The organism is Legionella qingyii (assembly GCF_003184185.1).
Genome location: NZ_QHJG01000023.1, coordinates 1 through 57,671, shown reverse-complemented (window position 1 = coordinate 57,671; position 57,671 = coordinate 1). Strand labels below are relative to the sequence as shown.

Genomic DNA, 57,671 nt, shown 5'->3' with positions numbered 1-57,671 from the left:
TGTTTTTATTACATTGGCTCCGGGTTGCTTAAATAAAACCAAAAGCACAGCTGGTTTCCCGTTTGCTAAGCCCGCAGTATGAACGTCGGCAACTGAATCGAATACATGAGCGACATCAGAAAGACGTACTGGCTGATTATTGAAATAGCTAATAATAAGTGGGGCATATTCACTTGCTTTATGCATCTGATCATTATTACTGATTTCTGAAACGCTATCATCATGAATCAACTGCCCCTTAGCCCCTTTCACATTGGCATTGTTAATAGTTGCAGCAAGCTGGTTTAATCCAATTCCATATTTATTTAAAGCTGTAGGATTAATTTCAACACGAACTGCGGGTAATGAGCCCCCACCAACACCCACCTGCCCTACACCTTCAATACGCAAAATCTTTTGTTGCAATATAGTTGAAGCGACATCATACATCTGTCCTGGAGTATATTTATCCGAAGTCAATGCAATAATCATAATCGGCGCGTCAGCAGGATTTACTTTGCGATAAGTAGGATTATTAGTTAAGTTAGTGGGCAATTGACTTAATGACGCATTAATTGCTGCCTGGATGTCTCGCGCAGCTCCATCAATATTACGCGATAAATCAAATTGTACGGTGATACTGGCTTGCCCTAAAGTACTTGTTGAAGTAAGTTGAGTGACACCCGCAATTCGCCCTATCTGTCGTTCCAAAGGCGCTGCAACTGAGGTTGCCATAACTTCTGGGCTACCTCCTGGTAACTGAGCTTGAACCATAATGGTTGGGAAATCAATCTGAGGCAACGGTGCTACAGGTAATAAATCAAATGCAAGAATTCCTGCACAACTTAATCCAAACGCTAACAGAATTGTGGCAATAGGTTTCTTAATAAATAAGGAGGATAAATTCACAATCCAGTCTCCACAGCACCTGAATTGCGCTTGCCATAATTCATTATCTTACGCGATATACGATCAAAGGTCAGATAAATAATAGGGGTCGTATATAAAGTCACCAACTGACTCACGATCAGTCCCCCAATAATCGCAATACCTAATGGACGTCGTAATTCACCACCGATACCATTACTGAATGCCAAAGGAATTGCACCAAGCATGGAGGCCATAGTAGTCATCAAAATCGGCCTAAAACGTAATAAAGCAGCTTCATAAATTGCATTTTGAGGCTTGAGTTTGTATTCACGCTCTTGTTCAAGAGCAAAATCGATCATCATAATGGCATTTTTTAATACAATGCCAATCAATAAAATAATCGCAATTAAAGCAATGATACTCAGTTCATTCTTTGTTATATACAATGCAAACAATGCCCCCATTGAGGCTGAGGGTAAGGTAGATAAAATAGTAAGCGGATGTATATAACTTTCATAAAGCACACCTAAGATGATGTAAACAACAACCACTGCAGCAACAACCAACCACCCTTCATTAGCGAGTGATTTTTGAAAATTTTCTGTTGTTCCTTGAAAACCAGCTTCTATATTGAAAGGCATATCGAGACTATTTTTCACGGCTTCAATCTGAGTCACTGCATCACCTAAGGATGCATTATTTGCAAGATTGAACGAAAGCGTAGCAGAGGGAAATTGATCCTTATGAGTGATAACCAAGGGGCCAACCGACTGCTTCAAACGAGAAAACGTTTTAATGGGTACAGAACCGCTTGAGATCATCCCGGATGAAGAATTAAGGGTTTGTGAATTGCCTGTCAATGAATTACTCGACAAGTAATTTATCCCATTATTATTTGTTCCCGAAGAATTCATTGAAGAATTTGTAGAAGAATTAATTACAGAGGAATTAATATAAATATTGTCAAAAGCAATCGATTCTCTTTGCAATGGAGGCAATACTTCCAATACAACTCGGTATTGGTTTCGTTGCGTAAACATAATGGATATTTGCCGCTGACCGAACGAATCATATAAAGTATCATCAATCATCTGCATGGTAATACCCAATCGGTATGCTGTATCGCGATCAATATCCACTGAGGTAACCAAACCCATATTTTGTTGATCAGTATTAACGTCTTTCAAAATGGATAATTGGCGCATTTTCTCTAACATGAGCTGCGACCATTTAGTAACCTCCTCCCGATCAGGAGCACTAATGCTGTATTGATATTGTGTGCGACTGGTTAATGTATCAATCGTTAAATCTTGTACAGGTTGCATGTATAAAGAAGCCCCAGCAACCTGATTGATTTTGGATTGCAAACGATTCATCACCTCGATAACACCAGAACGTTGTTCCAAAGGTTTTAAGTTGATCAAAATACGCCCGCTATTGAGTGTTATATTCGTACCATCAATACCGATAAATGACGATACATTGTCAACGGCGGGATCAGAAAGTACTGCACGTACTAAAGCTTGCTGTCGATTAGCCATTTCTTTAAACGAAACCGATTCAGAAGCTACTGATATTCCTTGAATAATTCCAGTATCCTGGATGGGGAAAAAACCTTTAGGAATGAGATATAATAAAAGGCCTGTGATTAATACGGTAATCAAGAAAATCAGTAATATAAAAGGTTGTCGGGAAAGAACCCAATGCAGGGAGTTCTTATATCGCTCAATAAGATAATCTAATTGACGCTCCAGAAAACGCTCTAAATCAGTCACTTCACGTTCACTTTGCGGCTTTAGAAGCCGAGAACAAAGCATGGGCGTTAGCGTTAACGAAACGAATGCAGAAATGGCTATGGTTATGGTTATGGTCAATGCAAATTCACGAAATAATCGACCGACTATATCCCCCATAAACAATAAAGGAATCAATACTGCAATAAGAGAAATAGACAAAGAAACAATAGTAAATCCAATTTGAGCGGCTCCTTTGTGAGCGGCTTCCAAAGGTTTTTCACCCATCTCGATATAGCGCATGATGTTTTCAATCATCACGATCGCATCATCAACCACAAAACCTGCAGCAATAGTTAATCCCATCAACGTAAGATTATTAAGGCTAAACCCGAGCAAATACATTAGGCCTAATGTGCCTACAAGTGCCAATGGTACTGAAATACTAGGAATTATTGTTGCGGATAATTTACGTAAAAATAGAAAAATCACCATTACGACTAATGCTACTGACAAAAGTAATTCAAATTGGACATTTTCTACAGAAGAACGAATACTAATCGTACGATCTGTAAGTACTTTGATATGCATTCCTGCAGGAATTGCCAATTCCATTTGCTTCAATAAGTTTTTAACTCGCTCTGCTACCTCAATAACATTCGCTCCAGGTTGACGTTGGATATTGAGAATAATCGCTGGCTCTGAATCCATCCACGCTGCTTGCATCGTATTTTCTGCTCCATCAATGACATGGGCCACATCAGATAAACGCACTGGAGCTCCATTCTGATATGAAACAATTAATGGACGATAATCTGCAGCAGACAAGAGCTGATCATTTGAATTAATCGTATAAGCCAGGCGTGGGCCATCAAAATTTCCTTTAGCAGCATTCACATTTGAAGCCATAACGATGGAACGTACGTCTTCCATAGTTAATCCATATGCAGATAATGCATTAGGATTAGCCTGAATACGTACTGCAGGTCGATGTCCACCGCCGATACTTACCAAGCCAACACCCGATAATTGAGAGATTTTCGGAACAAGACGTGTCTCTGCATAATCCTCTACTTGAGTTAAAGGCAATGTACTTGTAGTCAAAGCCAATGTTAGAATTGGTGTATCTGCTGGATTGACTTTACTGTAGACAGGAGGATTGGGAAGATTAATTGGCAAATAATTACTTGCAGCGTTAATTGCTTGTTGAACTTGTTGCTCTGCCACATCCAAACTCATATCCAAATTAAATTGCAAGGTAATAATGGATGAACCACTTGAGCTGTTTGAAGTCATTTGATCCAAACCCGGCATTTGTCCAAATTGACGTTCAAGTGGAGCCGTAACTGTAGTACTCATTACATCCGGACTTGCTCCAGGATAAAAAGTTGATACTTGAATTGTGGGATATTCCACATCTGGCAGCGCTGAAACAGGTAATAGCCTGTAGGAAAGGACCCCACTCAGAAAAATCGCAAACATCAATAACGAAGTAGCTATGGCTCTTGCGATAAATGGACCTGAAATACTCATGTGAAACTGTTCACCTTTAAGCCTTTTTGGCTTTTTTGGACTGGAACACTCGATGCGTGCTCATTTTGGACAAGTACTTTGGAACCATTCATTAATTTATCAGCACCGTTTACTACTACTTTTTGCCCGGGTAATAAACCTCTTTTGATTACGGTATCATCACCGCTGGCGGGTCCCATAACTACCGTTTGAATTTTTACTGTATTATCTTCATTAAGAACGTAAATAAAATCTTCTGTTGTTGTATGCTGTAGAGCAGCTGTTGGCACAACCGTTGCCTGGTGCAATGTTTCAACTAATATCTTCACATTCACAAATTGATTGGGAAATAATTTGTTCTTTTTATTATTAAAGATTGCTCTGAGTTTTACGGTTCCTGTAGAAGTACTAATTTGGTTATCTAAAGCGAGTAATGTTCCTTTTGCAAGTAAATGGTCTTGTTGTCGATCATAAACGTTCACTTCCATCTCTTTACCAGCATAAGCTTGCGGTGCAATAAGCGGCACATAATCCTCTGCTACAGGGAAAATTACAGTAATGGGATCATGGGTAGTAATCACTGCAATACCTTGGGTGTTTGAGGTTTGCACAAAATTGCCTGGATCAACCAAACGCAAACCAATTCGTCCATCAATAGGCGAAATAATATTACAATAAATAAGATTGACTTTGGTACTCTGAATGAGACCCAGATCAGCTTTAACATTACCTTCATATTGTTCTACAAGTGATTGCTGCGTTGCTAAGGTTTGTTGGGAAATAGAATCTTCTTTCCATAGCTTTTGATAACGGTTTAAATCAATCTTTGCATTCGCTAACAGAGCTGAATCCCGTTTTAGATCCCCTTCATATTGAGTAAGTAATGCTTCATAAGGACGCTTATCAATTTGTGCCAGTAACTGACCTTTTTTAACCAATTGCCCTTCCTTGAACAGAACATTCATTAACAAACCATTTATTTGAGTTTGCACTGTAACGGTATACACCGGAGTTACTGTGCCCAGTGCCGCAACATAAATAGGTACATCACGAGTTGTAGAAATACCCGCAACAACGGGGATAGGTTTAGGACTCACATTATGCGTTTTCTTATTGGAGATATAGAACCATAATACAGCGACTAGAGTAACTAAAATTATGATTACGCCTAACGAATTTTCTGCAGGGAAATGTTCTCGCCAACGATCAGAAATCACCATTTTTTTATTCTTGGCTGGTGATTTTTCTCCTTCCATAAAAACTAGGTCCCTTAAGAAAAATATTGAAATTTATCATAACGAATTTTCGTTTGGGTAGCAAAAAAATCTAGATTAAAAAGGATTAGCCTTGCTTTTGACCGCAAAATAAATTAATTGCCCAAGTAAATACCAAAAATTAACACTATACTAATAAAAAATCATTTTTTTCAGCATCAAACTTAAATGAGTTACACAGGAGAGATATATGGAAATAAAGACCTTTCAATTCCTTAAAAATAAAGGATGGAGTTTGAAAGAATTTCCTGATCTTGACTCAGAGAACACATTAGTTCTAATTTTTGCAGCACCAGAGTTCAAGGATTTTCAAGATCCAATAATACAATTGGCTAACTTTTATTCCAACTCAAACATCATCGGTTGCTCCACTGCTGGAGAAATTTTTGGCAATAATCTTTTTGACCGTAGTATTACAGTTGCTGTAATCAAATTTGCTAAAACATCATTAAAAATTGCAAAAGCTGAGGTAAATAACAGCAAAGACTCAGAAAATGCTGGCAAGGTAATTGCCGAACAATTAAAAGCAGACGATCTACACAGTATTTTTATTTTATCTGACGGACTTAATGTAAATGGTTCGGAACTCGTGCAAGGATTAAATACGGTCAAGGCCAACCAAAATATCATTATTACAGGTGGATTAGCAGGTGATGGCAGCCAATTCGGAAAAACTTGGGCTATTTTAAATAATAAAATTCTTGATCATTATGCCGTTGCGGTAGGTTTTTATGGTTCTGATATTCATATTGGCCATGCTTCTATGGGAGGATGGGATATTTTTGGTCCAGTTCGTCGAATTACCCGCTCGGAATCCAATATTTTATATGAGCTTGATTATCAACCGGCTTTACAACTTTATAAAGAATATTTAGGTGAAAAAGCCTCTGAATTACCTTCTTCAGGATTACTTTATCCATTGGCTATTAATAATCCTCAGATACATGATGAGACCCAATTGGTTCGTACTATTCTTGCTATTAATGAGAAAGAACAATCCCTGACATTTGCAGGAGATATTCCAATGGGATGGCATGCGCAATTAATGAGAGCAAATTTTGATCGATTAATTGATAGTGCTCATGAAGCAGGTCTGCTCGCAAATAAATTGATGCTCAATGATAACCTGGAAAAATTAGGACCTGTTTTGGCTATTGATATCAGTTGTGTAGGCAGGAGACTACTTTTGGGCGAACGAACAGAAGAAGAAATTGAATCTACTATGTCTGCTCTGCCAAAAGGCTCAACTCAAGTGGGTTTTTATTCATATGGAGAATTATCGCCTTTTTCAGTGGGGAATTGTGAATTACATAACCAAACCATGACAATTACAACGATTTATGAGACATGAAAACATAAGGTTAAACTAAGACAATATGGAAATTCATAAATTATTAAAACGACAACTCGAACACTCAAACATTGGTCTAAATAAAAAACCAGAAACTGATGAGCAATGGGAAATTTTTATCCAGCGCATCAATAATACGTATATCGAAGCAGATCAAGAGCGTTATTTACATGAACGTTCGATGAAAATTTCTTCTCGTGAAATGATGAGTTTGAATGAAAAGCTTGAGTTTGCCCAACACATTGCAGGATTAGGATATTGGTCTTTTGACGGCAACACAGGGCACACCATCTGGTCCAATGAGTTATTCAATCTCTTTCATTTAAATCCGATCAATAAACCTCCTTCGCCGCAAGAATTTCTAGAGTTAGTTCATGAGCAAGATCGGTTTGAGTTTGTCCAAAAAATAGAGAGTGCTTTAAACGATAAAATTGATTATGAGTGTGAAATACGTGTAAGAAATCCTAATGGAAATTACCACTGGTACAGAGCGATTGGCCAATGCCAAAAGGGAAATAAGCAGCTTGCTGGCATTGTTATTGATATTCATAAAAGCAAAATTGCCGAAGAAAAAATCAAAGAATTAAATCAAAAAATATCAACTACCGCTCGTCGTGCGGGAATGGCAGAGGTAGCAACGACTATTTTGCACAACATTGGAAATATTTTAAATAGCTCCAATGTTTCCATCACATTATTAAAAAATAGTTTCCAACAAGATTATGATAAAAAATTATTAAAAATTATGGAGATGATGGAGGAAAATCAACACGATTTATCTGATTATTTATCCCATGATCCCAAAGGTAAAATTATTCCCAAATATCTATTAACCCTTGCCAAAATTATTTTGGAAGAAAATAAAAAAAATAATATTGAAGTGAATAATCTTCAGAATGATTTACAGCATATTAATCAAATCGTAGATACGCAAAAATCGATTAGTGGTTTATCGAGTGTAAATGAAAAAGTCTATCTTCCAGAATTGATTGATACCGCCATAAACATCACTATGAGTACCTCAAAAAATAGTAATATTAAGATAATTAAAGAGTTTCAGTCAGCACCATTAGTCATCGCAGATAAATCCAAGTTACTGCAAATATTGATCAATTTAATTCAAAATGCCAAAGAATCTTTACTAGAAAACACTGCTATTCACATTAAAGAAATCAAACTAATAGTACAAAAATCAGAGAAAAATTCAGTACAAGTCATTGTCGAAGATACTGGAGTTGGAATAAATGCGGATAATTTGCAACGTATCTTTGCTTTTGGTTTTACTACAAAAAAAAATGGCCATGGCTTTGGTTTACACAGTTCTGCCCTATCAGCCCGTGAAATGGGTGGATCTCTTTTGGCTGATAGCAAGGGTGAAGGTTGTGGTGCTCAATTTACATTGACTTTACCGATTATCGACAGATTAGATAAATTAGGGGGAACCTGATGAGTGATATACCACTAAATATTATGATTATTGATGATAATCCCTCGATACATCAGGATTTTATCAAGGTTTTGACTGCTTCGAATACAAAGTCAGAACTGAATCATTTAGACAAACAATTATTTGATGATGATCCATTTTTAAATGACTCAGGCGATCCTGATATAGAGTGTTTTTTACCTAAATTTATTTTTACTACAGCAAGTCAAGGCCAAGAGGCAATTATAAAAATTAAGGAAAACTTGGAAAGAGGGATACATTATGCCCTTGCATTTGTAGATATAAGAATGCCTCCTGGTTGGGACGGAATTGAAACAATTAAGCACATGTGGGAGGTAGATCCTGATATTCAAGTAGTGATTTGTACTGCTTACTCTGATTACAGTTGGGAAGAAACAGTTAAAGAATTAGGCATTGGAGATAATTATCTCATCTTGAAAAAGCCTTTTGATGTAGTTGCAGTAAGGCAACTTGCCTGCGCGTTAACAAGAAAATGGATTTTGGCCAATGATGCCAAACATCATGAGAAAATATTGCAGCAGACAGTTAAGGAACGTACCGAATCCTTACAACAATCCTTGTCACTCTTAAGATCCACATTTGAATCATCCGCGGATGGAATTTTAGTTATCGATTTAAACAACAAGTTAATCGATTGTAATTCAAAATTTATCTCCATGTGGAAGATCCCTCAATCCATGTTGGAAACTGATGATGGAAACATCTTTTTGTATTATATGCTGAATCAGCTCATTACCCCCAGAGAGTATTTAACAGATGTCGTTCGTCTAAGAAAAAACACTGATGAGGCTGGTAGGAGTATTGTGACTTTTAAGAGCGGCAAAATACTTGAATGCTATACTCTTCCACATCGGCTGAATAAGAAAACCATTGGTCGTGTATGGAGTTTTCGCGATATAACGGAACAAGCAAATCTTGAGAAACAACTTAAATATCAAGCACTGCATGATCCATTGACCCAATTACCTAATCGAGCGCTATTAATCCAAAGGATACTAGGCAGTATTGAATACGCACAGAAACACGAGTGTAAATTTGCCATCCTGTATTTTGATTTAGATCGATTTAAATTAATCAATGACAGTTTATCGCATGAAGTTGGTGATCAATTATTGCGTATGGTTGGGCAACGATGGTCCTCTCTAATTCGTAAAGAAGATACTTTAGCTCGGCTTGGTGGTGATGAGTTTGTCATGATTTGTCATGTAGTTAAAAATGAGGATACTAGTACAATTGCCAACAAAATTTTAGATTCAATGAAAAAACCATTCAAAATTGCAAATCGGGATATAACAATTACTCCTGCAGTTGGAATATGTATCTACCCAAAAGATGGGGAAACACCTGGAGATTTGTTAAAAAATGCCGATTTAGCGATGTATCAGGCTAAAGAGCGAGGGGGAAATCAATACTATTTTTATGCTACCCAATTACATGAGTATTCTAACCAATGTTTTAAACTCGAATCTGATTTACGGAATGCCCTTAAAAATCAAGAGTTTTTTTTATTATATCAACCGCAGTTTAATCTTGATAAAGAAAATTTATTATCCGTAGAAGCCTTAATTCGGTGGAATCATCCCGAAAGAGGATTATTGCTACCGATGGATTTTATTCCTCTTGCAGAAGAAACAGGTTTAATTATACCTATGGGTGAGTGGATTATCAGCGAAGCGTGCCAACAAATAAAAACCTGGCACAAAAAAGGCTTACCTTATATGCGAGTCGCGATTAATATTACCACCCGTCAATTACAACAATCGAATTTTATTTATTTTGTAGAAAAAACACTTAAAGAGTATCTACTTGATCCTCAATATATAGAATTTGAAATTTCCGAAAACGTGATTATAACGCACAGAGATATTGTAAAAACGCTCAATCAACTCAAGCAACTCGGCATTCAAATTGCATTAGATGATTTTGGAACCGGAAACTCCAGTATCAATTATCTGAAACAACTTCATATTGACTGCCTAAAAATCGATCAGTCTTTTATACAAAATATATCTGCTTCACGTAGTGATGAAGTAATCATTGAAGCAATCATTTCTATGGCGCGTAGTTTTAACTTTAAAGTTATTGCTGAAGGAGTAGAAAGTCAAAACCAACTGGATTTTTTAAAACAACAAAATTGTGACGAAGTACAGGGATTTTTTTTCAGCAAACCCCTGACATCCAGTGAGCTTGAACAGTTTTTAAAGTATCGTGGCTAGGCTTTCCTAATCGCTTATTTGTAGCGTGAACTACTACGCATTCACTCAAGCTACAACGGATCAGCTATATAGGTTCAAAGAACTCAGCTCGGGCCTAATTTTCTGCCATTGATTTAAGGGAGAGCAATCTGGTGTTGTCATCTTATCAACCGGCAGATAAAACGTTTGCTCTAACAAATGCTGCCCGCTTAGCGCTGCATGCGACACATGATCAGTAAAAACTATCCAGGTACTTTTAGCAGGAAAATCAATTCGCACTTTTTCAACATTTGCCTGATAAGTATCATCCAATTTCATCGTATCATGTAGATGCAGCATGTAATGATCATAGGCAGGTCTTAAAGTTTTTGTTGCTTTGACCCATTTCAGCATTTTTGCTTTCATTTTACTGTAAGGAGCAATTTTAGGTGCAAATCGATTAAGAACATCCTCAAATGGCTCACCAAGATTCCAAACTCGTGGTTCAGTAGGATTGATATTACAAAAAACTCGTAAAATTCTTAAACCATGGACAGGGCTTGCTGAAAAGGAATCCACATGCAAACGCGTATCATCTTTACGTTTTGAAGAAACACGGCCATTAATTTGCGCGGGCCGGAAACTGGTTCTTCCCCATTGCAAATGAGGCGCGTAAGAAGGAAGAGCAGTTTGAATTAATTGATGTGCAAATTCTGCATAACCATGCATCATATTTCTAAGTTTAGCATCCAAATTATTTATATCTTTTTTATAAGCGCTTAACTTTTTATTACGAATATCGTAACTTACATTTTTACGGCTGCCATCCAGGACATTCTCAGATAATAAAATCGAGTCTACAGGAGCATAAAAATATTCTGGAAAAAACAAAACTTTGCCAGCTTCTAATAGATTAACACTTTTTTGGTGATCGATTTGTTCTATGTTTTGCGTAAATAAATAGGAATTCATTATTTTACCTTAAATAATGTGTAATTTAGTAAAAATTTAATGCTACATCGAATATAATTCAAAAATCCAATTTTGACTTTTAGCTGGATCATACCATGTCATTTTGCCCTTGTGGATCACAAAATAAATATGAACTGTGTTGTGGTTTATATCTTGAGAAAAAACAACAACCAGAAACTCCAGAGCAATTGATGCGTTCTCGATATACTGCTTACAGTATGGGTAAAATTGATTACATCAAAAATACAATGAAAGGCAAAGCCTTAATGGGTTTTAATGAATTGGAGGCAGAGCAGTGGGCTAAAAGTGTAACCTGGATTAGTTTAGACGTTTTGAATTCAAATACACCGGATCCTGATAAAGGTTTTGTGGAGTTTGCTGCACGTTATTTCGAGGATAACCGAGTAAAAATTATTCATGAGCTAAGTGAATTTCACAAAGAAAATGGTCGTTGGTTTTATGTCAGCGGAGTTCACAAACAAAGATTAGAAAAAACTAATAAACCCAAAGTTGCACGTAATGCGCCCTGCCCTTGTGGTAGTGGCAAAAAATTTAAAAATTGTCATGCAAAATAACAATCAGAGTTAAAATTATGAATGGTCACTTGATGCTTAATATTTTCATCTTTCTTGCCGCAGCCAGCATTATGGTTCCTATTGCCAGCCGATTCAAATTAGGCTCCGTTCTCGGCTATCTTACCGTTGGTATTCTTATTGGCCCTTTTGGATTAAAACTAATAGGAAACTCACAACAAATTATGAATTTTGGCGAATTTGGTGTGATTATGATGTTGTTTCTTATTGGTTTGGAGCTGGAACCAGCCATGTTATGGAAATTACGAAAACTCATTGTGGGTTTGGGTGGTTTACAAGTACTCTTAACTACAAGCATCTTAACAGCTGTTGGGCTCCTCATTGGTTTTGATTGGCGAGCAACTTTAGCCGTAAGTATGGCTTTATCCCTTTCATCAACCGCTCTTGTTTTGCAGATGCTTCAAGAAAAAAATTTGCTCAAAACAGCCGAAGGTGAAACCTCATTCGCTGTATTATTATTTCAAGATATTGCAGTAATCCCTATCTTAATCATTATTCCATTACTCGAACAACATGCAAATATAAAAATCAACATCCACGAAACAGCATTTATCATGAATCTTCCTCGATGGTTACATGCAGTTTTGGTAACTGGAGTGATCGGTGCAGTTATTTTAGTGGGCCATTACTTATCCAGGCACTTGTTTTCAATTATTGCCAGAACCAATTTACGCGAAGTATTTACCGCCTTTTCTCTTGCTTTAGTAGTTGGTGTTACTTTATTAATGGAATCTATAGGCGTCTCTCCTGCATTAGGTGCTTTTATTGCTGGTGTTGTATTAGCTAACTCTCAATACAAACATGCAGTAGATGCTGATATTCAACCTTTTAAAGGAATTTTGCTTGGATTGTTCTTTATCTCTGTCGGAATGGGGATGAATTTCTCTCTCTTTTCCAATAAAGCACTGCTGATTATTGTTGCTGTACTTTCCTTAATTACCTTCAAAGCCATTATTTTGTACCTGTTAGGACGTTTCTTTGATTTAACTAAATTGCAAAGTTTAGGTTTTGCATTTGCGCTAGCGCAAGGGAGTGAATTTGCCTTCGTACTCTTCGAATATGCGGGTGTTACCAAAGTAATCAATCAGGAAAGTGCAGCCTTTTTTACTCTTGTTGTTGCATTATCCATGCTTGCAACTCCCTTTTTAATGCTTTTCTATCATCGATTTGTCCTACCCAAATTTATGAGTTTTTTACCGGAACGAGAATACGATTCGTTTAATGAAAAAAATGGGATTATTCTGGCAGGTTATGGTCGTTTTGGCCAAATTATAGGGCGCTTACTTAACGGTGAACATATAAAAATTACAGTATTGGAAAAAAATCCAGAACAAATCGAGTTGCTCAGAAAATTCGGTTATATCGGATATTTCGGAGATGCAAGCCGATTGGATATGTTAAAAAGTGCTGGTGCCGAACACGCGAAATTGCTCATAGTCGCCGTGGGAAATGTAGAAGCTAATTTAAAGATTGTGAAGTTAGCCAAACAACATTTTCCCCATTTAAAAATTTATGCCAGAGCTCGTAATCGTCGGCATGCATATGAATTATATCGAGCAGGTGTGGATTATTTCATTAGAGAATTATTTGATTCCTCTTTGAGCATGACTAAAGAGGTTATGAGATTTCTAGGATACGCGCATGAGGACATTCAGAGAAAAGCAACAGCCTTCAAAAAACACGATGAGACAACATTAATTCAATCCTTTGATTTTTTTGAAAAAGAAAGTGATTTAATCAATTTCTCACGACAAGCAAAAGGTGAATTAGAACGCATTCTTCAATCAAATTAAAAATGCATCCTGGTTCAGTTGCACTGAGCCAGGCTAACAATAAATTACACGGCTACGAGGAGTTTTAACTAGGCATGATTAATCTTCAGCAAATTTCTTTAGAAACTTTTCTCAGTGAATATTGGCAAAAAAAGCCTCTAGTAATTCGCAATGCATTGCCAGACTTTATTAATCCATTATCTCCCGATGAGTTGGCTGGTCTTGCTCTTGAAGAGGATGTAGAAAGCCGGCTTGTCTTTGAAACACCCCATGAAAAACCCCATTGGCATTTAAAGCGCGGCCCATTTTCTGAGCATGACTTTAATACCCTGCCCTCAACACATTGGACCCTTCTTGTCCAAGGAGTGGATAGATTAATTCCTGAAGTTTATGCGTTGCTTGAACATTTTAATTTTATTCCCCAATGGCGAATCGACGATATCATGATTAGTTATGCAGCACTTCATGGTAGTGTTGGACCTCATTACGATAATTATGATGTTTTTTTATATCAGGGTTTGGGGCGACGGGAATGGTCTCTTACCACTAAGAGGTGCAATAATGAAAATTACATCAACTCTCTCGAACTTCGTATCATGGAACAATTTGAAGTTGAAGAACGCATAATTCTCGAAGAAGGAGATATGTTGTATCTTCCACCACATGTAGGACACCATGGCATTTCTCTTACACAGGACTGTATGACTTATTCTTTTGGTTACCGCAGTTATCAAGGGCAAGAATTATTGGATAGTCTTGGTGAGTATTTAGCTGAAAAAGATACATTCAAAACATTATATCAAGATCCAGACTGGTCCCATTTGCGTAATACCTCTGAAATCACTCAGCCAGCCTGGCAAAACGCGCAAAAACTGTTACAGCAATTAATCAGTGATGAAAAAATAATTAAATCCTGGTTTGGATGCTTTGCAACACAGCTCGATCAACAAGCAGAACATCAATTACCATTGCCATTAGAAGACGATGAGTTAATTGATTTATCAAGTTTTATTAAAGAAATAAAAACAGGATTAAATTTCACCAGAGATGCATCATGTCGTTTTGCTTATCAAAGTCAGGATGAACAATCCGAATACCAACTTTATATTAACGGCTGTGAATGGGACATAGCTGGTGTGTCTCATGATTTACTAAGCTATGTGGCCAATAATCGTTACATATCTCATCAATTTCTTGCTAGTTATTTAAATACTACACAAAATCAAATATTTATTTATAATTTATGGAAATTGCAATGGCTACAAATTGCAGAAAATTAAAGTTTATTCATTTACTATTTTCTCAATTTAGAGTAGATAGGAAGTCGGAAAACTTGGATATAAATTGGTTAAACTCAAAATCGTAGAGTATAGTTAATATACATACTATAACAAGGATAGGTAATGAAAAAAATAATACTGGCTGTAATCCTAGTGTGTTCAACTGCTTTCTTAGTCAACTGTTCTAACGGCAATCCATGTTGCGGGACTTGTGCGAGTGATTGTGGTGGCTGTGGCGGTTGCAATGGAAGTTGGTATTAAAAATATCCGATCACTGCTGTATATGCTGTAACTTGGGGATCCCCCGGGTTATGGCGTAAGCCTTCACCCAGCTACAACTCATATGTCCTTGATGAGAAGGAATAAAATACTCCTGCACCACCCTATTAGCCAACATCTTCACTGCGTCGCATAAACTGAAACTTCAATTGGCCAAGATTGATTTTATGACTGAATAAAGTGATCAGCGCACCAGCTAATACCAACACAATTCCCACAACGCCCCACAGACTCACTTCTTCACCCAAGAGGAATACTCCAAAAATGACCACAAATACTGGTTCTAAAACAGATAAAATAGAAGCTTTTTCTGAGCTGATGTATTTCAAGCTGTATAACAACAAAATAATTGGAATTACGGTTGCAATAATTGAAATTCCCAAAAGATGATACCAAACATCCACTGAAGAAGGGGTTGAAAACGAGTGATTAAAAAGAGAAACAAATAAACTGGTTACCATGCATCCCAAACAAACCATAAAAGTAGACATATTTGGAGAAAGCTCATTTCTTTTACTGCCAATCACGTAACATGCATAAAAAAATGCAGAAGCAATGCCTAACAAAATACCCCATAAGTCAAAAGACAATGCATCGAAGTCCACCATAAGCACCATACCAATTAAAATAACCAGAATAGCGAAATAATAAATATGCGGAATAGACTGCCCATAAAGGAAATAATTGATCAACATAATCAGTACTGGATACGTAAAAAAGATAACCATCGCCAATCCAGAACCTATATATAGAGATGCTAAAAAATATAGCCAGGTAGATATACCATAAAAAAAGACCCCTGTTAAAAAGGCAATAGCCATATTTTTATAAGAATCGTTCGTTTTTTTTATTTTTGGCAGCATAATAATTAAAATAATCATGCTGGAAATTAAAAAGCGCCAAAACAACATTGTGCTCGCGGATAGATTGCCATTAATCGCATTCAAACCAAAATAACCAATAAAACCGTAAAGGAATCCGGATAAAATGGCGTAAATAGAACCGCGATACTCTTGATTTATCATTATGATACTGCCTGAAAAACTGACTTAAATAAAAGCAGGTTAGATTTTTAATCCAACCAGAACACATGAAAGCACTCTAAACCTACATAAAAATATAAAAAAATAGTGTATCATTTTTTCCACATAATACCATATTGAAAATAAAAAATACATAATGTATCATTTGCCTACTTTTTTATTGAGATTTCAACTATGCTTCGTTTTTTGCTCTTTATCTCCTGCCTTTTTGTAATAGGTAATAATGTTTATGCTGATTCGGCCGCGTGTTCTGAGCATGAATGCATTGCCGTTGTTGATGCAGGGAGTACTGGCTCTAGGCTTCATATTTTTGCTTATGATCTTGATGAAACCAACACTCCATCTCATATTGCTGAAATATGGTCTAAAAAGATCAAACCTGGATTTGCAATGATTGAAGCAAATCAAAATACTATCGATGCATATCTGACTACCCTTTTCTCTGGAGCTCCTGCACAAAACATCCCTGTTTATTTTTATGCAACAGCAGGCATGCGTCTTGTACCACAAACCAAACAAAAAATTTATTATCAGGAAGTACAAAAATGGTTTAGTCAGCAATCTGCATGGCAACTTATGGAAGCCAAAACCATTACAGGACATGATGAAGCATTATACGACTGGCTTGCAGTAAATTATCATATAGACGCACTCAAATCATCTTCTAGTAACCCCGTAGGAGTCATGGATATTGGTGGAGCGTCAGTGCAAATTGTTTTCCCAATACAAAAAAATACTGAAGAGAAAGGTACGCAAGTTGCATTAGATCTTTATGGCCAACATATTAATTTATCGGTCCACAGTTTCTTGGGACTTGGACAAAACGAAATGGCGCATCAACTTCTAGATACCGCTTCCTGCTTTTCAGATGGATATCCACTTTCTGATGGACGTTCTGGACAAGGTGATGCCTTAATCTGTGAGCGAGAAGTATCGCCCTTAATTAAAATGCATAAGGTCAAAAAAGAAGTACAACCTATTCTTTCTGCGAGTCATATTAACTCATGGTATGCGATCGGCGGTTTCCCAAATCTTGCAGAAAGCAAACCATTCCAATTTCAAAACAATCAATTGACTATTCAAGATTTGTTGCAACAAGCAAATAATCTGATTTGCCATCAACAATGGGAAACACTTAGTAATCAATTCCCTAACAATGAATACATTGAGTCATATTGTCTCTTACCGGCTTTTTATTATGCATTGATGGTGGAAGGTTATGGTTTAACAGCAAATCAACAGATAAATTATGTTTCTTCAGCACAAAATCTGGATTGGACTTTGGGTGTAGTATTACATCATTGATGATGTGTAGCCTGGTTGCGCTGTAACCAGGCTACATGCGTTCTAAATGAGGCTCACAATTCTTCTAAAGAAAAATCTTCAGCCTTTAAAAGAGTTGATTGACCATAAAAAGAACTTAAAGCATCACGAAATCTCTTTGCACGTGGTGATAATCCATACTGACAATAATGAACTACTTGTTCATAAACCGCCTTCTTAAAAGCAACAGTATCTGATTCTGAGCCATTTAAATTATCAATACTGATGTGAAATTTATGCCTGGCCGCTTTGGAAAGAATCCATTCTAATGCTTGCGGCTTTACCTCAACATGTTGAAATAAAGCTTGTTGTTCTGCAGTACGCCCATCAGGCATATACCAATACCCAAAATCTACTTGCTTTCTGCGCTCTTCCCCTGCAATGAGCCAATGAGCGCACTCATGTAACGCACTGCTATAAAAGCCATGAGCAAAATATATCGCGTTATAAGAATGCTCTTCATTAGCAGGTAAATAGATTGGCTCATCATCACCTTTAATGAGTCTGGTATTAAATTCTTTGCCAAAGCAATGATCAAAAAGAGTTATTAAATCCTGATAATGATGCATAAATAGCTTTTCACTCATTAATTTACACATAATGTCTAATTTATACTAATATAATAAAAGAGTCATTATTTTTTATGAGTTTACGGAATTTGGAGTTTCGACGATAATATGAAAAAAAAAGCACTGTCGTACCGATTGGGAAGATTTATAAATAAACTTCGATGGCCAATTATAGTTTTATGGTTGCTTGCCATTTTACTCTGCATCCCCTTTTTGCCACACATCATTTCTCCATTTAAAACAACTGGATTTATTGATGAGACTTCTGCGAGTGCGCGCGCCGAAGAGTATATGAATAAGCAATTAGGATATAATGATAACAATAAATTTCTTATCATGTATCACAGCAAACAGCTTTTGGCAACGAAAGATAAATTTAAAGAAAAAATTAAAAAATCATTGTCTGATTTAAAAGATTTTCCGATTAAACACACAATCATTTACCCTGATGATACGCATCAAATCTCCAAGGATAAACATACAGCTTATGTTGCAGTGATCATCAAGAGCAATAAGCCGCTTAGCAATGACTTATTAAACCAGTTTAAACAATCCATAAAAACACCGAGCCAGATGACGATGTGGATTGGAGGCGAGCCGCTCTTCGTAGAAAATGTGAACCAACAAACACAAACCGACCTTTATAAGGCCGATATTGTCGCCACACCCATAGCGATTATCACCTTGATTCTTGTATTTGGATCAGTAGTCGCGGCCACCCTTCCAATTATTCTGGGTGGCGGATGTGCCATAATCATCCTGACAACACTTTATTTCTTTGGACATCTGTTCACCCTTTCTATTTTCACCATTAACATCGCTTTATTGCTCGGCCTGTGTCTTTGTCTTGATTATTCATTGTTTTTTATTAATCGATTTAGAGATGAATTAAAGAACGGATTAAATATTGAGGAAGCGATAGCAACAACTCAAGAAACCGCTGGAAAAGCAATTTTTTTCAGTGGATTAGCCGTTTTTGTAAGCCTCAGTGCTTTATTTTTATTCCCGGTCAACATTCTTTTTTCAGTTGCAGTTGGTGGTTTGGCTGCTGTATTTTTTGCGGTATTAATCTCTACTATATTCCTACCTGCGATTCTTGCCGTATTGAAATCAAAAATTAATTTTCTTTCAGTACACATAATATTTAAGAACAAAAATCGTTCCAGTTCCTGGCGTTGGCTCGCAGAACGAGTTGTTCATCATCCCTATCTTTTTTTCCTTCCTATTCTCATTTTTTTATTAGTGCTTGGATATCCATTTTTAGAGGCGAAATTTGGCATATCCGATTATCGTATTTTCCCGGAGAAATCAGTAAACCGTGCTTTTTATGACACCTATGCAAAGAAATTTGACCTTGAACAATTAAGCCCTATAGTCCTGGTGATTGAATCGCCGTCTTCATCAATCTTATCACGTCATAACCTGTCCAAAATATATAATTTGGTCGAAAAATTGAAAGATAATCCAAGGGTCAAAGAGGTCAATGGCATTATCAGTAGCACTTCCGACTTAAAAAAGAATCAATATTACACTCTTTATCATTTGAATAAAAAATTGCTTGATCCACAGGTTAAACAATTATTGGATACGACAACAACCAAACATATGGCAATCCTTAATGTCATTAGCAAGTATCCCGTTAATTCAGAGGAAACCAAGACACTGGTAAATGAATTACAAAATATAAAATTAGGCTCAGGATTAAAAGTACAACTTACCGGAGTAACGGTGAGTAACTTTGATGTGCTACACAGTATTTATCATTATCTGCCTTATGCCATCATATGGATTATTGTATTTTCCTATCTAATTTTGCTTCTCTTATTAAGATCACTGTTCTTGCCTTTGAAAGCAATTATAATGACCTTAATAAGTCTATGTGCCTCATATGGTGCACTGGTTTTTGTATTTCAAGAGGGATACTTCTCCAGCATCCTTAACTTTCAACCACAAGAAATGCTCGACATCAGTTTATTGGTAATTATATTTTGTGCTCTGTTTGGTTTTTCGATGGACTATGAAGTATTTTTGCTCTCTCGAATCAAAGAAGCGCATCAATTAACTAAAGATAACAATAGCAGCATTATTTTTGGCATTGAAAAAAGCAGTCGTATTATTACTAGTGCTGCACTTATTGTTATTGTGATTAGCTGCTCCTTTTTGATCGCTGATGTCTTAATGGTCAAAGCATTTGGATTAGGCATTGCAGTTGCTATTTTTGTTGATGCCTTTTTAATCCGAAGCTTTTTAGTACCAGCAACAATGGCCATTTTTAAAAATTGGGTATGGTATCTACCCAAATGGCTGGATCGAATTCTGCCTAAGCTGTAGTACCAAGTGCAAATTTGAATATACCCAAACCGTCTAGTATACTGAATTTAAAGGTTTTTTAATTATTTTTTATAGTAGACGAAAAAAATCAAGAATATTGAAATCGTGAATACTTCATAAAAAATAACTACAAGACTTTTAAATTCTGCATAAGTTTTTAGTTTTACGCTACTCCTTAACTGCCGGATTTAGGATAAAAAATGGCGAATAAAAAAATAATACAAGCCTTATTTGAAGAGCATGCGCATCATTTCCCTAATCATGTTGCCGCTCTAAAAGGGAATGAAAAACTGACTTACAGTGAGCTCAATCGAAGAGCAAATCAACTCGCTCATTACCTACAAAGCTCAGGTTTAAAACCGGATACCCCTGTTGCGGTCTGTTTGGAGCGCTCCTTTGATTTTCTAATTACACTTATAGCCATTTTAAAAGCGGGCGGTGCTTATTTACCTATAGATGCATCCCAACCTGAAGAACGTTTACTATTTTTACTTCGTGATAGCCGAGCATCGATTTTAATTACTAAATCTACATTCAAAGATAAATTTAAACCATATCAGGGAACACTAATAGTATTGGACATAGATGATAAGGATATCAAAAAGCAGGTGACTGACAATCCATCTCCAACAAATAATCCAGAGCATTTAGCCTATATAATCTATACATCCGGCTCTACTGGAACTCCGAAAGGTGTGCTTATTGAGCACCGTTCGGTCATCAATTACTGCCACTGGTTTGCTAACTATACCCAATGCAAAGCGCAACAGCGTATCGATTTTTCTGCAAACCCTATTTTTGATATGTCAGTAACTACTACCCTCGTTCCTTTAATGCTTGGGTTAACTGTTGTTCTTTGCGAAGAAATTACCAAAAAAGAAGTTCGCTCGTATTTGCATTATTTAGCGAAATCACGCATCAACATCATAAAGTTAACTCCAAGTTACTTTAAAGTGCTTTTGCACGAAGCAAAAAATAATTTCATTATATTACCGCAGCTGCATTCCATTATTCTCGGCGGGGAAAATTTATCCTCTGCTGAATGCCAATCCTGGCTTGCATCGTATCCTAAACATGTTCTATTTAACGAATATGGACCAACTGAAGCAACGGTTGCAGTCTCCACTTATAAAGTAACTAATTTAAACTGTAACCATCTGGATACTAATGTTCCTATTGGCATAGCAGGAACTAATATGAGTTGCGTTATTCTCGATGCCAATAATCAACCTGTCCCTGAAGGGGAAGCAGGTGAGCTATTTATTGGTGGAACATGTCTGGCTCGCGGTTACTTAAATCAACCTCAATTAACACAAGAACGGTTTATTACACAGAGTAAAACTCGTTTATATAAAACTGGTGATTTATGCAAAAAACGTCCTGATGGAACAATTGAATATCTGGGAAGAATTGACGAGCAAGTCAAAATACGTGGATACCGTATTGAGCCAAGCGAAATAGCAAAATACATGATGAGTCATCACAGTATTAAAGAAGTTGCGCTTCTGGCTCAAAAAGACACTTTTGGAGAACAACGACTAGTAGCCTATTACATTCTAAAAGACCATGATGCCACATTAAATACAAATCAAATTCGCCAGTATTTGCAAAAATATTTACCGGAATATATGGTCCCTACAGTTTTTGTAAAAGTGGATGCCTTTCCTCTGACCATGAATGGTAAGTTGGATAAGTCAGCATTACCCGTACCTTTATTAACTGCTAGCCATAATTATGTTGAGCCTGTTACTGCTTTGGAAAAAAAGCTTGCGCAAATTTGGTCAGATGAATTAGGAGTTCAGCTCATCGGCGTTCATGATGATTTTTTTGATTTAGGGGGACACTCTTTATCAGCAGCACGAATCATTTCAAAAATAAATGATGAATTAAATAGAAACGTAAGCCTGCATGACTTTTATAAAGCCACGAACATTGCAACATTAGTCCCCATCATTAAGAATATTAAGAAGAACAAGAAAAAACGCACGCTTAGAGTCCCTAATTATCATAAGGTAGTTAATCTTCCTCTTAGTGATTTCCAGTTTTTATTGTGGATGTCGCACACATTTGAACCCAGAGCCCAAAAACTAAATATTGTCGCTAGAAAACGTCTCAGCGGTCGTTTAAATGAAAAGGCTTTAGATTTTGCTTTTCAAGCAATTTTAAAAAAGCATGAAACATTAACTTATCAAATATTCAAATTAAAACCCGCCCAAAAAAAACAGAAAAATTGGTCGTTCAAACTAGAGACTATTGATTTTACGATGCTTTCTTCACAAAAAAGCGAAAAAGAATTGCAAGACTCCATGACTCAATTAATTGATTTTTATCCATGGCCGAAAAACACTCCCTTGATTATTGGCAAATTATTTTACTTAAATGAGAATGAGTCGGAACTACAAATTTGTATACCGCATCTAATTTCTGATGATCATTGTACAGATATTTTATTCTCTGAATTATCCCAATTTTATGATCAATACTCTCGCTTAACCCTTGATCAAATTGAACCGGATTCGCACTTTAAAGAACATATTTTTAGTGAGCGAACCGCAATGAAAATGCACATGGATGAAGACATTCAATTTTGGGAAAAGTATCTCAGTGATACTCATTTATTTACTTTTCCCGAAGAACATATAGTCCCTGATATGCAAGCAGAACATGTTCCTTATTCAACTTATTCCATCATACCAGAAGACTCATTAAATCATCTCAAGCTTTTTTGCGAACTAAATCATATCAGTATTAATAGCGCATTATGTGGGGTAATTGCATTGGCTTTACGAAATTGCTGTGGAATCTATAAAAGCGAAGTACCTTATACTTATATAAATATTATTCAATCAACGCGCGACAACCCAATTTATGATAATACAATTGGTTGTTTTCTAAGAGTCGAGCCCGCTAAAATTATTCTTGATGACAAAGCGACTTTGACTGGTCTATCCCAACAAATACGCAATGGGATTATTGACACAAGTAGTTATCAACACTGCTCCAATTTAATAAAACTTTGCTCCATAGGTTCCTTTAAACCCAATATGATTGAAAATCTGTTTAACCATTTAATTACTCCACTTTATGTAAAGCTGCTCAAAATCCCTTCCATTTATCGCAAGATCTTAAAACGATGTGGCAGTCGGATGATTTCATTTAAACGTAATACTAAATTTGTCATTAACCTCAACATCAGAAGTAATTTTATTGACTGCTCTAATAAAAATTTAGAATTATTTGGTTTGAATACTAAACAGATTAAAAACAATAAAGATGATTTACTGGCAATAGATTATATTTTTGAAGCCAGTTTTATTCGAGATGACAATCAAAATGCTCACTACTTGGTCATTTCAGCAAACTTAAAACCCGAGTTTCGCAAACAAATTGCTTTGGAAGCAATTCGGATTATAAACTCAGTAGCATTTGAAAAAAGTTCATATGAGGCCGGTCAAAAATATGAACATGAGGAGCAACTGCTTTAGTAATTGCTGTTAGAATACTTTATTGTTTTCGTTCTTCACATATTAAAATCACAATATTAATACCGATGCCTTTTGCAGCCTGATTAATTTTCTGATAGAGTAACTTAGATAAATTTTCGAGCTAACTAGAGGATGTTAAAATGATACGAGGATTTTTTGCAGGTTTAATGTGCTTACTCAGTTTCTCTGCTTTTTCATACGGTAGTTCTTGCGGTAATGCTGTACCAACTAATGATGTAAATTTTTGTTCCTCATTTAAAAAAGTTGCAACCTGCTATTGTACCTCTTCAGGCTTGCCTTCTGGTATGTGCCAAGATATGAATATGCTTTATGCACGTATGGTAAGTGTCTATGGCTCATTGGATAAAGCATGTGCGGCTCAACCTTATACTACAAAACAAGATTGCCTTGATAACTGGAATTGTTATCGTCAGGGAGGAGTTGACTCTCGCGGCAGAATATGTAGTTCTACCAAAAAGCCCTGTCAGTAAATTATAGTAAATTAAAGTCAAAAAAATGGATTAAGGTTGGGCTTCGGCCCAACAAAATGCTAATGGTCAAAGCAATCTTGATAGAGTAATTATTGTGCATAATAAAAAATCGAAATTATTCTTATTATCATTCTTATTTCTTTCAACGCCTTATTGTTTGGCAGAGACAAAGAATCAACCACACCATCCTTTTTACGTAGGTGCAATTGGAGGGTTTGGTTCAACTACATGGAAAGGTTTGGTCCCCACTAAAGAAAATCAAAACGTTGCCTTGATGTTATCTACACCTACCAGTGTTGAGGAAGGCGGAAGTGTTTGGGGTATAATGGCGGGATATGAGTTTACTCGTTTTTTTGCAATTGAAGTAAACTACACCCACTTTCCTGAAGCAAATGTCCTTTTCGATTCCATAAGTTTATTCAGTTTTGAGCATGATGGCTTAGAATCTTTATCATCTCAAACGGAGACGCTAACTTTGATGGGAAAACTTATGGTCCCTATTCCTCATTCTCAAATGAAAATTTTTTCTGGCGCGGGAGTGGCTGGTGTACATCGTAAAGATATTGTTGTTGATGATTGGCGTCCGGGACCTGCTTTTAGCGTTGGTGTAAATTATGACTTTACTGAGCACATCATGGGTGAAATTGCCGGTAGTTTTACTGCTGGTTATGGAGAGTCGCAACTTAACCCGGCAGACACGTATTATCCGTTTCTTTATTCGGTAGCTGCGCATCTGATTTTTCGTTTTTGATGAGTTTTTATCACGAATAATGAACGTATTTCATTCTCGATCGTAGTTACCTCATCCCGAACATAGTGAGGCTTGCACTGACTTTAAGTTAAGTTTTTTTGTCATTCCCGCGAAGGCGGGAATCTATTCTTAAATAAACAAAATGCTTTGCTAAAAATGGGTTCTCGTCTTCCCGGGAACGACAGCTTTTCTTAACTTAATGCCAATAAATCAAATGATACGGCACTATGAAAATGATCAAACTAGAGAGAGCATTCTCCATAATCTCTGATGACATGGTCGCATGTAAAGATAGTCTATAGCGTTATAGCACAGATACTTACTAAAATAATTACTGCTTGCCTAAACGATATGTTTCATAATGTTTCTCTAAGATAGATTTTAGTTTCTCTTTATTATCCAAACCCAATTGACGGACCAAAGTTAAAGTATGTAGTACATGTGACGCCTTAGCCTTGGTTGCTTTAAAAGAGACCTGTAAATGAGCATTCTGAAAATCGTCACTTTCTCGCAATAAGGTTTCTTTTGTCATTCCTGGAGTGTGTTTGCTTTCCTGATCTGTTCCAGGTAAAAAATCTTTACCCTTTATCAGACAGCGTGTTATTTGATAATAAGTATTTATTTGTTGGTAGGTAAGGTCGATTTCAACGGTATTGTTCTCATGATACATATCCATTGACGGAATTTCGAAGAAGATAAGGATGATGTATTTTAGCTAATCCAGTAACGTTCTGAGATGCTGGGCTCCCAGTACTTTGAGGAAGCAATTTATTCAACACATAATATCCAAATGGACGAACTGCATATGTATAAGGAACTAATACGTAATAATAAATAAAGGATCTCACAGCCGCATTAAATAAAAGATGGTGCGTTTTTCGTTGTGAATTATCATCTTCTGCAGAAATATATCTAAACTCCGTATCTGCAAATCCAGCATAATTCAAGCAATGATCGCAAAAAGCGTTGGGGCCTTGCTTGTCTTGTGGGGGTATAACCTGAAGAATATCCCAACCTTTTTTCCAAATTCCAAAAGCAGAAACTGGATCATTACCTTGTTTTTGCACTACAACTTTGGGCTTGTCTTTTAATTCATCCCAATAATCAAAGCCACTTTTAAATAGAGGATCATAAAGTCCAGGAGGATTCAAAGCATCAACACGTGATAGCTTATAATTTCCTTTATCGATAGCAAGCAATAGACTTAAAGCACCACCCAAACTTAGCCCACATACATGAATTGTATTCTTCTGTTGGCTTAGCCAGTCTCTTATTCTCTCTCGACCGCTACGATACAAAGACAAACCAATCGATTCAAATCCCTTAGAGTCAGTCTTTATTTGAGTGAGAAAACCCTGGCCTGCAGGATAAGTAGTTCCCATAAAGATTAAATGAGATTCTGCTTTCTCATGAAAAATTGGCTTAAGTCCATAAGCAAAAACACGATCATTATCATAGGAAAAAAAACTCTTCCACCAATGCCGTTCTGTTAATTCAATCGGAGTAACCTGGTATTCAACCAACTCCCAATGCCCATCAATACATTGAGGGATAGTAACGGACTCATAAGGAGTTAAATCACCATAAGGAAGTATAGACAAACAATTACTCAAATAAAGTTGTACCTGTTCCCCCTCATCTGAGCTTAAGTCTTTGCCTTGCAATTGCTTAAAGAGCTCCAAAAATCCTTGCTGCATGGCAAAACGAACTTCTCTTAATAAATCCGTGTCGCGTTGTAGAAAAAAAGAATATAAAACAGTCGGGGTTAAAAATTGAGTCCAGGATCCTGTCCATCCCATAGTGAAAAAGCGCAATATATTACGCGCTAAAATAGGGGCTTGTTCAGACACATCAGCACCATCAAGAGATTCAAACTCTTGTTGTTCAAAAAATTTTAGTTCTAATCCCCCTTTAAAAACAGTTCCTCCAGACAAAATTTATCTCCCTATTTCCAATTATCATTGAATGATATCCCTAGAGCCTGCTGACATTTCATTTAGTTTGGCCTACTTCCCGCGCATAAAGTGCGGGGAGTAGACTAATGAAGCAATTATCAACAGACCCTAGTTAAAGAAGTCTAAATCCAGAACGAATTCAATTATTTATGCTTGCCAATGCAATATTCAGTGTAGCATTTTTCTAAATTTGGCTTTAAATTTTCATTCTCAATTCCCAATTGCTGCACCAAAGTTAAAGTATGTCGTATGTGAGCTGCTTTGGCTGGGGTAACTCTGAACGGCACTACAAGATCGCGCTTCTGAGGCTCAGAGCATTCTTGGAGTAAGGATTTTTTGCTCACTCCATCAATATGTTTGCTTTTAATTTCTTCGCCGGGCAAAGGATGCTTATCTTTTACAAGACGACGCATTACATCATAATAAGTTTGTATTTGTTGATAAGTCAAATCTACTTTTACAGCATTATGATTATTATAAATATCCATAGTTGGATTACGAGCAAGAGATGGATCATGCAATTGAGCAAGTTCTTCTTTTTCTATGAACTCAGCTTGGGCAGAAGCCGCTTTTGAAACTTTATTTTTAGGAAAGCAATAGGAGGATATAAAAATACTGGCAAATAAACCGCCAACAATGCCCAAAAAAGCAAGTAGTGGTAAAACCCCAGCAACTGTAAGGGATGCACTAACTAAAATTCCCAAGATGGGTACTGTAACTCTCCAGTTTTGTGCAAGAAAAGAAAAAAGTGGACGAACTGCATAAGTATAGGGAAGCAGGAAAAGACCATAAATTAGGCTTCTACCGAGTGTATAAAGCCAAAAATTACGTGCTTTTCGTTTGACATTATCCTCTTCTGCCTCAATGTAATCGAACTTTGTATCAGCAAAACCGGCGTAATTTAAAAAATGATCACAAAAACAATTGGGGCCTTGTTTGTCATTTGGCGGAGTTACTTGAATAATATACCAATCATCCTTCCAGATCCCAAAAGCTGAAACCGGATCATTCCCTTGCTTTTGCACGACAACTTGTGGTTTATCGGTCAACTCATCCCAATAATCATACGTTCTTTTGGAATCATGAAGCCCTGCGGGATTTAATGCATCAACACGTGAGAGTGTATAATCCCCTTGATCGATGGCGAGCAATAAACTTAAAGAACCTCCTAAGCTTACCCCACATACGTGTATCTTATTGTTCTGTGTACTCAGCCATTCGTGAATTCTTTTTCGACCCATTCGATAAAGAGATTCGCCAACTGTTTCAAAACCATTCGAGTCTGTATTTACCTGAGGTAAAAATCCTTGCCCTGCCGGGTAAGTTGTTCCCATAAAAATTAAATGCGATTCAGCCCTTTTTTGAAAAAGAGGTTCAAGACCATAAGCAAAAACCCGATCTGTATCTTGGATAACAAAACGTTTCCATCCTGAGCGTTCTGTTAATTCAATTGGTTTAATCTGATATTCGACGAGCTCCCAATTTCCATCAATACATTGAGGGATTTTGATAGACTCATAAGGAGTTAAATCACCATAAGGGAGTAACGATAAACAATTACTCAAATATAGATGAACTTGTTCTTCTTGTTCCGCAGTTAACTGTTTAGTTCTTAATTGCTCAAAAAGCTCTAAAAAACCTTGTTGAAAAGCAAACCGTAATTCTCTTAATAATTCATGATCACGTTTTACAAAAATGGCATGCGCCACTGCCGGGGTTAAAAATTCAGTCCACTGTTCCGTCCATCCCATCATTAAAAATCGTACTGCATTGCGGGCAATAATGGGAGCCTGGTTTTCTTGTGCAACTCCTTCAAGGGTTTCAAATTTACTTTGTGAGTAAAAATTAAGATCTATTCCACCCTGAAATGTAGGCTTTATAGGCATATTTATCTTCCAAAATAATTACAGTGAGTAATTATCTTACCCCCGAAGCAAAATAATCGAAGAACGATCGGATTTAAATACAGATGAAATGAACAATAAAAAATACGAACGTTCTTAATATAGGATAAATACTTATTATAATTTTTCCTGTTGCAACGAGGTTACAACAGCTGGACGTTCTGCAACAACCTTCATGAATTGTTCCAGATTTTTATATGCAGAAAGATCCATTTTAAAATAATGAGCCCAGCGTAGTATGACAAACAAATAAGCATCTGGCAATGTAAAATCCTTGCCCATTAAATAAGGTCCTGTCGCAAGATGCTCGTTAACATACTTGAACCTCGTATTAATTACCGACATAAAAATGCTTTTTGTTTCTTCATTAAGATTAGGATTAAAAAACATACCTAAGGTCTTATGCAATTCCGTAGCAACATAATTGACCCATTCCAGAGTATGGTATCTTCTTAAATCACCAACTGAGGGTAGAACCTTTTGACCCGGTGTGATATCCGCCAAATATTGTAAGATGACCTGATTTTCAGTCAGTAAATCTCCATTATCAAGATGTAGTGCAGGTACTGCACCTTTAGGATTAATGGATAGATAATTTTCGTCTGTGCTCGTTTTCTTTGCTTTTAAATCAACCTCTTCATCTTGAAAATCAAGACCTAATTCATTGAGAACAATACGTACTGCCAATGAGCATGCTGATTTAGTATAATAAAGTTTCATATCCACTCCGTTGATTAATCGTCAATTATCCTGGTTTGTAATTGAGCATTAGGGTTTTAGCAGGAGAACCCCTGTAATTATCTATGATATGCTTTTTGGAATCACAATAGAACACCCAGAGATTATATGCTCTAGGAATCTAGTTCCACTTTTCTTTGAAGCTCTTCTTCTACTTCGGAAATTAGTTTCATCGTAGAGGATTGTCTTTTGATAAAAGAAAAAGTATCCCAAAAGTATGTTTTCCTTAAAGTTTCTAAAGTAGTCTTACTTTCAGTTTTCCAGTTCTGAATACTGGTCAGCAATTCATCAAGCGAAAAATTTTTGCTTGGACCAATTATGTCTAAATACAACTCTTTCAACTTCAAAAACTTCTTCTGAGTATATGAAGAGTTAGGCTCAAGGAGTAACATGTTCTCCATTCGCTGATATAGCTTTGTAATTATGTTCTTCTTTGTCTTATCTGATTCAAAGAATGCTGCTGGGGGTGGTGGAAGCACATAGAATGGAATGGATTCACTTGGCTTGCCAAATTCCAACTGCGTTTCATAAGGTAATTCCATAAAAAAGGTGGAGGAAACCAAAGAAGATACTGGTGCATGCTGGGTTGCCTCAATAAGTGCTATTGCTGAATGCCTGCATGTATTGCCAACGTGCAACTCACTAACACTCGCTTTTATCTTATTTACATCGATACTATTTACGTCGAGAGGAGGTAAAATGTTCTTTCCACCAAATCTTAATGTGACTTCCTCATCGTCTGTTTTATAAGGTTTGTAACATTCAAATTGGTTATAAAGTGACTGCGTGGCTTCTAATACTCTCAAAAACTCCACATATTGATCATATGTGATGTCGTAGGCTTGATAAGAAATTTTACTCCATTGCCTTTCATTCCGAGAGATTCCTTCATCCATCAACTTGCCCTTATTGGCAAAAAAAAGAGCATTGCAGAGAAACTCCGTTTGCATGAAATAATCTGACTCTATATCCTGATCATAACCGCCATTTAAGGAAATCATTTCATAAAATTGAGAACCACTTAGATGCAACCTGGGAGCCTTTTGTGGATTAATTTCATTTATATTTTTATCAAGTTTATCGAAATCAGCTATTTTTACTTCTTCAGATATCCCCAGGCTATGGCCTCCGTTTGCTGTGATGCAGGAGCTAACTTGCTCGGTAGTAAGATGCCATAGGTTAGCTTTTTGTCTCTTAATCTTTCTAAGATTTTCATCAATTTTTTTAAAATCATTAATTATTACTTCTTCGGATGTCCCATCTGACTTAATGTAATATAGGTTTTTACAGCCATTATTATCACAATAGATATAGCTTTCTTTATATTTTTTAAGATTAGCAGGTAATTCAGAACGCAGATGAAGGTTACATCCATTTTTAATACGATACAATTTTCTCTCTGCAACGTCGTTGCAATAGATATAGCTCCCTTTATATTTTGTAAGGTCGTGAGGTAGATGCCCCATTAAATGTAGGTCAGATCCTACAGCACCAGTATTGCCAAACTTGCCTACGCGACAAAGTAAATGACGAACTTTATTTTGGTCATAAACTCCCAGCATTACAAAAGAATGTGGACCTTGTTTGTTAATCGAAATAAAAAAATGATCCGTTTTTTTGTTAACGATTAGATCAGGGAGTGGCATATCTTTTGACATAAGCGCTCATGTTTTGAACTTAGAGCGCAAATTGTACCACATGAAATATATAGATACTACAATCGCCTATCATCTAATCCATAATTGAAGTTAATGTGTTTTTATAGGGGTAGATAGCCCCTTCTCCATGAAGCAGGAGAAGGGTAAAGAACGGGATTTAAGACATACATTGTAATTCAGGGTAATTTTTCAAAATTACTTTATATAAATTTTGGTTTGCTTTAATAATCTCATCACCCAATTTAGATTGAGGATTTCCTTCTCCACCCTTACCATTTAAAGCGACCACGGTAGTCACATTATTACAAGGTTGCCAAAAATACATTACACGAAATCCTAATGTACTACCTTTATATACCCAAAAGCGCTGCTTAAGTTCATTATCGTAAATAGATACAACACCCAATCCAAATCCATGGGGATCTTCTTCCGTCACTGTAGGAATAGCCAGTCCTGTTTTCAACGATACAACTGACTCTAATTCAGCTAAAATTCGCTCTCTGAAAGTTGGCTTAATTAATGTGCCATGATAAAGCAATTGAACCCAGCGTACGACATCTTCAGTTGTTCCCACGATGGCTCCAGCAGCTCCACCCCAAGATAAATCATTGCTTAAGGTATCAATTAATTTATTCTTTTCTTCATCATAAAAATATCCATGAACCCTTCGATCCTCAATCATTTTTTCTAGAGATTGACCATCAGGACCTGCCAGATAAAACATATCGTTTAAACCATTTTCAGCATTTATGATTCGCAATTTTAACTGGTTGGCAAACGTATCATTGGTAGCTTTTTCTATAACCATGGCAGCCAGGATATAATTAGAATTCGAGTACTCATAAAGATTCCCCTTTCTCTTTTCGAGCGGTTTTTCAGGATGAGCATACTTGAGTAACTCTTCATCAGTCCAAACAGTATCCAAATGAGAATCCATTTTCTTAGAGAACTCATCATCTGCGGAATAATTTGGAATTCCGCTGGTCATATTCAGTAACTGTCTTAAAGTAACATTTTTCCAATTAGGATATTGCGGTAACCATTTACCCAAAGGATCGTCCAGAGACAATTTATCTTCTGTTTGCAATTGCAGAATAATTAATGCAGTAAAAGATTTAGTAATACTGCCAATATCAAATAAATTGCTAGGGGTAATCTTTTGGGATAATGGAGGATATCCCATGGTACCATGCACCACAGTCTTAATTTCTTTTTGGTAATTTGCCTGATTCTGCGGAATCAGGACTGAGGCGGCAATAGCAGTGAATTTTTCCTTTTTATTGTACTTCATATAATACTTATCAATCTCTTTCTGCAATTGACTTGTAACATTAGAAGAGGTCTCTGAAGCAGCAGACAATATTGGCGAAATCAAAGAAGTGATTAAGGCTAATCCCAGGAATTTTGATTTTAATTTCATAAGATACCATCCTTGTTGCATTAAAATTGTTTGTCATATCAATTAGAACAGAGATATAACACGGGTTTACATCTGCAGGTTGCTATTCTAAATCAACCTGCAATTCATTAAGGGAATATCAGCTACTTGCTTGAGCTCTGATTTTTAACTGTTCCAAAGCATTTTTAAGGCGAGTTAATACCCTGTCGCGGCCTAATAAGGTTAATGTCATATCAATAGATGGAGACATACTTGATCCCGTAACAGCGACCCGCAAAGGTTGTGCGATCTTCCCCATATTGATATCAAATTGAGCACTGATATCATTTATGCATTCTTGCAAATGATCTTTTTCCCAAGAAATTACTTTTTGCAACTGTTCATAAAGTGCAGTCAATGGCTCCAAAATCACGGGGCGTAAATGTTTTTTGACTGCAGCTTCATCGTACTCAATCGAGTCCGTGAAAAAGTATAAACTCATTTGACACATTTCAACCAAGGTTTTGCACCGTTCAGCCTGAATAGAAACCAGATCAGTTAACTTGGGTCCATTGGATAAATCAATGCCAGCCTGCTCAAAGTACCAACGTAAGGATTCAGCAACCTCCTCCACAGGATCATTTTTCTGATAATGTTGATTTAACCAATACAATTTCTCATAGTTAAAACTTGAAACACCTCGACTTACATTCTTTAAATCGAAGCGTTCAATCATTTCATTAATACTGAAGATTTCCTGATCCCCATAAGACCAGCCCAAACGCACTAAATAATTTAATAAAGCATGAGGCAAAACACCTAGCTCTTTAAATTGCAAAACGCTCACTGCACCATGTCTTTTAGACAAACGTTTACCATCCTCTCCTAAAATCATAGGCAAATGAGCAAATACTGGAATAGAAGCATTCAGCGCCTTAAACAAATTAATTTGCCGTGGTGTGTTATTAATGTGATCATCCCCACGTATTACATGGGTAATATTCATGTCTACATCATCGATAACTACGGCAAAATTATAGGTTGGGTGGCCATCAGAGCGCACCAAAATCAAGTCATCCAATTCGCTATTTGCTACATGGATTTCTCCATACACTTCATCGTGAAACGATACTGTCCCTTGAGCGGGATTTTTGAAGCGGATTACAAAAGGCTTATCCGATAAAGGCAGGTTTTTATCTCGGCAATGACCATCATAACGGGGCTTTTCTTTGGCAGCCAATTGTTCAGTCCGTAACGCTTCTAAGCGCTCTTTACTGCATTCACAACGATAAGCTTTTCCTTCATCCAAAAATTGTTGCGCCACCTGATTGTAGCGTTCATAACGTTGGGTTTGATAAAAAGGACCTTCAGCATAATCCATACCTAGCCAAGCCATACCATCCAGAATAGCTTGTACTGATTCTTTGGTAGAACGTTCCTGATCTGTGTCCTCTATACGCAAAATAAACTCACCTTGATGACGTTTTGCATAAAGCCATGAAAATAAAGCAGTTCTCACGCCACCCACATGTAAAAATCCAGTTGGGCTTGGTGCAAATCGGGTTCTAACTGTCATAATCTGTTCCACATTGTAAGGAATAAAATAATCGGGCTATAATAACTGACTTTGCAGCCTGGGTGAAGCAAGTCACTTGAGATATTGTGCAAATCATTTCAGGTTACACTGTACTCTACTCCGGCTAAAATAAAAGTTTTCCGAACTATTTGGTGAGTTATCTTGAAAAGCATTGGTATTAAGTATCAACTGAGAATTACCACCCTGATTCCAGCCTTTCTAGTCGCCCTGCTTCTCGCTATTTTTTATAACGGACTGTTTGGTAATGACTTAAAACAACATATGTCCCGCTTGGGAGAAGCATATATCCGCCAATTACTCCCCGCAGCGCAGTATGCGATGCTCCGGCGTGATGATCGTACCTTACAGGGTTTAATTAATGCATCCACAATTAATCCGGAAGTAATTGCCCTTGCCTTTTATGGTAGTGATGGACAATTACTTGCCTATCGCGGTGGAAAGCACTCTTTGAGTAAACCATTTGATCCACCTAAATTTACGGGGGATTACATTGAAAGCAAGCAAATTAATCCTTTTACGATCAATTTCATCGCACCAATCACTATTCCCAAATTTAATCTTTATTCCAATTCAGCATTCAAGAAGCTCCTAAGCCCCATGGCCACGCGGGCGGATGATATTTTAGGGTGGTTATCTATTGATATTGATACGCGCTCGATGATAATAAAACGCTATCAAATGCTCATTGTAACCATTTTTATTACTTTATTTGGTTTGCTGATGGGATTAACCATTCATTATTTTCTCTCCAAGCGTATTTATTTACCTATTTCCCGCTTGCGTCGAAGCATGAAGCAAATTTTGCGCAATGAATTTGAAACAGAAATAAAAACAAGCAGTCCGGGTGAATTAGGCATTATTGAGCAAGGCTGTTCGCATTTGCAAAAAAAATACCTCGAAACAATTCGTGATTTAAATCAACATATTGAAGTAGCTACTGAAGATCTACAACAAAGTCTCGAGTTACTCGAAGAAAAAAATATCGAACTCTCCCTTGAGAAGAAAAAAATAGAAGAAAAAAGCCGACAAAAATCTGAATTTATTGCCAATATGAGCCATGAAATCCGTACCCCGATGAATGGAGTGATTGGTTTCACGAATGTGTTATTGGAAAGCAAACTGGATCCATTGCAATTGGATTATGTCAAAACGATCAAAGCTTCTGCGCAAGATTTATTAGGAATAATTAACGACATTCTCGATTTTTCCAAAATCGATGCGGGAAAACTTCACCTAGATTGCATCCCGTTAAATATTCGTCATTGTATTGATGAAGTTCTTACCCTTGCAGCACCCAATGCCCATAAAAAAGGAATTGATTTAATTCCTATAACCGATGTCAATGTACCCAAGATTGTGTTGGGCGACCCCTTCAGAATAAAACAATTTATCACCAATCTGGTGACTAATGCCGTTAAATTTACCGATCATGGTTATGTATTAGTCCGCACTAAAGTAGAGCAGGAAACGGATAAAGATTACACTTTATGCATCACGATTTCGGATACCGGCCTGGGTATTTCTACTGAAGATCAAAGTAAATTATTTACAGCGTTTAACCAGGCCGATACAAGCATTACTCGTCGTTATGGCGGCTCGGGCCTTGGTTTGGTTATTTGTAAAAAACTGTGTGAAGAAATGCATGGCCGTATTTCCTTTACCAGTGAACTCAATAAAGGCTCAAGCTTTACCGCTCATATCAAAGTTGAAAAGCTGGCAGCCTATGAAATCGAAAAAAATCAAATACACCCCTTCGCGCATTTTAAAATGTTGTGCTTCGATGATAATTCACTGCACTTGGAAGCACTATGCAACGGCTTGGGTTATTGGGGAATACACTGTGTCCCAGTAAACTCATTTAACCACCTAGAGAAGGCTTTGGAGAATAACAAAGACTGTCAAATTGCGTTCCTCAACATCAATAAGGGTTATGAGCAAAAAATCAGCAAACTCATCTCAGAACACAATTATTTCCCTTATGTATTGATTTCCAAATGGCTCATTAATGATTATACCGCGCTTGGTGCCCAAGGCTTTTTATATAAACCAATTAGCATCCAAAAACTTCAAGACGTTATTGAATCACTTACCAGCCAGGAACAGGTTGAAAAACCAGCAAATCATGAGTTGGATAACTTAAGGGAACAATTGCGTTTTATGCGACCTGATTTGCTTATAGCCGAAGACAATCCAGTGAACAAGATGCTGCTTAACTCTTTATTAGGTACTCATGCAAACATGACTGCGGTTGATGACGGTGAAATGGCAGTATCTGCTTGTAATGACAAAAAGTATGACCTCATTTTACTTGACTTACAGATGCCTAAAATAAATGGATTAGAAGCATCCCGTCTCATTCGTCAAAAATCACAACTTAACCGCCATACGCCCATCGTTTTAATAAGTGCGAATGGTAATGATGTGAATAGTATTGATCTGAAAAAATCCGGAGTCGATTTTTGCTTACAAAAACCTATAGATGAAAAACAATTACTGACTCACATCATCCGCATTGCCGATAAAGCAAAACATGCTGCAATTGATTGGCAATTGTGTGTACAAAAAGTATCAGGAAATCAAGCGCTTGCAGAAGAGTTTCTTGCCCGATTTGTCGAAGAGTTACACAAGAACCGTGAAGAATTCATCCAGTTAATGCATGATAAAAATATTAAAAAGCTAGGGGAAGTGGCGCATAAGCTTCATGGCGCATGTTGTTTTTCCGGAGTACCCACATTACAGAAAAAAGTAGTCCATGTAGAAAAACTAGCCGCACAAGCCGCCTCAATCGAAGAATTAGCGACTCCTTTTGCAGAATTAATTCAAAGCATTGATGCTGTAATTAGTGAGTACGAAAATCAAAAAATAAGAATTTAAATGTTTGTTTATCCCCATTTCTTCCAACTCCCGCGGGAGTTCGATGGCGATGAGCAATGACCTTTAACCAGGAGAAAGAATGACTATAAAAAATGCGATATATGCTCAATCAGGTGGTGTCACCGCCGTAATTAATGCTTCTGCGTGTGGCGTGCTGCAAACCGCCAGGTTATATCCGCAACACATTGGCAAACTATATGCAGCCAAAAATGGAATTATTGGTGCATTACACGAAGAGCTTATTGATACCTCACTGGAAAGTGATGCCGATATTGCCAAATTATTGCAAACTCCTTCTGGGGCATTCGGTTCATGTCGCTACAAACTCAAGGATGATGGCGCAGAATATGAACGTCTGATTGAAGTGTTTAAAGCTCATAATATAGGTTACTTTTTCTATAATGGTGGTGGCGATTCACAAGATACAGCGCATAAGATATCGCAATTAGGGACTAAAATGGGATACCCAATCACGTGTATTGGAATACCCAAAACTGTAGATAATGATCTTCCCTTTACAGATGCCTGCCCAGGGTTTGGTTCGGTCGCTAAATATGTAGCGGTATCAACCAAAGAAGCAGGTTTTGATGTTGCGTCTATGGCTGCATCCTCAACAAAAGTCTTTATTCTTGAAGTAATGGGACGTCATGCAGGATGGATTGCAGCAGCAAGCGGATTGGCCAGCCAACATCCTGATGAGCCTCCCCACATTATTTTATTGCCTGAAGTCCCTTTTCAACAGGATAAATTCCTGAGTAAGGTTGATGAATGTGTTAAAACCTATGGTTACTGTGTGATTGTCGTTTCAGAAGGAATTCGTAATACAGAAGGCAAATTCTTAAGTGATGCAGGACTTCGTGATGCATTTGGTCATGCTCAATTAGGCGGTGTTGCACCAGTCATTGCCCAGCTCATCAAAAGCGAACTGAATTATAAATACCACTGGGCTGTCGCAGATTATTTACAGCGTGCTGCGCGCCACATCGCCTCCAAAGTGGATCTGGAACAAGCTTATGCTCTTGGTAAAGCAGCAGTAGAATATGCCATAAAAGGTCAAAATGCCATCATGCCCATCATCATTCGCGAGCAAGATGAACCGTATCAATGGTCTATTGGCCATGTTCCATTAGCCGATGTTGCCAATCAGGAAAAAGCGATGCCTGCGGAATATATCGGTGCCGATGGAATGAGCATTACCGCTGCATGCAGAAGATACTTGTCGCCACTGATTCAAGGCGAAGCCTATCCAGACTACATTAATGGATTACCTGATTATGTGCGTTTAAAGAATCAATTAGTTCCCAAAGTCCTTAAATAGGATTCAATTTGTAGCCTGGATGAAGCGCAGTCATCCACGCTACAGTGCACAATTTATTGAAAATAATCCCATTTATAAATTAAGCAACCCATCACTTCATCTGCTACAATTACAACAAAGGCAAGTAAAGAGGACTTCCTTTTTTAGCCAAGGCAGGTTGTATTTGGCCTATTTGAGTTGTAAATTATTGATAAATGGCACTTTATTTGCATGTTTATCGTTGTACCAATCATTAGGAGCAGATAATGAAACAAAAAGGCTTTACTTTAATTGAATTAATGATCGTGGTGGCAATCGTTGGTATTCTTGCCGCAATTGCTATTCCTGCGTATCAGGATTATGTGATTAGAGCACGTGTTACCGAAGGGCTAAGTATCGCCTCTTCAGCAAAAACTACTGTTTCTGAAAACGCGTCAACTGGGGCTGCCGATTTAAGCTTGGGTTGGAGTTTTACAAATCCAACAACTAATGTACAAAGCGTAGATGTTGCTGGAGCTACTGGGATAATAACCATTACTTATCGTGCGACAGCAAACAATATAGTCTTAACGTTAACTCCACAAGCGAATGGTGCAGCGCTGGTTCCTGGAACACCACCAACAGATCCAATTGAATGGACGTGTAGAGTAGATTTACAGGCCAATGACCGATACGTCCCCGCAAACTGCAGAATTTAATCGTATCTTTTTTAAAAAGCCGCTTTTGGGCGGCTTTTTTATTGTAAATTTAAATTAACCAAGAGTTGAATATGTCACGTAAAGATCGTATTGAAGAATTAGTAAATCAAGAACTGGTTCCTTTTTATTTAAATGTTGAAGATGAATCAGGCAATCATCATGTTCCTGAAGGGGCACAAACTCACTTCAAGCTCACCATTGTTTCGTCACGATTTACCGAGTTATCGAAAATTGCACGACATAGACTGTTAAATCAATTACTGAAAGAAGAATTTGAGCTTGGATTACATGCTTTAAGCATGCATTTATTTACTCCTGATGAATGGGAACGCAGCGGCAACAGTGTTTTAAATTCTCCAGCCTGCAAAGGCGGTTTTAATAAAGAACGCAGAAATACGTAGTTTTAATCATTAGTAAGTTGTACGACCGCATATACTTCACCCAGGCGGTCCTCTTAATTCAAATCAACAAGAAACGGCATGCTTTTTGCTTTTTATTCATGAGGTTAGGACACCTCTTTTTATAATTTGAAAAGGATTCATAATGAAAATAGAAGAATACAAAGCTCAATTTCTCGAATTTACCGAACAAGCGATGAAACTCAGCAACAATTTCAAATCAAAAAATGATTTACAGCAAAAAGTAATGAGACTCAGCAGCCAGGCAGTTGAATTTTATAACAAGAACAGCGATCCCAAAGAATCTGATTATCAATTAAAAATTGAAATTTTTCTCGATTTCGATAACTTTTTAAAAACCATTAAACGAGATGTATTATTTCAATCACAAGATAAAAGAAAATCTATTTTTGCGAGTCCGAAACAAATAAAACCGTCTGATTCCTATGAGACGGTATCCAGTTTGGATTGCTCAATAACTCTATGATTTTAAAAGATTATTGACAGGTATTTTTAGCTATCAAATCACTCTTGAATTTGATTCAAAAACCTGTCAATAGCAATACAAAAAAGTATGTAGCTTGTAACTTGAAGAGATTATTGGTGCGCTAGAGCCGCTTGATTTTCATAAAAGTAACAAAGGTTATTGCTTTATGATAAAATAAACAGTAACGCCCTTCACCAACTTCCTATATAATGCCTTGCATTTTTAATGAGTCGTTTTAATTAATGAACAATTGGTCTTCTGAAAAAATATCTGTATTCGCTTTGGTCTTACTGATTACCGGTGCAATCGATAGCATTAGAAATCTCCCCGGTACCGCCCTATTCGGTTCCTCGTTGATTTTTTTCTTTATCTTTTCCGCAATTGTTTTCTTAATCCCTGTTGCTTTAGTAGCAGCCGAATTATCCTCCACCTGGTCTGATGAAGAAGGTGGAATTTATAGTTGGGTTAAACATGCGTATGGCGAAAATTTAGCCTTTTTTACTATTTGGCTGCAATGGATCAATACATTAGTCTGGTATCCAACCATTTTATCCTTCATTGCAGGCGTGATGGCCTATTTAATCAATCCTGAACTAGCCCAAAATAAATATTATTTGATCTCAGTAATCCTGGTTATATTTTGGTCATTAACACTCGTCGCCTTATCTGGATTACGCGCTTCAGCACACTTTGCAGGTCTTTGCGCCATATTGGGAATGATACTCCCCATGGGATTTATTATTCTGCTTGCGCTAATTTGGGTTATTAAAGGTAATCCTATAGCAATTGATATGAGCTTGTCTCATTTAATACCACACTGGAAAGACAGTCAATCCTGGGTATCACTCACGGCGATAATGACTTCATTTTTGGGTATGGAGCTCGCCGCAGTACATGTTCGTAACGTACATAAACCACAAACAAATTTTCCTCGGGCAATGTATTTTTCAGTATTGCTTATCTTAACCACCATGATTTTTGGTTCTTTAGCCATCGCGTTTGTACTGCCAAAAGAGAAAATCAGTCTAATTGATGGAGTACCTCAGGCTTTTAATAACTTTTTCCAGGCATATAATCTGGAATGGCTTTTACCTATCCTAATCGCATTACTTCTATTAGGGAGTTTAGGTAGTATGATCAACTGGATAATTTCACCAGCTAAAGGCCTGCTCATGGCAGCCAATCATAACTTCCTTCCAAAATTTATGTGCCAATTAAACAAACGCGGCATGCCTTCTCGAATATTAATCACCCAAGCAATTTTAGTGACGCTTTTATGCAGTGGTTTTCTGTTATTTCCTAGTGTGAATGCCATCTATTGGTTATTTACCGCCCTAAGCACCGAGCTCTACATCATGATGTATGTACTGATGTTTATCGCAGCCTGGAAATTAAAAAGCAAGTATGCACACCTTGAGAGACCTTTTGCGATACCTGGGAAAAAATTCGGTTACTATTTGACCTGTATTTTGGGCTTGTGTGGATGTACTATGACCTTAATTGTAGGTTTCATCCCGCCAGTTGAATTTATGAACTTTGGTAGTGCCGCACATTTTCGCCTGGTTTTTTCTATAGGAATCGCGCTCATGATGATGCCCGCATTTTTACTGTACTGGCGTAAGAAATATATTACAAAATCATAATCAGTGTAGCCTGGGTGTCCAGGCTACAAATTCCAGCTCAATCTTGTTATAACTCATCCTTTTCTTCTAATGAAATAACTCGAGCTTCATGTTCCAACATAACCGGAATATCATCATGAATCGGAAATGCCAAACGATCGAATTTACAAATAAGTTCTTGTTTATTTAGCAATAATTTTCCCTTACATAAAGGACATACTAATATTTCCAATAGTTTTTTATCCACAAAATTCTCCTATGAGACTAAGTCACTTTATTTCGTACATATACGGGTTGCGCTTGAGCAGCAGAAACAGGTTTTTGCGCAGAACACTGAGCAAACTGAATCATGGCTGCCGCAGAAGGATTCATTATTATTTTATCACTTATTTGTGATTTAATTTCGGGAGTAAAATCATTCCAATATAAATCTATTCCCGCTCCGGCAAGAATTACAGGGTGCTTCTCAGGGAGGCTAAGTTCATGCACTGGATTAACGTTCTCCTCTGCTTCCCACTGATTCTCGGCAAAATAAGCCCAATACATCTCATGCATACGCGCATCTAACACCGCCAATACGGGTGCAAGGTTCATTTTATTTTGCTGACGAACTGACCAAGCAATTGCAACGAGGCTACTCACTGGAATCAACTGCAAATCATGAGCATAAGCCAGGCCTTTTGCAATACTGCATGCAATACGTAAGCCGGTAAAGCTACCAGGTCCTCGACCAAATACTATGGCATCCAGCTGGTTCATTTGTAAACCGGCAGTCACCATCAACTTATCGATCATCGGTAAAATAAATTGCGCATGTGTTTTTTGATTACTTTGTTCCTCACAAAGTAATTCTTCTCCAGTTAACAAAGCCACACTGGCTGTTTCTGTAGATGTATCAATCGCTAACAGTTTCATAATCCAGCTCTAATTCTTTAATAAAGTTAAGCACTTTTTGTTCATCACGCGTTTTCGGTAATTGCGGCAAGCTGGCCAGGATACGCCCGCCGTAATCTCTGCTGGTCAGACGAGGATCTGCAATCATTAAAACACCTCTATCGGTATTATCGCGAATTAAACGCCCTACCCCTTGCTTTAAAGCAATTACAGCCCCAGGTAAAGATAACTCATCAAAACCCGACAGACCTTTTTCCTTCAAATAAGCCATCCTCCCACGAACCACCGGATCAACCGGGCTAGAAAACGGTAATTTATCAATAATAACACAAGAAAGAGCTTCACCTTTCACATCCACTCCTTCCCAAAAAGTTGCTGTACCCAATAAAACAGCATTACCTAATTGCCTAAAACGTTCCAATAAAATGGGTTTTGCCTCGGTTCCCTGAATTAATAAGGGATAGTTTAAAATATTGCCCATCATTTGAGCAACTTGTTTTAACGCTTTATGACTGGTAAATAGAATAAAGCAACGACCGCCCAAAGCTTCAATGAGAGGAATGGCTCGAGATACTAATAATTCATAATAGGTTGAGTCCTTAGGATCGGGTAATCCCCTAGGCAAATACAACAACGCTTGTTGTCGATAATCAAAAGGACTCGGCAATAATAAAGTCTTGGCTTCAAACAATCCTAATGGTTTACAAAAACAATCAAAAGAGTCTGCTATCGTTAAAGTGGCTGAGGTAAACACATACGTATTATCTTGGCGCTTGAGTAAATTACTGAATGGCTCAGCAACATCATATGGAGTAACATGAAAAACTAAAGTATGTTTAAAACGCTCGAGCCAACGTATTCTATTATTACTTTCTTGGGTAAAAAATAATAAGACTCGAGTCAACTCCATCAAGCGCTCTTTACAGCGCGCAAGACCAGGATATTCAGCAAGTGAGAGGTCGCTGAAACATTCCATCACCTCGTCTTTTAATGCCAACCACTCAGTCCAGGCATTCATAAAGGATTTGTTGTGTTTTATTTCTTCCCAACTGATTCGCTCATCCATCCTGGGTAAACTACTCAATAACTCATCCATTAATTTGTCTGCTTTATGACTTAATGCTTTCAAAGGTTGATTTGCAAGATCTACAACAGGCCATTCTTTAATAAGATCATCTAATAAATCTCGAAATTGACGTGTTCCAACGCGCTCGCCATTAAAATGAGTGGCTATTTCAGCAAGTTGATGCGCCTCATCAAAAATAACTACATCAACACCAGGTAATAACTCTCCAAATCCTTCTTCTTTCAAGCGTGAATCAGCGAAAAAGAGATGATGATTAATCACGACTACATCAGCATCCAGTGCACGTTTACGAGCCTTGAGTAAAAAGCATGTTTCATGATTAGGGCATTCAATACCCAAGCAATTATCCACTGTTGAAGTCACATAATGCCAAACTGGAGAATCTTCACTCAACTCAGGCAATTCAGATCGATCGCCATTTTTCATTTGTGATAATTTACTGCGTACATGTGCGACTTCATGGGCACATTGTGGGGTTTGAAATTGCCCCTCTTCGGAGTGCAATTCAACGCGATATTGACAGATATAATTAGATCGGCCTTTGAGGTTTTGGATCCGCGCGGACAGCCCCATGGCTCTTACTAAAGTGGGTAAATCTTTTTGATAGAGTTGATCTTGCAAGGTTTTGGTTGCTGTAGAAATCAGCGCTTTTTTTCCACTTAACAAACAAGGGAGCAAATAGGCAAACGTCTTGCCGGTTCCTGTGCCCGCTTCAGCAATTAAAATTGATTTCTCTTCAATTGCCGTTGCAATTGCCACAGCCAAATCGGACTGTGGCTTACGCGCCACAAAGCCCGGAATAGCAGTGGAAAGTCGTCCTTTCTCACTAAAAATTCGCTGACATGATTCAGCAAGCGAACTGATTTCTACCACTCTTTTTGTAAATACTGAAGTTTATCCTTAACCTCATCCCAATCTTTGGCATCAGACAGCGCATCTTTTTTGGCTGTAATATTAGGCCATGTTTTAGCAAGCTCTGCATTTAATTCTTTAAATTGCTGCTGTTCGGAAGTTAAATCATCTTCAGAAACAATCGCATTGACCGGGCATTCCGGTTCGCACAAGGCACAATCGATGCATTCATCGGGATGAATTACCAAAAAGTTCGGTCCCTCATAAAAACAATCAACAGGACATACTTCAACACAATCAGTGTACTTACACTTAATACAACTTTCTGTTACTACAAAAGTCATGATAAACCTTTCTTATACTGGAAATAGTAAATATTAAATCATAAAACAGACTACTTAAGATAGTAGTTTTCTTAGTAATTACATCATCTAAAGTGGACCTAATAAACTAAAATGTCTTAATGGCTTTATTATAAATTTTTAAAAATCAATATGATACAATTATCCACCTTCTGATCACTTTTAATCCTTGAAACATAAAGAGGACTATGCTGTAATTTTACGCAATTTTTAAAATTACTGATGCGAGTGATATTTGAAATCTCACTAATTCTTTCTTAACTTGTCACACGGAAATGAAATCTCATAGTGAATATAAATATTAACTCCATTTTTTTTGATTTTTGACATTGGAGTACCCGTGAGATTAAAAATAGAACCAATTAGTGCGAAACACCGAAAGCTAAGAAAGCTAATACAGGAATTTAATAAAATACCCGCCGAAGATGAAGTCCAACGTTTATTCCAGTTACAAAAAATCAATTATTACATCAATGCAACCCCCATATCTGAGGGAGAATATAAGTGGCTTGCAGCAAAAGATAATGAAAGTTGGCAAGCTCATCTGGAAGCTCATGGAATAAATCCTGACGGTTCGTTCCTTTTCAAAGGGTTCCAATTTGCAAATGCTGTAGCAAAACACATAGCAAAGCCTGAATTAAAAATACAGGAAGACGAAGACATCTACCAGCTCATGCAAAAACGTGATGCATTATTAAAAAGCAATGCGCCTTTTGACAACCATGTAAAAGAACAATTTTTGGACACAAGTTATCGTCTTAACCTACTGGCAGAGCGCGATGCCGTTCTCAAAGCCAATCTGGATGAACATGCGCAAATTTTACACCTGGCCAAAGAAAAAATCAGTGCAATTAAGGGTGATAGCGACCTAAGAAGTTCTGAGTATATGACAGAACCTCTAAGCAAAAAACAGGTCAATAATTTCAACTATAAATTCAAAATGAAACGCTGGGAAAAATATCTTGTTTTTCGCGTAGAAGATCGAAATGATTTGAGTTTTGAACAAGATCTTCACTCGTTTCCAGTAGCAAAATATTTCGTTAATGATGCTGCTCTATTTATGATGCAATTCAAAACTGAAGATCATCAAGAAATTGAATACAAACCAGTGGTAATAAGCCAATTTGCTGAGCAGGGAAGTTTAATTCACGTCGCAAAAAAACTAAACGGGGCCTCCCAACAAACAATCGCGGCAACAGCAAAATATTATTTTAATCAGATTAATGATTTTTGCCTCAAACTCAAAGAAGCAGGTGCCTATCATCCTGATATTAAATTAAGTAATTTTTTGGTACACAAAAATAAACTACTAGTCAGTGATCGCAAAGCTTTTGTCCGTTCCCCTAACCCACTTGCCAATAACCTACGCTGTTCTCCGCGTTATGCCCCACCGCAATATCTGGCTTGTCTCGATGAGGAATGTGAGAATTACTCGCGTAAAGCACGCACGACTCTCATCGACATAGAACAACTGATGTCATATCAAATGGGTAAAGCCCTCAAAGAATTTCTGATCGTGGCCCAACTTGGTAAAAAACCCAAAAAGACAAGTGAGGAACAAGGTAGTGTACTCGCTCATTTTCATAAGCCCAATCGTGCCATTACCAACTTGTCCATACTTATTGACGAACTAACACGTTATGAAGAAGGAAATAGGCTTACAATAGAACAGTTCACGAGATTGCTACCCTTTCTTAATCATAAGACCGACGATTTCTATGAACATCTTGAACGGGAGTTATCTTCAGAAACCTTGGGTATTGATCGTGAATTAAAAGAGGTTAAAAAACTCCTGGACTCCAATGTGTTTAAAGATACAAACTATTTAGAGCGAGCAAACGTAGTTTTTTCTGCCATTTCAGATCGCAATCCTACAGAACCTCGTCTAAACCATATCGCTGAAAAGTTAGCAACAAAATGTTATCAAAATTATTCAAAAAAATATTTTTCCGGAATTTCTCAAGATATTGAAGCGGCCCTTTTACTCAATGATTGGAATTCTGCAAGCTGGTGGAGAAAAATGGTACATAGTCTCTCCTTTGGCTTTTTCAGAGTTGCAAGAGTAACCACAGCAGACATGATAAAGATTCCACTAGATTATAATGATCAAAACTTTCGAACTCATTTTATTCAATTTGAATTCTTGCCACCAGAAGAACTCGATAGTTTGGGCATTACTCAAGCAAATAACTTTAAAGAGTACTTTAAAGTACATTTTGATGAGATAAGAGCATTAAACAACAGTGAGTCAATCCCTGAGGATGAACAAAGAGTTGATACGCCAAAAGCCGCCAAGGAAGCCCAAGACACGCCTCTAATCTCCTCAAAAGAAAAGGATGAAGAATTAGATGAGGAGCTTCTACCTTCTGAAACGATGGTTGTAAAGAAAAATACTAAAAAATCAGAAAACAAACTTCCTTCTTTGAAAAACTCGGCTGATGTACCTGCCACCGAGCCCCAAAAATTCACGTCTCAAACCGAAGAGAAACCGCAACATATGAGAAAAACATCTCTTACTCTTACAGAAAACTATAGATTTTTTACAGCGCTTGCAAATGGTTTTAAGGACGTAGATGATCCACAGATTAAAAGAAGGTCTATTCATCGAGTCGGCTCCACCCTCTTCCGTGGGGAGATAAGATCACGACATCCACGAGTTGAAGAGATTTTTCAGCAGCCGTTGTCCCAAGCAGAAAATCACCAAGAAAGCGTGGGTGTCAGTATATAACAATAAAAAATATAAAAAACGCAGGGAAGCGCGCTCATTATCCAGTACTTGTTTTTTCGACTTAAACTTAATAAAAAAATCAAATCACTCTAGAGTCTGTTGACATTTCATTTGGTCCGCCTACTTTATGCGCGGGTTCGATACAAAGACACACTAAAATGTACCTGTTTTTAATGCCGCCTTTACTGGGTTCCGCGCAAAGCGCGGAACCCAGGCTAATGAAGCAATTGTAAACAGTCCCTAGTTTTCATCTGTATTTGTATTGATTATTATACGGAAATCCCTAATGTACTTTTTGACCAAAAAGGTAAAAGTTGTCTATATTTATAAATAGGTCAAGTTGGTTTAATAAGGATATAACCAATGGAGTTGGAGCAAAAAAACAGGATTATTAAACGTTTTTTAGAAGAAGAAAGTGAAAATCCTGTTACAGTGGAGCTGCAAGATCTAGATCTGGCTCTTTATACCGATCTGGACAAGTTATTAGATCATATTGATCTTCATAATAGTGGCTTATTTAACCTGCAAACTCTGGAAACAGACCAGGATCAGTGGCGGGAGTTTTGTGGTGTCATTAAATATTCGGCTACTTTTGAAAAAGAAGGCTCCCCTCCTCTATTAAAAAGCGTTGATCTCAAAAAGGCAGAGGAAGGTATACGCTACACCCTGAACGCACATGACATTATTCGATTACCCAAAGATAATTACTACGAACGCCCAACCAGTATACCTCAAGATGTTGATAGCGAGTTAGATGATTTAGTAGTCAATAGTAGAGCAAAGCTTTATACCCTGATACAAACCTTTCCAGAAACCAAACCGTTTGATGCATCCGACTCATTGCAAATCACAGCATTAATTCAACGCTATGAAGAGGAAATAGCACGGCTATCTGATAATAACTCAGAAAGAGAAAAAGCAGAAAAAAAATTAAATATCTTAGTCGATCTCAATAAATTAAATGAATTAAAACGAATTATTATTCCACAAGACAATGGAGCGGACCTCTGTTATTGCACCTTGCAAGAAAACGCAGGTGGTGTAACAGAAAAAATCTCGTTAATCAGTCTTGATAGTGTAAAACGGCAGTTACGTCATCTATGTGATAGAGCGGAAGATTTAAATATTGAAGACTATAATACTGAGAGAGAGCACTATAAACTGAGTACTCAAGCCATTATAAAATTACCCAAACATGGTGATATTAAAGAAGTACAACATGAAGCCATGGCACTCAATATTTCCCGATTACTGGAATTAGATACGACTGCTGCGACCACAATTTCCCATAATGGACATCCTGCATTATTTATTCCTTTCGAAGATATTCGTTTACTTAGTGAGTTTTCTTTAGGAAAAACATTTTATGCATGGTTAGCAGGAAAAACTTATACTCATTACTCAACCATTAAAGCCTTGGGTGAAGGCTTTCAAGCTGATTGCTTTATTAATGATTTTGGTAATGTGCTCGGTTTGCTTTATCTATGTAGTGATACCGATACAATAGGCGGCAATTGTCAAAACAAAGCATTAAGACAGGCGAAATCACTTTTTATTTTTGATCAATCGATTATGGATACCCACAAATTTATTCTTGATTCACGCTTGTGTCTTATACCTGGAGAATTTCTTATAAAACATACACGCCATGGTTTGGGACGCAATCGAACCATTATTGAAGATTCATCCATGGATTCCAAATTTCAAAGTATCGTGCAGTTGCGCTCAATAGGCGATAAAATAATTCAATATATCAGCCATATCGCATGGCAGCATCACAAGCAACAAATCCGAATTAAACGACAATTTAAAAAGCCACTAAGCATCGAAAAACAAAGTGAATTAACTACTTATTTAAGCGACTTGATCGTTCTTGAGAAAGATGCAGAAACACTACGAACAAAAATAATGGAACGCCTTAAGTCTATCGACGATATGCTGCCACAAACAACAGAAAATGCCGGGTTTCTTGAGATAAAACAAGCCTTAATTTTTGAAAAATTACTGCATAATCCCATATTATTTAGTGACGATGGCCGACCATTTAAATATCCATGGACACACAGACAACAGAATAAAATTAAGAAAATAGATGAGCTCGGTGATGACATAATACAATTGACTTTTAGTGACAAAGTCTCTGTGGCCATGCTGGATTTTATTAAGCGACGTGGTGGAGGTGATTCGATTACCACTACCTCTGCCAAAACAATAACCCTAAGTAAAGTTCATTTGGCAGCCTTAAGAGAAGACTTGCTCCATCCCGAGCATCAATTAGTCTTCGAGCCGTCTACAAACTATTTGGACCCTGCAGATTTGGCGATAATCAAGGAAGCTTATAATGCCGGAAACAGAAATTATATTATGAACACGATTAGAACCTATCGTGAAAAAATGAACTCCATGAGTTCCACTGATGAAAAATTGAAATGCATTATTGAGACTGAGAAACAACTCAAAGAACTCATTGATACAGCCTACGATAAAGGTTTTGGCATGCACGTCATTAAAAAATTCTTTTTTGACGCACAACAACAATTACAAAAGCTGATGCCTCCTTTAAAAACCTCAATAAATCTAAATGCAGCATTTAATGCTGCTTTGAAGCTGGATAGAGTATCTGAATTTAATGCGGTAGTATTAGAAGCGGTAAAACAAGATAAAATTACAAATCAACTATTCACCGGCTTTCTCGACGAATGCGTCCTCAGAGCAGGAATAGCAACAAATTACACTCAAGCACAACATGAAAGTCGAATGCTCTCGAGTTCTGCAAAAAAAGTGATACTTCAACTAGAAGCACTTTTAATGCCCTGGATGCGCGTTTTAACAACAAGTTTGCAACAAAATGAATTGAATTACACTGAATCAATAGATGTCACTGAAACAAAGCAAGAGAAAAAAGAACCATCAACATTGGATAAGATACAAGAAGAACAAATAAGAATGTCATGTAATTGATAAGTCAAGGAGACTTGTTTACTAAAATGCAGTTAATGGAGCTACTATGCCTATACATGAGAGACGTCAACATTTTCGAGTAGAAGATCACATTTATTTTAACTACCGAATTATGGAACCAGGGGAACTGTGTCCTGATCGCACAGTTGTGGATCAACTTTTGGGAAAAAATGGACAACGATACCTTGAGGCAGCGCATTATTTTCAAGAAATTGATTATGAGTTGGCTGAACTAACCCAAGTCATTGCACTAAAAGAACCAACCATAGCCCATTACCTTAACCTGCTCAATGCCAAAATAGACTATTTATCACGACAAATGCTGATGACAAATACCATTCAGCTACGCAAGGTCAATATCAGTCTAGGTGGGATGGCATTTAAAACACCTGATCTCATTAAAGAGAAAACGCTGTTAAAATTGGTAATCTATACTAAACCGAAAATGATACCCATAATCGTTGAAGGGACTGTAGTCTATAGCCAATACCAAAACGAAAATACGTACCGTACAGCAGTATCGTTTAACGGATTAACTAACGAGCAGGAGCAAATTCTATCTCAACATATTTTATTGGCACAGGCAAAACATCGTTCAGATTAAAAATAAATATTTTTAAGTACACAATTGCCGAATAACACGTAAACTATACAAGTTTATATGTTGGAAATATGAGGCAAAACATGACCAGAACAGTATATTGCTGTAAGTTAAAACAAGAAGCCGAAGGCTTATTAACCCCTCCCTTCCCTGGAGCATTAGGAGAACGGATTTATAATGAAGTATCAAAACAAGCTTGGAATATGTGGCTATCCCATCAAACCATGATCATCAACGAATACCGTCTGAATTTAATGGAAGCTAAAGCCCGTGAGTTTTTAAAAGAAGAGATGCAAAAATATTTTTTTGGTGAGGGCTCTCAAAAACCTGCAGGGTACACTCCTGAATAAATCAATATATTAGACAATGGTTTCTCTCTGCTGAAAAATCAATGTACTTATGGGACTAGCACTAAAATTGGTGCAGCTCATCCCATAAGATTGAAAAAGAAGTGAAACTCCTCCTGAGTCGGAGGAGTTTGTGTAATTAAGATTTAACATAGGACATGAGAATATTGGATTTAAACACATCAGAGGTTACTTGCTGCAACGCATGAAGTGTTCTTTGAGAATTCCCAGTAATCAGTTTGTTATTAAACGCCATAATCGTTCTTAAAGCATCAACCCGCATTAACTCGAGATCATCATTCTTTGTGATAAGCTTCATATCCTCAATAAACTTATTAATGGTGTCACTGTGTTTGCCCTTAAAAAATGAAAAGAAAGCACGACAATGTAAATTCTTATTGCTTTCGATGCTTTTTATAAGTGCTGTAAGTTTACTCTTTAACTCACCGCTATCTTCATCTGCCAGATTTTTCATATTTTTGAGGACAATATCCTTAAAATTGTGTTGTTTAACAGAATTCACAAGGGCAGCACCCTTTAGGATTTTATCGATTCGAGAAATATGAGGAGCTATATCGTCTTCCTTCTTTAAATTATTCTCATAATCAAGAACGTGCATATTGCGTATATGCAGTAATTGTTTCTCAGGAATGTTTGAAAAATCTTTGTTGAGCAACCGAGGTAATATTGCATTTAAGAAGCCAACATTATTTGTTTTTAACAATTGTACTACTGCAACGCGCTGATCGATGCCCTTAAATTGCTCCGCTTTTAACTTCAAATGAACATGTTTATTATAAAGATCTATAATTTCTTCAAACAAATCTGGTTGTTTAAACGCTTCTAATTCTTGACTATGAAGAGCATTTAAATAACGACCAACTTTTGCCTTGTTTTCTTCTATAATGTCTCTGGAAAAGGCCATGAACAACTCTTTGCGGAACGCATCTAGAGCTGCATTTTTATCATTTCCAGTTAATTTCATATAAGTGGCTTCTAATGTAGAAGCATGAATGCCTTTATAAACACCCCTAGGATCTTTCTTATAAGCCAATTCCAGCAGTTCTTTAAAAGACGTTCGTCCATAAACCTCTGCATAGAGTTCATTTTGTAAAAATCCAGTAACAAAACCACTACCGGTCTGATAGTGCGGCAGATAGCGACTATCACCGTGATGAAAAATAGTTATATTTTGAACATCAGAGCTAATGGTAGTAATGACTGTCCCTTTCTCACCTCGAGGGGTTCGGAATCTTGAGCGCAAATGAGGATTAACCGGTAATTCATTAATTGGTAAATTAGGAAAGACTAAACTGGCTATCTTACGAGTATATTGGGTTATCTGCTCTTCATACTCTTTTATAGGTGCATTTTTTTCATCCATCATTTTTGCTGGAATTTCAGCGCCAATATATAGAATATCATTGGCATAAAATACACGGATGCGAGGTGGACGAACGAGGTTCCAACCAAACTCTTTTAATGCAGATTGCCAACTAGTAAGATCCAATGAACGTTGATTATCTCTTAAATCATCACAAGTTACTTTTCCAGTGATAACAAATGTAGTGGTGCCATGGCATGGTACCTCAGTCATCCCTTTAACATCTTCTGTAGCCTCAGGCATAAGGAGTTGCGTTTTTTCTGGATAAATAATTTGTTGTTTTTTCTTATCGTCTCTTAAAGCACCAGTCGCCACATGAATTTGAATATCCTGGTTTTCAGTATTTAAACCCTTTATAAGCTCAGCAACTCCTTTTTGTATTGATGCATCGTTAGTTACATCGACATTCTGATTTATCAATACAGGCTTTTTCCCCTTGGAAAATAATGTCTTTAGGAAGGCAAGTTGTAAATCGCGAATTTGAATTTGAGAAAAACGCTTGTTCGAGAAAACTTTATCATCGCCGTGCTGAAATCCTTGAACCACGGAAAAATCACGCTCATGAATTAAGCCATCCAAATTCACTCCATCAGCAATTAATTTTTGGGTGACATCTTCATTTTCAAAACGAAAAATATTGGCACGTGCTTCATCTCTGTCAATATCTAGGGTCTCTGGTCTTAAGCGATTATCAATCAAAATAATTTGAGCATCAGGGTCAAGATTTTTGATTTTGATTGCACGATGAAGATTAGCTGGTCCACTGCCTATAAATACATGAATAGTCATCACTTCTCTCTTAAAAATTATTGAGCAAGAGCGAGTCCATTCACTAAACATCATAATGACAGAATATTTGATTCGTTTTAGCTAGGCGTGAATAATACACTATAAAACCTTAACGATTTGTTAAGAGTGATCACTAATTGTAAGAATTTGATTCTTTATAAAAATTAAGGGATAGATTTCTTGTAATATGAGTATTCCAAAATGTTTCGATGTGTTTCTAAATCCAGTAAACCCGAGATAGATACTGTATAACCCTAGACATACTGAGCGAAAATTTTCACAAGGGACGAATCGAGAGTTATTTAGTTAAAAAAATTAATAAGAGACAAATCCACTCAAAAGGTTTTGCCCCTCGTTCCATCTCTACATGATGAAACATACTCAAAATCGAAATTAATCTTCCATTTTGATCTTGAATTGATCATAAAGAGATAAAATTAATAAATAAATTCTAATAAATTATGCGTAAAAGCAATTTGATGCAAAAAAACAAATGAAATAAATAGTTAGAAATAAATCCTCTTGTAATAACAATAATTATTTTTTCAAAAAAATTTGCATTCAACACTTGACTCAAAACGTTTATCGGAGTTTAATAGCAACCCTCGGGGCCAGATAGCTCAGTCGGTAGAGCAGAGGACTGAAAATCCTCGTGTCGGCAGTTCGATTCTGCCTCTGGCCACCATGAGAACCCGAGTATAACGATTTATTGCCTCTTTCCCAATTACAGGGGCACTCACATTTAACAGCAAAGCACCCTAACACGCACTCTCTAATTTTCTAAATTTCTAAAACCATAAGCCCTTCGCTGAATGAGTTTCATTTTGCGATGAAAGCCTTCAGTTATTCCATTAGATTTGCTAAACCGCCACATTCTAGCCACCTCATCTTTCCAGGCATTTAGAGTTTTGCCTAAAGAGGCTAAGGCTTTAAATGCGCTTTGTTTTAATTCAGACAACATATCCAGGAATGTTGGGATTACTTTACGACATGCTTTTTGGGTTAATGCTCTCTTCATCAAGAGCGAATGCAGCTGTTGCTGGAATTGATAGATAGCCTCAATTGCTGGGTTTTGAGTTAAAAAAGCATCTCGTTTGGTTTTCTTCTCGTAACTTAAGTTATCGGGTCTTGTTCTTAGTAACGCCAGGATACCTCTATTGCTTTTTATCTTGTTCGATAGCTCTCGATAAGTCATCATACATTGATGCTGTATTAATCGAATTACATGGAATCTATCGGCTACTATCATTGCATTAGGAAAGTACTTTTTTACCAGAGAACGATAAGTGCTACTTAAGTCCATACAAATCACTTTAACTCGTTCTTTCCCAGGAAGCGGCATTAGGTACTCTTTCAAATCACCTTCACTTCTCCCTTTCACTACATCAAACACTTTATGTTTTCTTAGGTCACATAAGGTAGTTGCGAATCCTTCTTTCTTACTAAAAAAATGTTCATCAATACCCAAGACTATCGGACAGGGTTTATTTATTAACTCTCTATGTTGTTCTTTATAATGACGCTGATACCAGCGTTCTATCGTCGCTTTGCCTTTCTTATAACGCGCCGATAAGTCTTTTTGAGATACTCCTCGACTATGCTCATGAAAAACTGCTGCCTGCGCTCGCCAAGTCGCGCGTTGATGTTTATTGATGCCGGGGAATTGTTGATTACTATAGCGGCTACACGCATAACAATACAACTTATACGCTTTAAACCTTAATATACTTCGCCTATGGCCTATTAACTCATGATCAACCTTTCGTATATACGAGGCTTTCTTCCGTACTTTCTTACTTTGACAGTGACTACAACGCGCTAATCGGTTGTATCTTACATCTAATAATAATGGTTGATATCCGCTCACTTTTACTATGGAAAATCCAGGTAAATTTAGGATAAGATTGTACTTCGGCACTTTAATCTCCTTTTGATCGCTAAATCAAGGACTTAGTCTAGACTAATTTGATTAAAGTGCCTCCTCAAATGGTGTAGAGCCCATTATTTATAGGTTGCTGACTGGTTTGATTATTCGATTGATTAGAGTTATTTTGATTGGATTGTTCAATATCTGTTTTGGTACCCTTTACATGAGAACCTGCTTGCGCAAATTCATTTAGTTAGCATTAGTATCCTATTTAATTTAAACATAATCTAAATTTTGTAACATGCAGTGAAAAAAGCAGAGAAAGGCTCAGGCCTTGAATTTTGAATTAGCCATAATGCAAAATTCGAGGCCTTTACAAGGCTATCCTATTTTGTTTCAGATATTAAAGAAGATAGTGATGAAATTAAAGCCCCTATAAAAGAAGCGACATTTAATTGCAATCAATTTAGCGGAGCGAATTAAATATTTAGCGATTTATTCGCTCTGCTTAGCAACTATTCCTTAGAAGGAAATTTTTCAATATGACATTCGCCTTTGCGACCATAGTATGATGCAAACTGTCCATCAATCCAGACCACATAACTCACACAACCTCCTGCAATAATTCGTCGTAAAAACTCAGAATAATCTATTTGCTTTTGTTGAATACTACGTATTGCAGCATTAATGGTTTCCACATCAAATTGCTCGGTCAAACATGGGCAGTCTGAAAATGATAACCGTTCAATATATGTTTCCCCATTTTTAGCATAAAAAACTTTTTCTAGACGAACAAGATCTGCATAATATCGTTCAATATCAATACCTATGAGTTTTTTCACGGTCTCAGGAAATGAAACTCTGCCTTCAAGAGCTCCTATCGTACATTCATGAATTATTTTGCTGTTCATTATTCCCCCTATTCAATTGGATGTTTGAGCATCTGGTGATGCTTGGCAAGTTTTTTTAAAACGGTAAGGAGCATTTGTCGCTCAGATTCTGTCAAAACAGAAAAAAAATTTTCATCATTCTCATCAGCAAGAGCAACTAGCTCAGGAATTAGAGAAATTGATTTAGTAGTCATAGTGATGTCCTGATATCGACGATCCCCTATTGCTTCTTTACGAGTAACCAAACCCTTATGAAGTAAACGATCAATAAGCTTTGATATAGCACCGCGAGATAACCCTGTTAATTCTGCAACTTTACTTGGTGATGTTGTATCATTATCACTATACATTTCTCTCAAGATAACCCATTCTGCGACTGTAATATTGCTTGAGTCGAGTTTTCGAGCAAAGGATTGCGAGACATTGTTTGAAACAAGCCGCATCCAATAGCCAATGTGAGAAGTTAACTCACTCACCTTAATTTTAGATATTTTATTCATTATTAAAGCCTCCAATTGCAATATAGTTTACTAGGAAACTATTGTCAAGGAAACAAATAACATAAAGTACATCTAGTTAAGTGTATTCAGATCTATAATTTTTATGGAAGAGGAAAAGTTGGCTGGGGAAAATTTGCATATTTGAATACGACACTGTTATTCATCGCAAGATATTTGAAGTGGTTTTCTGCGAAAAAATTTATCATAAAATCAATTAGGATCTGTTGATCATTGCTTCATTAGCCTACCATGAGTAAACGGCATTCAAAAGCTGCTAAAGAGCCATGGGTTCTTGTGACCTCCCTACCTCAAGCACAAGATAATCCAAATCACATAGTCAATATCTATTTAGGAAGAGAAGTCATAAAAGAACAATGCCATTTTCTCTATTTCTGAATTAATGCTTGCAGAGGAGTTATTGCGCCAGATGATTGTAAATACACAACTGGAGCAAGCGATGAATAATTTCGTGTGGATCTCTCAGGCATAAAGCCTGAGAGATGGTCACAAAAAGTGACCATTATTTTTAAAAAAAGAATAATTTTTTTTGAAG

General features: G+C 37.0%; 42 protein-coding genes, 1 tRNA gene and 1 pseudogene (1 of these 44 running past the window's edge). 24 read left to right on the top strand and 20 right to left on the bottom strand.

The window, feature by feature from the left end; translation table 11 throughout:
- The 3 genes in view from DGG96_RS14370 to DGG96_RS14360 are tightly spaced (each overlapping or abutting the next) and all read right to left on the bottom strand, a layout consistent with a single transcriptional unit that may run on beyond the window.
- Positions 1-888 carry the 5' portion of an efflux RND transporter permease subunit gene (locus tag DGG96_RS14370; RefSeq protein WP_110143346.1) on the bottom strand. 2,211 nt of this gene lie to the left of the window's left edge, so 888 of the gene's 3,099 nt are visible here — the first part of the coding sequence; the start codon lies at positions 886-888; the stop codon falls past the left edge of the window.
- Positions 885-4,115 (bottom strand): efflux RND transporter permease subunit, encoded by a 3,231-nt coding sequence (locus DGG96_RS14365; RefSeq protein WP_110143345.1) that lies wholly within the window; start codon positions 4,113-4,115, stop codon positions 885-887. Before DGG96_RS14365 ends, DGG96_RS14370 begins: the two co-directional genes overlap by 4 nt.
- Positions 4,112-5,350, bottom strand: a complete 1,239-nt coding sequence (locus tag DGG96_RS14360) for an efflux RND transporter periplasmic adaptor subunit (protein WP_110143344.1) — start codon at positions 5,348-5,350, stop codon at positions 4,112-4,114. The genes DGG96_RS14365 and DGG96_RS14360 overlap by 4 nt, the downstream gene beginning before the upstream one ends.
- A gap of 208 nt (positions 5,351-5,558) precedes the next feature.
- On the opposite strand from DGG96_RS14360, the gene DGG96_RS14355 reads away from it, so the two are divergent.
- Genes DGG96_RS14355 through DGG96_RS14345 form a run of 3 tightly spaced genes read left to right on the top strand, consistent with a single transcriptional unit; the run spans position 5,559 to position 10,403 of the window.
- Entirely contained in the window at positions 5,559-6,719 is a 1,161-nt protein-coding gene (locus DGG96_RS14355; RefSeq protein ID WP_110143343.1) for an FIST signal transduction protein, read from the top strand.
- A 25-nt stretch (positions 6,720-6,744) separates the two neighbouring features.
- Positions 6,745-8,166 (top strand): ATP-binding protein, encoded by a 1,422-nt coding sequence (locus DGG96_RS14350; protein ID WP_110143342.1) that lies wholly within the window; start codon positions 6,745-6,747, stop codon positions 8,164-8,166.
- Positions 8,166-10,403, top strand: coding sequence for an EAL domain-containing protein (locus DGG96_RS14345; protein WP_110143341.1), 2,238 nt, complete (start codon positions 8,166-8,168; stop codon positions 10,401-10,403). Before DGG96_RS14350 ends, DGG96_RS14345 begins: the two co-directional genes overlap by 1 nt.
- A 60-nt stretch (positions 10,404-10,463) precedes the next feature.
- Here DGG96_RS14345 and DGG96_RS14340 read toward each other — a convergent pair whose 3' ends face one another.
- Positions 10,464-11,333, bottom strand: a complete 870-nt coding sequence (locus DGG96_RS14340; protein ID WP_110143340.1) for a Kdo hydroxylase KdoO — start codon at positions 11,331-11,333, stop codon at positions 10,464-10,466.
- Between the two features lie 95 nt (positions 11,334-11,428).
- Between DGG96_RS14340 and DGG96_RS14335 the strand changes: the two genes are divergently transcribed.
- From DGG96_RS14335 to DGG96_RS14325, 3 genes are all read left to right on the top strand, one after another.
- Positions 11,429-11,908, top strand: coding sequence for a YchJ family protein (locus DGG96_RS14335; RefSeq protein ID WP_110143339.1), 480 nt, complete (start codon positions 11,429-11,431; stop codon positions 11,906-11,908).
- A 17-nt stretch (positions 11,909-11,925) separates the two neighbouring features.
- Positions 11,926-13,719: a monovalent cation:proton antiporter-2 (CPA2) family protein gene (locus tag DGG96_RS14330; RefSeq protein ID WP_110143338.1), complete on the top strand. Its 1,794-nt coding sequence runs from the start codon at positions 11,926-11,928 to the stop codon at positions 13,717-13,719.
- A 74-nt stretch (positions 13,720-13,793) separates the two neighbouring features.
- Positions 13,794-14,978, top strand: a complete 1,185-nt coding sequence (locus tag DGG96_RS14325; RefSeq protein WP_110143337.1) for a cupin domain-containing protein — start codon at positions 13,794-13,796, stop codon at positions 14,976-14,978.
- Positions 14,979-15,364: 386 nt separating this feature from the next.
- Here the strand turns inward: DGG96_RS14325 and DGG96_RS14320 are convergent, their stop codons facing one another.
- Entirely contained in the window at positions 15,365-16,282 is a 918-nt protein-coding gene (locus DGG96_RS14320; RefSeq protein WP_199739196.1) for a DMT family transporter, read from the bottom strand.
- 192 nt (positions 16,283-16,474) lie between these two features.
- On the opposite strand from DGG96_RS14320, the gene DGG96_RS14315 reads away from it, so the two are divergent.
- A complete protein-coding gene (locus DGG96_RS14315; protein ID WP_110143335.1) occupies positions 16,475-17,605 on the top strand; it encodes an acetate and sugar kinases/Hsc70/actin family protein in 1,131 nt (376 codons plus the stop codon).
- A 53-nt stretch (positions 17,606-17,658) separates the two neighbouring features.
- Here DGG96_RS14315 and DGG96_RS14310 read toward each other — a convergent pair whose 3' ends face one another.
- A complete protein-coding gene (locus tag DGG96_RS14310; RefSeq protein ID WP_110143356.1) occupies positions 17,659-18,192 on the bottom strand; it encodes an elongation factor P hydroxylase in 534 nt (177 codons plus the stop codon).
- Positions 18,193-18,300: 108 nt separating this feature from the next.
- Between DGG96_RS14310 and DGG96_RS14305 the strand changes: the two genes are divergently transcribed.
- The 4 genes from DGG96_RS14305 (at position 18,301) to DGG96_RS14290 (ending at position 25,250) form a co-directional block, all read left to right on the top strand.
- Positions 18,301-20,523, top strand: a complete 2,223-nt coding sequence (locus DGG96_RS14305) for an MMPL family transporter (protein ID WP_110143334.1) — start codon at positions 18,301-18,303, stop codon at positions 20,521-20,523.
- Positions 20,524-20,723: 200 nt separating this feature from the next.
- Positions 20,724-24,008: a non-ribosomal peptide synthetase gene (locus DGG96_RS14300; protein ID WP_110143333.1), complete on the top strand. Its 3,285-nt coding sequence runs from the start codon at positions 20,724-20,726 to the stop codon at positions 24,006-24,008.
- Positions 24,009-24,148: 140 nt separating this feature from the next.
- Positions 24,149-24,499 (top strand): hypothetical protein, encoded by a 351-nt coding sequence (locus DGG96_RS14295; RefSeq protein WP_110143332.1) that lies wholly within the window; start codon positions 24,149-24,151, stop codon positions 24,497-24,499.
- A 94-nt stretch (positions 24,500-24,593) separates the two neighbouring features.
- Positions 24,594-25,250 carry an outer membrane beta-barrel protein gene (locus DGG96_RS14290; protein ID WP_110143331.1) on the top strand — a complete coding sequence of 219 codons (657 nt, stop codon included), beginning with the start codon at positions 24,594-24,596 and terminating at the stop codon, positions 25,248-25,250.
- A gap of 331 nt (positions 25,251-25,581) precedes the next feature.
- On the opposite strand, the pseudogene DGG96_RS14285 reads toward DGG96_RS14290, so the two are convergent.
- The 6 genes and pseudogenes from DGG96_RS14285 to gltX all read right to left on the bottom strand — a co-directional run bounded on the left by DGG96_RS14285 (position 25,582) and on the right by gltX (position 34,459).
- Positions 25,582-27,184: pseudogene (locus tag DGG96_RS14285) on the bottom strand (hypothetical protein).
- A 164-nt stretch (positions 27,185-27,348) separates the two neighbouring features.
- Entirely contained in the window at positions 27,349-29,091 is a 1,743-nt protein-coding gene (locus DGG96_RS14280) for a hypothetical protein (protein WP_110143330.1), read from the bottom strand.
- Between the two features lie 135 nt (positions 29,092-29,226).
- Positions 29,227-29,829 (bottom strand): glutathione transferase GstA, encoded by a 603-nt coding sequence (gene gstA, locus DGG96_RS14275; RefSeq protein WP_110143329.1) that lies wholly within the window; start codon positions 29,827-29,829, stop codon positions 29,227-29,229.
- Positions 29,830-29,960: 131 nt separating this feature from the next.
- Complete coding sequence (locus DGG96_RS14270) at positions 29,961-31,505, bottom strand: hypothetical protein (protein WP_110143328.1); 1,545 nt, start codon at positions 31,503-31,505, stop codon at positions 29,961-29,963.
- 157 nt (positions 31,506-31,662) lie between these two features.
- Positions 31,663-32,925 (bottom strand): serine hydrolase domain-containing protein, encoded by a 1,263-nt coding sequence (locus tag DGG96_RS14265; protein WP_110143327.1) that lies wholly within the window; start codon positions 32,923-32,925, stop codon positions 31,663-31,665.
- Between the two features lie 118 nt (positions 32,926-33,043).
- Positions 33,044-34,459 (bottom strand): glutamate--tRNA ligase, encoded by a 1,416-nt coding sequence (gltX, locus tag DGG96_RS14260; protein WP_110143326.1) that lies wholly within the window; start codon positions 34,457-34,459, stop codon positions 33,044-33,046.
- A gap of 159 nt (positions 34,460-34,618) precedes the next feature.
- Here gltX and letS point away from each other — a divergent pair, with 159 nt between their 5' ends.
- The 7 genes from letS (at position 34,619) to DGG96_RS14225 (ending at position 41,877) form a co-directional block, all read left to right on the top strand.
- Positions 34,619-37,354 (top strand): two-component system sensor histidine kinase LetS, encoded by a 2,736-nt coding sequence (letS, locus tag DGG96_RS14255; protein WP_110143325.1) that lies wholly within the window; start codon positions 34,619-34,621, stop codon positions 37,352-37,354.
- 79 nt (positions 37,355-37,433) lie between these two features.
- Positions 37,434-38,672 carry a 6-phosphofructokinase gene (locus DGG96_RS14250; RefSeq protein WP_110143324.1) on the top strand — a complete coding sequence of 413 codons (1,239 nt, stop codon included), beginning with the start codon at positions 37,434-37,436 and terminating at the stop codon, positions 38,670-38,672.
- Between the two features lie 19 nt (positions 38,673-38,691).
- The gene (locus DGG96_RS14245) at positions 38,692-38,946 is read left to right on the top strand and encodes a hypothetical protein (RefSeq protein ID WP_110143323.1); all 255 of its coding nucleotides are present in this window, start codon (positions 38,692-38,694) and stop codon (positions 38,944-38,946) included.
- On the top strand, positions 38,918-39,349 hold the full coding sequence (locus tag DGG96_RS14240) for a pilin (protein WP_110143322.1): 432 nt from the start codon (positions 38,918-38,920) through the stop codon (positions 39,347-39,349). The genes DGG96_RS14245 and DGG96_RS14240 overlap by 29 nt, the downstream gene beginning before the upstream one ends.
- Positions 39,350-39,420: 71 nt before the next feature.
- On the top strand, positions 39,421-39,750 hold the full coding sequence (locus DGG96_RS14235) for a BolA family protein (RefSeq protein WP_110143321.1): 330 nt from the start codon (positions 39,421-39,423) through the stop codon (positions 39,748-39,750).
- A 142-nt stretch (positions 39,751-39,892) separates the two neighbouring features.
- Positions 39,893-40,234, top strand: a complete 342-nt coding sequence (locus DGG96_RS14230; RefSeq protein ID WP_110143320.1) for a hypothetical protein — start codon at positions 39,893-39,895, stop codon at positions 40,232-40,234.
- 242 nt (positions 40,235-40,476) lie between these two features.
- Positions 40,477-41,877 (top strand): APC family permease, encoded by a 1,401-nt coding sequence (locus DGG96_RS14225; RefSeq protein ID WP_110143319.1) that lies wholly within the window; start codon positions 40,477-40,479, stop codon positions 41,875-41,877.
- Positions 41,878-41,923: 46 nt separating this feature from the next.
- Here the strand turns inward: DGG96_RS14225 and DGG96_RS14220 are convergent, their stop codons facing one another.
- From DGG96_RS14220 to fdxA, 4 genes are read right to left on the bottom strand one after another with little or no spacing between them, the layout of a single operon-like run.
- Positions 41,924-42,103, bottom strand: coding sequence for a Trm112 family protein (locus DGG96_RS14220; RefSeq protein ID WP_110143318.1), 180 nt, complete (start codon positions 42,101-42,103; stop codon positions 41,924-41,926).
- Positions 42,104-42,120: 17 nt separating this feature from the next.
- The gene (gene tsaB / locus DGG96_RS14215) at positions 42,121-42,771 is read right to left on the bottom strand and encodes a tRNA (adenosine(37)-N6)-threonylcarbamoyltransferase complex dimerization subunit type 1 TsaB (protein WP_110143317.1); all 651 of its coding nucleotides are present in this window, start codon (positions 42,769-42,771) and stop codon (positions 42,121-42,123) included.
- Complete coding sequence (locus DGG96_RS14210; RefSeq protein WP_110143316.1) at positions 42,752-44,710, bottom strand: DNA repair helicase YoaA; 1,959 nt, start codon at positions 44,708-44,710, stop codon at positions 42,752-42,754. The genes tsaB and DGG96_RS14210 overlap by 20 nt, the downstream gene beginning before the upstream one ends.
- Positions 44,704-45,033: a ferredoxin FdxA gene (gene fdxA, locus DGG96_RS14205; protein ID WP_110143315.1), complete on the bottom strand. Its 330-nt coding sequence runs from the start codon at positions 45,031-45,033 to the stop codon at positions 44,704-44,706. The genes DGG96_RS14210 and fdxA overlap by 7 nt, the downstream gene beginning before the upstream one ends.
- Positions 45,034-45,391: 358 nt before the next feature.
- On the opposite strand from fdxA, the gene legK7 reads away from it, so the two are divergent.
- The 4 genes from legK7 to DGG96_RS14185 all read left to right on the top strand — a co-directional run bounded on the left by legK7 (position 45,392) and on the right by DGG96_RS14185 (position 51,691).
- Positions 45,392-47,779 carry a LegK7 family Dot/Icm T4SS effector kinase gene (legK7, locus tag DGG96_RS14200; RefSeq protein WP_110143314.1) on the top strand — a complete coding sequence of 796 codons (2,388 nt, stop codon included), beginning with the start codon at positions 45,392-45,394 and terminating at the stop codon, positions 47,777-47,779.
- Positions 47,780-48,142: 363 nt separating this feature from the next.
- Positions 48,143-50,740, top strand: coding sequence for a hypothetical protein (locus DGG96_RS14195; RefSeq protein WP_110143313.1), 2,598 nt, complete (start codon positions 48,143-48,145; stop codon positions 50,738-50,740).
- A gap of 46 nt (positions 50,741-50,786) precedes the next feature.
- The gene (locus DGG96_RS14190) at positions 50,787-51,344 is read left to right on the top strand and encodes a PilZ domain-containing protein (protein ID WP_110143312.1); all 558 of its coding nucleotides are present in this window, start codon (positions 50,787-50,789) and stop codon (positions 51,342-51,344) included.
- 80 nt (positions 51,345-51,424) lie between these two features.
- Positions 51,425-51,691 (top strand): oxidative damage protection protein, encoded by a 267-nt coding sequence (locus DGG96_RS14185; RefSeq protein WP_110143311.1) that lies wholly within the window; start codon positions 51,425-51,427, stop codon positions 51,689-51,691.
- A gap of 136 nt (positions 51,692-51,827) precedes the next feature.
- Here DGG96_RS14185 and DGG96_RS14180 read toward each other — a convergent pair whose 3' ends face one another.
- Entirely contained in the window at positions 51,828-53,861 is a 2,034-nt protein-coding gene (locus tag DGG96_RS14180; RefSeq protein ID WP_110143310.1) for a hypothetical protein, read from the bottom strand.
- A 609-nt stretch (positions 53,862-54,470) separates the two neighbouring features.
- On the opposite strand from DGG96_RS14180, the gene DGG96_RS14175 reads away from it, so the two are divergent.
- Positions 54,471-54,546, top strand: a tRNA-Phe gene (locus tag DGG96_RS14175).
- Positions 54,547-54,633: 87 nt separating this feature from the next.
- On the opposite strand, the gene DGG96_RS14170 is transcribed toward DGG96_RS14175, so the two are convergent.
- The 3 genes from DGG96_RS14170 to DGG96_RS14160 all read right to left on the bottom strand — a co-directional run bounded on the left by DGG96_RS14170 (position 54,634) and on the right by DGG96_RS14160 (position 57,118).
- Positions 54,634-55,779, bottom strand: coding sequence for an ISL3 family transposase (locus tag DGG96_RS14170; RefSeq protein WP_110143309.1), 1,146 nt, complete (start codon positions 55,777-55,779; stop codon positions 54,634-54,636).
- Between the two features lie 464 nt (positions 55,780-56,243).
- Positions 56,244-56,639, bottom strand: coding sequence for a DUF1398 family protein (locus DGG96_RS14165; RefSeq protein ID WP_110143308.1), 396 nt, complete (start codon positions 56,637-56,639; stop codon positions 56,244-56,246).
- A gap of 8 nt (positions 56,640-56,647) precedes the next feature.
- On the bottom strand, positions 56,648-57,118 hold the full coding sequence (locus tag DGG96_RS14160) for a MarR family winged helix-turn-helix transcriptional regulator (RefSeq protein WP_110143307.1): 471 nt from the start codon (positions 57,116-57,118) through the stop codon (positions 56,648-56,650).
- A gap of 249 nt (positions 57,119-57,367) precedes the next feature.
- On the opposite strand from DGG96_RS14160, the gene DGG96_RS20895 reads away from it, so the two are divergent.
- Positions 57,368-57,514 carry a hypothetical protein gene (locus DGG96_RS20895; RefSeq protein ID WP_158618888.1) on the top strand — a complete coding sequence of 49 codons (147 nt, stop codon included), beginning with the start codon at positions 57,368-57,370 and terminating at the stop codon, positions 57,512-57,514.
- Positions 57,515-57,671 lie beyond the last annotated feature (157 nt).

Coding starts and splice junctions, on each gene's coding strand:
- DGG96_RS14330 (WP_110143338.1), top strand. CDS start 11,926: ATGAATGGTCACTTGATGCTTAATATTTTCATCTTTCTTGCCGCAGCC.
- DGG96_RS14280 (WP_110143330.1), bottom strand. CDS start 29,091: ATGCCTATAAAGCCTACATTTCAGGGTGGAATAGATCTTAATTTTTAC.
- gltX (WP_110143326.1), bottom strand. CDS start 34,459: ATGACAGTTAGAACCCGATTTGCACCAAGCCCAACTGGATTTTTACAT.
- DGG96_RS14310 (WP_110143356.1), bottom strand. CDS start 18,192: ATGCATCATTATCAGGATTTAATAACTCTTTTTGATCATTGCTTTGGC.
- DGG96_RS14340 (WP_110143340.1), bottom strand. CDS start 11,333: ATGAATTCCTATTTATTTACGCAAAACATAGAACAAATCGATCACCAA.
- DGG96_RS14160 (WP_110143307.1), bottom strand. CDS start 57,118: ATGAATAAAATATCTAAAATTAAGGTGAGTGAGTTAACTTCTCACATT.
- DGG96_RS14305 (WP_110143334.1), top strand. CDS start 18,301: ATGAAAAAAAAAGCACTGTCGTACCGATTGGGAAGATTTATAAATAAA.
- DGG96_RS20895 (WP_158618888.1), top strand. CDS start 57,368: ATGAGTAAACGGCATTCAAAAGCTGCTAAAGAGCCATGGGTTCTTGTG.
- DGG96_RS14165 (WP_110143308.1), bottom strand. CDS start 56,639: ATGAACAGCAAAATAATTCATGAATGTACGATAGGAGCTCTTGAAGGC.
- DGG96_RS14265 (WP_110143327.1), bottom strand. CDS start 32,925: ATGAAATTAAAATCAAAATTCCTGGGATTAGCCTTAATCACTTCTTTG.
- tsaB (WP_110143317.1), bottom strand. CDS start 42,771: ATGAAACTGTTAGCGATTGATACATCTACAGAAACAGCCAGTGTGGCT.
- DGG96_RS14225 (WP_110143319.1), top strand. CDS start 40,477: ATGAACAATTGGTCTTCTGAAAAAATATCTGTATTCGCTTTGGTCTTA.
- DGG96_RS14325 (WP_110143337.1), top strand. CDS start 13,794: ATGATTAATCTTCAGCAAATTTCTTTAGAAACTTTTCTCAGTGAATAT.
- DGG96_RS14230 (WP_110143320.1), top strand. CDS start 39,893: ATGAAAATAGAAGAATACAAAGCTCAATTTCTCGAATTTACCGAACAA.
- DGG96_RS14195 (WP_110143313.1), top strand. CDS start 48,143: ATGGAGTTGGAGCAAAAAAACAGGATTATTAAACGTTTTTTAGAAGAA.
- DGG96_RS14365 (WP_110143345.1), bottom strand. CDS start 4,115: ATGAGTATTTCAGGTCCATTTATCGCAAGAGCCATAGCTACTTCGTTA.
- DGG96_RS14185 (WP_110143311.1), top strand. CDS start 51,425: ATGACCAGAACAGTATATTGCTGTAAGTTAAAACAAGAAGCCGAAGGC.
- DGG96_RS14180 (WP_110143310.1), bottom strand. CDS start 53,861: ATGACTATTCATGTATTTATAGGCAGTGGACCAGCTAATCTTCATCGT.
- DGG96_RS14315 (WP_110143335.1), top strand. CDS start 16,475: ATGCTTCGTTTTTTGCTCTTTATCTCCTGCCTTTTTGTAATAGGTAAT.
- DGG96_RS14355 (WP_110143343.1), top strand. CDS start 5,559: ATGGAAATAAAGACCTTTCAATTCCTTAAAAATAAAGGATGGAGTTTG.
- DGG96_RS14350 (WP_110143342.1), top strand. CDS start 6,745: ATGGAAATTCATAAATTATTAAAACGACAACTCGAACACTCAAACATT.
- DGG96_RS14345 (WP_110143341.1), top strand. CDS start 8,166: ATGAGTGATATACCACTAAATATTATGATTATTGATGATAATCCCTCG.
- DGG96_RS14360 (WP_110143344.1), bottom strand. CDS start 5,350: ATGGAAGGAGAAAAATCACCAGCCAAGAATAAAAAAATGGTGATTTCT.
- DGG96_RS14300 (WP_110143333.1), top strand. CDS start 20,724: ATGGCGAATAAAAAAATAATACAAGCCTTATTTGAAGAGCATGCGCAT.
- DGG96_RS14190 (WP_110143312.1), top strand. CDS start 50,787: ATGCCTATACATGAGAGACGTCAACATTTTCGAGTAGAAGATCACATT.
- DGG96_RS14250 (WP_110143324.1), top strand. CDS start 37,434: ATGACTATAAAAAATGCGATATATGCTCAATCAGGTGGTGTCACCGCC.
- fdxA (WP_110143315.1), bottom strand. CDS start 45,033: ATGACTTTTGTAGTAACAGAAAGTTGTATTAAGTGTAAGTACACTGAT.
- DGG96_RS14270 (WP_110143328.1), bottom strand. CDS start 31,505: ATGTCAAAAGATATGCCACTCCCTGATCTAATCGTTAACAAAAAAACG.
- DGG96_RS14245 (WP_110143323.1), top strand. CDS start 38,692: ATGAAGCGCAGTCATCCACGCTACAGTGCACAATTTATTGAAAATAAT.
- DGG96_RS14320 (WP_199739196.1), bottom strand. CDS start 16,282: ATGATAAATCAAGAGTATCGCGGTTCTATTTACGCCATTTTATCCGGA.
- DGG96_RS14240 (WP_110143322.1), top strand. CDS start 38,918: ATGAAACAAAAAGGCTTTACTTTAATTGAATTAATGATCGTGGTGGCA.
- gstA (WP_110143329.1), bottom strand. CDS start 29,829: ATGAAACTTTATTATACTAAATCAGCATGCTCATTGGCAGTACGTATT.
- DGG96_RS14335 (WP_110143339.1), top strand. CDS start 11,429: ATGTCATTTTGCCCTTGTGGATCACAAAATAAATATGAACTGTGTTGT.
- DGG96_RS14295 (WP_110143332.1), top strand. CDS start 24,149: ATGATACGAGGATTTTTTGCAGGTTTAATGTGCTTACTCAGTTTCTCT.
- DGG96_RS14235 (WP_110143321.1), top strand. CDS start 39,421: ATGTCACGTAAAGATCGTATTGAAGAATTAGTAAATCAAGAACTGGTT.